General features: G+C 47.6%; 57 protein-coding genes (2 of these 57 only partly in view). 21 read left to right on the top strand and 36 right to left on the bottom strand.

The window, feature by feature from the left end; all coding sequences use genetic code 11:
• The 3 genes in view from efeO to MHB46_RS20405 are tightly spaced (at most 24 nt apart) and all read left to right on the top strand, a layout consistent with a single transcriptional unit that may run on beyond the window.
• On the top strand, nt 1–584 hold the 3' portion of the coding sequence (efeO, locus tag MHB46_RS20415) for an iron uptake system protein EfeO (RefSeq protein WP_341163239.1). The gene continues 295 nt to the left of window position 1, outside the view; 584 of the gene's 879 nt are visible here — the last part of the coding sequence; the start codon falls outside the window, past its left edge; the stop codon is at nt 582–584.
• Between the two features lie 4 nt (nt 585–588).
• Nucleotides 589–1953: an iron uptake transporter deferrochelatase/peroxidase subunit gene (gene efeB / locus MHB46_RS20410; protein WP_341163238.1), complete on the top strand. Its 1365-nt coding sequence runs from the start codon at nt 589–591 to the stop codon at nt 1951–1953.
• 24 nt (nt 1954–1977) lie between these two features.
• Nucleotides 1978–3801 carry an FTR1 family iron permease gene (locus MHB46_RS20405; protein ID WP_341163237.1) on the top strand — a complete coding sequence of 608 codons (1824 nt, stop codon included), beginning with the start codon at nt 1978–1980 and terminating at the stop codon, nt 3799–3801.
• A 90-nt stretch (nt 3802–3891) separates the two neighbouring features.
• On the opposite strand, the gene MHB46_RS20400 is transcribed toward MHB46_RS20405, so the two are convergent.
• The 12 genes from MHB46_RS20400 to MHB46_RS20345 all read right to left on the bottom strand — a co-directional run bounded on the left by MHB46_RS20400 (nt 3892) and on the right by MHB46_RS20345 (nt 16246).
• Nucleotides 3892–5304: an alanine racemase gene (locus MHB46_RS20400; RefSeq protein WP_165179246.1), complete on the bottom strand. Its 1413-nt coding sequence runs from the start codon at nt 5302–5304 to the stop codon at nt 3892–3894.
• An 83-nt stretch (nt 5305–5387) separates the two neighbouring features.
• Nucleotides 5388–6476: a Gfo/Idh/MocA family protein gene (locus MHB46_RS20395; protein WP_341163236.1), complete on the bottom strand. Its 1089-nt coding sequence runs from the start codon at nt 6474–6476 to the stop codon at nt 5388–5390.
• Nucleotides 6473–7633: a UDP-glucuronosyltransferase gene (locus tag MHB46_RS20390; protein ID WP_341163235.1), complete on the bottom strand. Its 1161-nt coding sequence runs from the start codon at nt 7631–7633 to the stop codon at nt 6473–6475. Before MHB46_RS20390 ends, MHB46_RS20395 begins: the two co-directional genes overlap by 4 nt.
• A 17-nt stretch (nt 7634–7650) precedes the next feature.
• On the bottom strand, nt 7651–9183 hold the full coding sequence (locus MHB46_RS20385; RefSeq protein ID WP_341163234.1) for a hypothetical protein: 1533 nt from the start codon (nt 9181–9183) through the stop codon (nt 7651–7653).
• Between the two features lie 49 nt (nt 9184–9232).
• Nucleotides 9233–10045: an ABC transporter permease gene (locus MHB46_RS20380; RefSeq protein WP_165179160.1), complete on the bottom strand. Its 813-nt coding sequence runs from the start codon at nt 10043–10045 to the stop codon at nt 9233–9235.
• A gap of 1 nt (nt 10046) precedes the next feature.
• A complete protein-coding gene (locus MHB46_RS20375; protein WP_165179159.1) occupies nt 10047–10853 on the bottom strand; it encodes an ABC transporter permease in 807 nt (268 codons plus the stop codon).
• Nucleotides 10843–11835, bottom strand: a complete 993-nt coding sequence (locus MHB46_RS20370) for an ABC transporter ATP-binding protein (RefSeq protein ID WP_165179158.1) — start codon at nt 11833–11835, stop codon at nt 10843–10845. Before MHB46_RS20370 ends, MHB46_RS20375 begins: the two co-directional genes overlap by 11 nt.
• Nucleotides 11836–11906: 71 nt before the next feature.
• Nucleotides 11907–13037 carry a hypothetical protein gene (locus MHB46_RS20365; protein WP_341163233.1) on the bottom strand — a complete coding sequence of 377 codons (1131 nt, stop codon included), beginning with the start codon at nt 13035–13037 and terminating at the stop codon, nt 11907–11909.
• Complete coding sequence (locus MHB46_RS20360) at nt 13030–13275, bottom strand: acyl carrier protein (RefSeq protein WP_023990061.1); 246 nt, start codon at nt 13273–13275, stop codon at nt 13030–13032. The genes MHB46_RS20365 and MHB46_RS20360 overlap by 8 nt, the downstream gene beginning before the upstream one ends.
• Nucleotides 13276–13292: 17 nt before the next feature.
• Nucleotides 13293–14669: a peptide ligase PGM1-related protein gene (locus MHB46_RS20355; protein ID WP_165179156.1), complete on the bottom strand. Its 1377-nt coding sequence runs from the start codon at nt 14667–14669 to the stop codon at nt 13293–13295.
• 55 nt (nt 14670–14724) lie between these two features.
• Nucleotides 14725–15918, bottom strand: coding sequence for a radical SAM/SPASM domain-containing protein (locus MHB46_RS20350; protein WP_061828875.1), 1194 nt, complete (start codon nt 15916–15918; stop codon nt 14725–14727).
• 49 nt (nt 15919–15967) lie between these two features.
• Nucleotides 15968–16246, bottom strand: a complete 279-nt coding sequence (locus MHB46_RS20345; protein ID WP_165179155.1) for an acyl carrier protein — start codon at nt 16244–16246, stop codon at nt 15968–15970.
• 357 nt (nt 16247–16603) lie between these two features.
• On the opposite strand from MHB46_RS20345, the gene MHB46_RS20340 reads away from it, so the two are divergent.
• The 3 genes from MHB46_RS20340 to nagA are packed head-to-tail and all read left to right on the top strand — an operon-like array spanning nt 16604 to nt 19417.
• On the top strand, nt 16604–17470 hold the full coding sequence (locus MHB46_RS20340; protein ID WP_341163232.1) for a MurR/RpiR family transcriptional regulator: 867 nt from the start codon (nt 16604–16606) through the stop codon (nt 17468–17470).
• Between the two features lies 1 nt (nt 17471).
• Nucleotides 17472–18200: a glucosamine-6-phosphate deaminase gene (nagB, locus tag MHB46_RS20335; protein WP_341163231.1), complete on the top strand. Its 729-nt coding sequence runs from the start codon at nt 17472–17474 to the stop codon at nt 18198–18200.
• Nucleotides 18197–19417, top strand: a complete 1221-nt coding sequence (gene nagA / locus MHB46_RS20330; protein WP_341163230.1) for an N-acetylglucosamine-6-phosphate deacetylase — start codon at nt 18197–18199, stop codon at nt 19415–19417. The genes nagB and nagA overlap by 4 nt, the downstream gene beginning before the upstream one ends.
• Nucleotides 19418–19522: 105 nt before the next feature.
• Here the strand turns inward: nagA and MHB46_RS20325 are convergent, their stop codons facing one another.
• Nucleotides 19523–20500, bottom strand: coding sequence for a YhcN/YlaJ family sporulation lipoprotein (locus MHB46_RS20325; protein WP_165179152.1), 978 nt, complete (start codon nt 20498–20500; stop codon nt 19523–19525).
• Between the two features lie 195 nt (nt 20501–20695).
• Between MHB46_RS20325 and MHB46_RS20320 the strand changes: the two genes are divergently transcribed.
• Nucleotides 20696–22273, top strand: a complete 1578-nt coding sequence (locus MHB46_RS20320; protein ID WP_341163229.1) for an esterase/lipase family protein — start codon at nt 20696–20698, stop codon at nt 22271–22273.
• A 115-nt stretch (nt 22274–22388) separates the two neighbouring features.
• Here MHB46_RS20320 and MHB46_RS20315 read toward each other — a convergent pair whose 3' ends face one another.
• From MHB46_RS20315 to MHB46_RS20305, 3 genes are all read right to left on the bottom strand, one after another.
• The gene (locus MHB46_RS20315) at nt 22389–23054 is read right to left on the bottom strand and encodes a hypothetical protein (protein ID WP_165179150.1); all 666 of its coding nucleotides are present in this window, start codon (nt 23052–23054) and stop codon (nt 22389–22391) included.
• A 75-nt stretch (nt 23055–23129) separates the two neighbouring features.
• A complete protein-coding gene (locus MHB46_RS20310; RefSeq protein WP_081112418.1) occupies nt 23130–23357 on the bottom strand; it encodes a helix-turn-helix domain-containing protein in 228 nt (75 codons plus the stop codon).
• The gene (locus MHB46_RS20305) at nt 23300–23656 is read right to left on the bottom strand and encodes a hypothetical protein (protein WP_069290276.1); all 357 of its coding nucleotides are present in this window, start codon (nt 23654–23656) and stop codon (nt 23300–23302) included. Before MHB46_RS20305 ends, MHB46_RS20310 begins: the two co-directional genes overlap by 58 nt.
• Nucleotides 23657–23848: 192 nt before the next feature.
• On the opposite strand from MHB46_RS20305, the gene MHB46_RS20300 reads away from it, so the two are divergent.
• Complete coding sequence (locus tag MHB46_RS20300) at nt 23849–24046, top strand: YvrJ family protein (protein ID WP_223822138.1); 198 nt, start codon at nt 23849–23851, stop codon at nt 24044–24046.
• 73 nt (nt 24047–24119) lie between these two features.
• Here MHB46_RS20300 and MHB46_RS20295 read toward each other — a convergent pair whose 3' ends face one another.
• Genes MHB46_RS20295 through MHB46_RS20280 form a run of 4 tightly spaced genes read right to left on the bottom strand, consistent with a single transcriptional unit; the run spans nt 24120 to nt 28286 of the window.
• Nucleotides 24120–25058, bottom strand: a complete 939-nt coding sequence (locus MHB46_RS20295) for a DUF4340 domain-containing protein (RefSeq protein WP_341163228.1) — start codon at nt 25056–25058, stop codon at nt 24120–24122.
• The gene (locus MHB46_RS20290) at nt 25055–26446 is read right to left on the bottom strand and encodes a GldG family protein (RefSeq protein WP_341163227.1); all 1392 of its coding nucleotides are present in this window, start codon (nt 26444–26446) and stop codon (nt 25055–25057) included. Before MHB46_RS20290 ends, MHB46_RS20295 begins: the two co-directional genes overlap by 4 nt.
• 5 nt (nt 26447–26451) lie before the next feature.
• The gene (locus MHB46_RS20285; RefSeq protein WP_341163226.1) at nt 26452–27174 is read right to left on the bottom strand and encodes an ABC transporter permease; all 723 of its coding nucleotides are present in this window, start codon (nt 27172–27174) and stop codon (nt 26452–26454) included.
• Complete coding sequence (locus MHB46_RS20280; protein ID WP_223821948.1) at nt 27171–28286, bottom strand: ABC transporter ATP-binding protein; 1116 nt, start codon at nt 28284–28286, stop codon at nt 27171–27173. Before MHB46_RS20280 ends, MHB46_RS20285 begins: the two co-directional genes overlap by 4 nt.
• 504 nt (nt 28287–28790) lie before the next feature.
• On the opposite strand from MHB46_RS20280, the gene MHB46_RS20275 reads away from it, so the two are divergent.
• The 4 genes from MHB46_RS20275 (at nt 28791) to MHB46_RS20260 (ending at nt 33494) form a co-directional block, all read left to right on the top strand.
• Nucleotides 28791–29912 carry an NTTRR-F1 domain gene (locus MHB46_RS20275; protein WP_341163225.1) on the top strand — a complete coding sequence of 374 codons (1122 nt, stop codon included), beginning with the start codon at nt 28791–28793 and terminating at the stop codon, nt 29910–29912.
• Nucleotides 29913–30103: 191 nt separating this feature from the next.
• Complete coding sequence (locus tag MHB46_RS20270; protein WP_165179143.1) at nt 30104–31195, top strand: glycosyltransferase; 1092 nt, start codon at nt 30104–30106, stop codon at nt 31193–31195.
• A gap of 58 nt (nt 31196–31253) precedes the next feature.
• The gene (locus tag MHB46_RS20265) at nt 31254–32348 is read left to right on the top strand and encodes a tetratricopeptide repeat-containing glycosyltransferase (protein ID WP_165179142.1); all 1095 of its coding nucleotides are present in this window, start codon (nt 31254–31256) and stop codon (nt 32346–32348) included.
• Nucleotides 32349–32399: 51 nt separating this feature from the next.
• The gene (locus tag MHB46_RS20260) at nt 32400–33494 is read left to right on the top strand and encodes a glycosyltransferase family 4 protein (RefSeq protein ID WP_341163224.1); all 1095 of its coding nucleotides are present in this window, start codon (nt 32400–32402) and stop codon (nt 33492–33494) included.
• An 83-nt stretch (nt 33495–33577) separates the two neighbouring features.
• Here MHB46_RS20260 and MHB46_RS20255 read toward each other — a convergent pair whose 3' ends face one another.
• From MHB46_RS20255 to MHB46_RS20240, 4 genes are read right to left on the bottom strand one after another with little or no spacing between them, the layout of a single operon-like run.
• The gene (locus MHB46_RS20255) at nt 33578–35431 is read right to left on the bottom strand and encodes a beta-glucoside-specific PTS transporter subunit IIABC (RefSeq protein WP_341163775.1); all 1854 of its coding nucleotides are present in this window, start codon (nt 35429–35431) and stop codon (nt 33578–33580) included.
• Between the two features lie 5 nt (nt 35432–35436).
• Nucleotides 35437–36546 carry an ethanolamine utilization protein EutH gene (eutH, locus tag MHB46_RS20250; protein ID WP_341163223.1) on the bottom strand — a complete coding sequence of 370 codons (1110 nt, stop codon included), beginning with the start codon at nt 36544–36546 and terminating at the stop codon, nt 35437–35439.
• Nucleotides 36547–36557: 11 nt separating this feature from the next.
• Nucleotides 36558–37592 carry a Gfo/Idh/MocA family protein gene (locus MHB46_RS20245; protein WP_341163222.1) on the bottom strand — a complete coding sequence of 345 codons (1035 nt, stop codon included), beginning with the start codon at nt 37590–37592 and terminating at the stop codon, nt 36558–36560.
• A 33-nt stretch (nt 37593–37625) separates the two neighbouring features.
• Nucleotides 37626–38906 carry an apiosidase-like domain-containing protein gene (locus MHB46_RS20240; protein WP_341163221.1) on the bottom strand — a complete coding sequence of 427 codons (1281 nt, stop codon included), beginning with the start codon at nt 38904–38906 and terminating at the stop codon, nt 37626–37628.
• Nucleotides 38907–39150: 244 nt separating this feature from the next.
• Here MHB46_RS20240 and MHB46_RS20235 point away from each other — a divergent pair, with 244 nt between their 5' ends.
• Entirely contained in the window at nt 39151–40179 is a 1029-nt protein-coding gene (locus tag MHB46_RS20235; RefSeq protein WP_341163220.1) for a LacI family DNA-binding transcriptional regulator, read from the top strand.
• Nucleotides 40180–40292: 113 nt separating this feature from the next.
• Here the strand turns inward: MHB46_RS20235 and MHB46_RS20230 are convergent, their stop codons facing one another.
• Both MHB46_RS20230 and MHB46_RS20225 read right to left on the bottom strand, forming a co-directional pair.
• Complete coding sequence (locus tag MHB46_RS20230) at nt 40293–41198, bottom strand: NAD(P)/FAD-dependent oxidoreductase (RefSeq protein ID WP_061830055.1); 906 nt, start codon at nt 41196–41198, stop codon at nt 40293–40295.
• A 106-nt stretch (nt 41199–41304) separates the two neighbouring features.
• Entirely contained in the window at nt 41305–41709 is a 405-nt protein-coding gene (locus MHB46_RS20225) for an Rrf2 family transcriptional regulator (RefSeq protein ID WP_061830056.1), read from the bottom strand.
• Between the two features lie 158 nt (nt 41710–41867).
• Between MHB46_RS20225 and MHB46_RS20220 the strand changes: the two genes are divergently transcribed.
• The 5 genes from MHB46_RS20220 to MHB46_RS20200 all read left to right on the top strand — a co-directional run bounded on the left by MHB46_RS20220 (nt 41868) and on the right by MHB46_RS20200 (nt 47539).
• Nucleotides 41868–43793, top strand: a complete 1926-nt coding sequence (locus tag MHB46_RS20220) for a BglG family transcription antiterminator (RefSeq protein WP_341163219.1) — start codon at nt 41868–41870, stop codon at nt 43791–43793.
• A gap of 245 nt (nt 43794–44038) precedes the next feature.
• Complete coding sequence (locus MHB46_RS20215) at nt 44039–44362, top strand: PTS lactose/cellobiose transporter subunit IIA (protein ID WP_223822139.1); 324 nt, start codon at nt 44039–44041, stop codon at nt 44360–44362.
• 18 nt (nt 44363–44380) lie between these two features.
• Nucleotides 44381–45676, top strand: coding sequence for a PTS sugar transporter subunit IIC (locus MHB46_RS20210; RefSeq protein WP_069290287.1), 1296 nt, complete (start codon nt 44381–44383; stop codon nt 45674–45676).
• A gap of 69 nt (nt 45677–45745) precedes the next feature.
• On the top strand, nt 45746–47182 hold the full coding sequence (locus MHB46_RS20205) for a glycoside hydrolase family 1 protein (protein ID WP_165179132.1): 1437 nt from the start codon (nt 45746–45748) through the stop codon (nt 47180–47182).
• A gap of 30 nt (nt 47183–47212) precedes the next feature.
• The gene (locus MHB46_RS20200) at nt 47213–47539 is read left to right on the top strand and encodes a PTS sugar transporter subunit IIB (protein WP_165179131.1); all 327 of its coding nucleotides are present in this window, start codon (nt 47213–47215) and stop codon (nt 47537–47539) included.
• A 68-nt stretch (nt 47540–47607) separates the two neighbouring features.
• Here MHB46_RS20200 and MHB46_RS20195 read toward each other — a convergent pair whose 3' ends face one another.
• The 3 genes from MHB46_RS20195 to MHB46_RS20185 form a co-directional block, all read right to left on the bottom strand.
• On the bottom strand, nt 47608–48537 hold the full coding sequence (locus MHB46_RS20195) for an NAD-dependent epimerase/dehydratase family protein (RefSeq protein WP_165179130.1): 930 nt from the start codon (nt 48535–48537) through the stop codon (nt 47608–47610).
• A 131-nt stretch (nt 48538–48668) separates the two neighbouring features.
• A complete protein-coding gene (locus MHB46_RS20190; RefSeq protein ID WP_165179129.1) occupies nt 48669–49295 on the bottom strand; it encodes a DUF1796 family putative cysteine peptidase in 627 nt (208 codons plus the stop codon).
• On the bottom strand, nt 49288–49935 hold the full coding sequence (locus MHB46_RS20185; protein ID WP_134903945.1) for a DUF1796 family putative cysteine peptidase: 648 nt from the start codon (nt 49933–49935) through the stop codon (nt 49288–49290). Before MHB46_RS20185 ends, MHB46_RS20190 begins: the two co-directional genes overlap by 8 nt.
• 236 nt (nt 49936–50171) lie before the next feature.
• Between MHB46_RS20185 and MHB46_RS20180 the strand changes: the two genes are divergently transcribed.
• Together MHB46_RS20180 and MHB46_RS20175 are read left to right on the top strand one after the other, a co-directional pair.
• A complete protein-coding gene (locus MHB46_RS20180) occupies nt 50172–50519 on the top strand; it encodes a hypothetical protein (RefSeq protein ID WP_165179127.1) in 348 nt (115 codons plus the stop codon).
• Nucleotides 50520–50544: 25 nt separating this feature from the next.
• Nucleotides 50545–50940, top strand: a complete 396-nt coding sequence (locus MHB46_RS20175) for a hypothetical protein (RefSeq protein WP_165179126.1) — start codon at nt 50545–50547, stop codon at nt 50938–50940.
• 88 nt (nt 50941–51028) lie between these two features.
• On the opposite strand, the gene MHB46_RS20170 is transcribed toward MHB46_RS20175, so the two are convergent.
• The 4 genes from MHB46_RS20170 to MHB46_RS20155 are packed head-to-tail and all read right to left on the bottom strand — an operon-like array spanning nt 51029 to nt 54955.
• The gene (locus MHB46_RS20170; protein ID WP_341163218.1) at nt 51029–51202 is read right to left on the bottom strand and encodes a hypothetical protein; all 174 of its coding nucleotides are present in this window, start codon (nt 51200–51202) and stop codon (nt 51029–51031) included.
• A 31-nt stretch (nt 51203–51233) separates the two neighbouring features.
• Nucleotides 51234–52454 (bottom strand): glycosyltransferase family 4 protein, encoded by a 1221-nt coding sequence (locus tag MHB46_RS20165; protein WP_341163217.1) that lies wholly within the window; start codon nt 52452–52454, stop codon nt 51234–51236.
• Nucleotides 52455–52487: 33 nt separating this feature from the next.
• On the bottom strand, nt 52488–53714 hold the full coding sequence (locus tag MHB46_RS20160; protein ID WP_341163216.1) for a sialidase family protein: 1227 nt from the start codon (nt 53712–53714) through the stop codon (nt 52488–52490).
• On the bottom strand, nt 53714–54955 hold the full coding sequence (locus tag MHB46_RS20155) for a sialidase family protein (RefSeq protein WP_341163215.1): 1242 nt from the start codon (nt 54953–54955) through the stop codon (nt 53714–53716). Before MHB46_RS20155 ends, MHB46_RS20160 begins: the two co-directional genes overlap by 1 nt.
• 174 nt (nt 54956–55129) lie before the next feature.
• Here MHB46_RS20155 and MHB46_RS20150 point away from each other — a divergent pair, with 174 nt between their 5' ends.
• A complete protein-coding gene (locus MHB46_RS20150) occupies nt 55130–55507 on the top strand; it encodes a hypothetical protein (protein ID WP_220025944.1) in 378 nt (125 codons plus the stop codon).
• Here the strand turns inward: MHB46_RS20150 and MHB46_RS20145 are convergent.
• The 3 genes in view from MHB46_RS20145 to MHB46_RS20135 are tightly spaced (at most 28 nt apart) and all read right to left on the bottom strand, a layout consistent with a single transcriptional unit that may run on beyond the window.
• Nucleotides 55504–56703 carry a glycosyltransferase gene (locus MHB46_RS20145; RefSeq protein WP_341163214.1) on the bottom strand — a complete coding sequence of 400 codons (1200 nt, stop codon included), beginning with the start codon at nt 56701–56703 and terminating at the stop codon, nt 55504–55506. The genes MHB46_RS20150 and MHB46_RS20145 overlap by 4 nt on opposite strands.
• 28 nt (nt 56704–56731) lie before the next feature.
• Nucleotides 56732–57448: a glycosyltransferase gene (locus MHB46_RS20140; protein ID WP_061830068.1), complete on the bottom strand. Its 717-nt coding sequence runs from the start codon at nt 57446–57448 to the stop codon at nt 56732–56734.
• On the bottom strand, nt 57445–57671 hold the end of the coding sequence (locus tag MHB46_RS20135; protein WP_341163213.1) for an NAD-dependent epimerase/dehydratase family protein. 772 nt of this gene lie beyond the right edge of the window; the window shows 227 of its 999 coding nt (coding positions 773–999); its start codon lies beyond the right edge, outside the window; it ends in the stop codon at nt 57445–57447. Before MHB46_RS20135 ends, MHB46_RS20140 begins: the two co-directional genes overlap by 4 nt.

The raw sequence follows: 57671 nt of genomic DNA, 5'->3' as shown, positions 1-57671 counted from the left end.
GTATGTACTATGAACGGATTGAACCGATTGCAGAAGCACTGGGTGATCTTGACCCGAATATTGATGCACGTGACGGTGATGTGGATGCAGCGGATTGGCGCGGCTTTCACCGGATTGAAAAAACATTATGGGAAGAAAACACAACCAAAGGAATGGACGAGTTTTCCGACCGACTGCTGAGTGATGCCAAGCTGCTGCGTGCCAAAGTAGAAACAGTTAATATTGACGCCAGCCTGATGGTAACGGGTGCAGTCGAGTTGTTGAATGAAGTATCTACCTCGAAGGTGACGGGTGAAGAGGAGCGATATTCCCATACGGATTTGTACGATTTTGCTGCCAATGTAGAAGGCGCACAAAAGATATATGACATTTTGAAAACAGATCTGAACCAAAAAGATGCGGCGTTGGAAAAACAAATCGGTGAGCGCTTTACGGCCTTACAGCAAGAGTTGGCTCCTTTTAAGGACGGAGAAGGCTATGTGTCGTATACAAAACTGAAACCGGAAGAAGTTAAAAAGCTGAGCCAAAACCTCGATGCCTTGGCAGAACCGTTGTCCCAAATGGGGAAATTGTTAGGAGTGTAATGATATGAAAGGCTTTAAGCGGCAAAAAGGGCTAGAAAAGCCGCAGTATGCGGAATCCCATAATGAACAGGACGATCTGGTAAAAAAGGATGCGAAGCTAGTGGAAGATGAGCCGTCAGGAAAAAGCAAATCCGTATCACGCCGAGACCTATTGAAGCTGGCCGGGGTAGGTGGACTAGGCCTCCTGCTTGGCGGCGGGGGCGTGGGAGCCGTGCTGTCAGCCGGTCAACGTCTCGAAAGCATGATGACGGATGCGGATACCAAAGATGTAATCCCTTTTTACGGTAAGCATCAGGCAGGTATTGTGACTCCGGCGCAGGATTTCATCTGCTTCGCCGCTTTCGATCTAACAACCAGCGACAAGGAACAGGTACGCAGCCTTTTCAAAGCTTGGACGGAAGCAAGCGCTACAATGACTTCTGGCGTGCTGCTTGGCAACGATAATGAAAACCTCAACCTCCCTCCTTCCGATACGGGCGAGGCGGCAGGATTGTCGCCATCCCGCACGACGATCACCTTTGGTGTGGGCCCATCCTTTTTTGATGGAAGATACGGCCTGGCCGGGCTTAAACCTGCCGGGTTCCGTGAGCTGCCCCGTTTTCAAGGGGATGCCCTGGAGGAGCAATGGTGCGGCGGCGACATCGGAGTGCAGGTATGTGCCAATGACTTGCAGGTAGCCTTCCATGCCCTGCGTAATTTGGCACGTATCGCCAGAGGAACGGCGGTGCTTCGCTGGACGCAGGAAGGCTTCCAGCGAACAGCACAGGCCGATCCTGCGGGAAGCACACCGCGCAATTTGCTAGGCTTCAAGGATGGTACGGGGAACCCGGATACCTCCAAGGCAGACGAAATGAATCGGCTGGTGTGGACACAGACCAGTGACGGACCAGCATGGATGGGCAACGGTAGCTATATGGCTGTACGCCGTGTACGCATGCGAGTAGAGGTGTGGGATCGCTCAACATTGGGCGACCAGGAGGATACTTTTGGACGTCATCGCAGCAGCGGGGCCCCACTCGGCAAGGTCAAGGAGTTCGACAAGCTCGATCTGGCGGCCAAAAATCCGGAAGGCAAGCCGGTTACGCCTCCCACCTCTCATGTGGCTTTGGCTCATGGGGACGGGAGCATCAATATTTTGCGGAGGTCTTATTCGTATTCAAGCGGATTGGACAAGCAAACAGGACAGCTGGATGCTGGGCTGCTGTTCATCAGCTACCAGCGTGATCTGTTCAAGCAGTTCGTTCATATTCAGGAGAAGCTTGCACGCAATGACAAGCTGAACGAATACATTGTACACAAAGGCAGTGCGGTGTTCGCCTGCTTCCCAGGTGTATCGCAAGGCGGCTACATCGGGGATACGTTATTTTAGCAGCAGGCAAGGAAGGGGATTTATATGAATCGGCGCAATAAAAGCTTGGGATGGGTGTTTGTGCTGGTGGCAGCTCTGCTGCTGACCGTAGCTCCGTTCATTTCCGGGTCGGTCGCTTTTGCACAAACAGATGCCAAAGCTGTCACCAATGATCAGCTAATGCCTGTAGTGGGCGGAGCACTGGTGGAGGCGGGACAAGCCCAATGGACGGAAGCCTCCAAGGATCTGAAAGAATTCCGCACGCTGTGGGAGACCGCCAAAACAAATGGCGGAGATTCAGCTCACATCGCGGCTGTAGATCAAGCACTCACCGATGCGGAGCAGACACTCGCCAGTGGTGGCGGGGAACCAGCGAAAGCTGCCTTATCCGTGCTGGCGCGCTCGGTCAATGAGTACGTCACTGCGGCCGAAGGGGACAAACCAGCCCCGGCTGGAGCCAAAGCAGCGGAAAAACTGCTTCCCATGGCGAAGGGCAGTCTGGCCGCCATGCAAAAAGGCGATTGGGCTGCTGCCCGGGTGGATTACGATCGAATCGTCAAAGACTGGTACCAGGTAGAAACACCGATTCGTTTGGACAATTTTCCGGTATACAGTTCGCTCGAAACTAAAATCAGTCTCATCCGCATCTCCATGCAAGCTGAGCCTATTCGCCAAGAACAGGCTCTCAAGGAAATGCAGGAATTAACGACTCTGCTGTCTGATTATAGTCAGGGTAAATCTATGAACACAGGTCAAGGAACGAATGCAGGCAATACGGCTGCCGGAACGGCGAATGGTTCGGCAGCTTCCCTAGGCGATGCAGTCACCTTGCTCGAATCCGCACGCCAAAATGCTGTAGCTAATCAGCCAGAGCAAGCGGCTGACAAGGTAGTGCAGTTTATCGCTCTGTGGCCTTCTGTCGAAGGACATGTACAAATTGCCGATCCGACGTCTTACACTGCAATTGAAAATGAAATGACCGAGACTTCAGGATATCTGCTGTCTTCTCCACCGAATACGGACAAAGCCATTCAGACTCTTGATCAGATGCTGGACAGACTCCGTCCGTTGACGGAAGAACGTTCTTACACTGCGTGGGATGCTGCGCTGATTTTGCTGCGTGAGGGCCTGGAGGCCATTCTCGTGCTCGCAGCTCTGCTGGCGTATGCCAAAAAAAGCGGCGAAGCCGTGGCTGGACGGTGGATATGGGCAGGAGCCGGAACGGGGCTGGTGCTGAGCGGAATTCTGGCAGTACTGTTCACCACACTGGTGGCAGCTGCCGCATCAGGCAGCATGCGTGAGTTGCTGGAGGGTGTCACCGGGCTGGTGGCGGTCGTGCTGATGCTGACCGTTGGTAGCTGGCTGCATAGCAAATCCAATGCTGCCGCGTGGAACCGCTTTGTGGAAAACAGCGTGGGCAACGCGCTGGCACGGGGAAGCCTGTGGTCGCTATTTGCGGTTTCTGCGCTCGCAATTCTGCGTGAAGGAGCCGAGACAGCTATCTTTTATGTCGGTATGGCTCCAGCCATCGAAACCTCGCAATTGCTGATCGGCATTAGCTCGGCGACGTTTATTCTGGTCATTCTGGCGTTTGCGATCATTAAATTTAGTGTACGGTTGCCGATTCGCGCATTTTTCCTGACTGCCACTGTACTGATTTACTATCTCGTATTCCGATTTCTGGGCGAAAGTATTCATTCGCTTCAGGTGGCTGGCAAGCTTCCGGGGCACACTGCCTCCTCGCTTCCGTCTATTAGCTGGCTGGGAATGTATCCAACTTGGGAAACCTTTGTCCCACAAATCGCTGTACTGTTCTTTATGGTATGGCAGCTTGTGCGTCAGGAAATACGCAGTTCCAAGCAACATTAAGTCGATACTACCCTACTCATCATGTAAAAAACGCCAAATCACAGGTCCGATTTGTATCGGTTCCCATGAGTTTGGCGTTTTTTTACATACTTACAACACATCCTCAGGCAACGGAATCATGCGCTGATGACGCAGCAGGTCTGTGCGGTCACCGTGTTCACGAATGACATGCACCTCCCCACGAAAATCGAGCAGCTCCGCCGGGGTAGCATGTCCCAGAAATTGTAGTGGACTATAGCTTAATCCATAGGCACCTGCATTCGGAAAAACAATATAATCGCCCTCGTGAATCGGGGGAAGCTGCGCTTTTTTCACAATACAATCCTCGGGTGTACAAAGCGGACCAACAACGCTTACCGTCTCAAGCTCTATGGATGCCTCTTCCAGAGGCCCTCCTACTCGGTTTGCAACCTCTTCTAGTGATTGTTCGACAGCAACAGCCGTTTGAGCAGAAGCGTCTCTCTGTCCCATCCGTAGGGTTGGTTCCACTTCTCGTTCTTTGGGTTCTTTCGATTCTCCCGCTTGCCTGCGCATAATTCTCACCGGGTAGTTGTCCCTAATGCGGCGTCCTCGAAAAGTAGCTGCGGCGTAGTGATTCATGCCACCATCAGCCACGACAAACTTCTCTCCCTTGGATTCCTTTGTATACAATGCTCGGCAGACATACATGCCCGATTGAGCAACCAGATACCTGCCGCTTTCGATGATTAGCTTAACCCCGGGCATGCGGGTTCGGGTCTGCTCCGCGAGTGTGTTCAGTCCGTCAATGACGTGATCCATATCGAGCGGCTCCTCATGAGCAAAATAAGGTACACCAAATCCGCCGCCCAAATTGACCGTATGCATCGCCACACCATACTGAGCCTGTACCCGTTCTGCCAACTGCAGCGTATTCGCAAATGAAGCTAAAATCTGATCCGATTTCAACATTTGCGTACCTGTGTATACCTGAATACCTTGAAAATGGACGTGTGGGCAATCTTCCAGCACCTTAAAAAAGTGATCCAGCTGCCCTTCATCCACTCCAAAGGGGCGCGGAACACCACCCATTTTAATCGTTGCTCCAGACAGATCGTTATCGGGATTGATGCGGACCGCTACCCTGACAAGCTGGCCCGTTTGGGCAGCAATGTCCTCCAGCAGACGCAGCTCCCTCACCGATTCGACATGAATACAGCCGATTCCATAGGCTATCGCCTCGTTCAGCTCGGCTACTGTTTTTCCCGGTCCGGCGTACAGCACGTCTTCCGCAGCATACCCGGCCTCCATAGCGACGAACATTTCTCCAGCCGAAGCAATCTCAACACCACAACCTAACGAACGCAGCAACCCAGCCAAGGCTACGTTACCATTAGCCTTGAGCGCATAATGTACACGCACGTCCGGGTGCAATCGGGATAGCAACGAGCTGACGTGGGCATGCAGCGCGTCCCCGTCATAATAGTAAAATGGCGTCGGATGCTCGCCGAAACGCTCCAGTAAGGCTTCGTCCTTTTTATCCATCACCTGAGTTCCCCTCCTCTCTTTGCCTTGATACTCCGTATTTTGCATCATTTGCTTCCCTCCGCTCGAAAACACAATCATACTCATACTGCATAAATCGTCTCGCCCGAGCGTGCTGCTTCATGAATGGCTGCCAGCAGTCTGACGCGTTCAGCAGCCTCGCGAAATGGAATGGGCTCCGCTTCTCCCCGGATGATGCTACAAAAGGTATTCAACTGATTGACATAATAGTTCATAGGCTCGAAAACCGTTTTGGTATGCGAAGATGTCTGTGATAACACAGGCAGTGCATCCACATCCGTTATATTCGGCATGATATCCTTCTTTATTTCTGTCTTGAGTGTCATTTTATAAAAACCTAAATTGGCCCGAAAGCAGTCCTTTAAAGTGACTACTGCCGAATCAAAGGTCAGTACATGAGCACAGCGATAAGGGCGCTCAAATGAAAAGAGGGCAGATGCCTCCAATCCGCTCGGATAACGGGCTTGCGCACGAAATGTCCAGTCACAGCCATGAGGACCATCGAAATCCGATTGACTATGGAATTCCGCCTGCTCTAATCCAACGACGGCTTGAAGCAGCTGTAGCCAGTACACGCCCAGATCCCAAAAGCATCCCCCACCCTGCTCCGGACGAGATCTGTAATTGTCCGCATGTCCTTCTTTTGCCGGAATGCATAGACTCGTCTCTATGGAGCGTAAGCGACCATAACGCCCCGATTCTACCATCCTCAGCAGTTCATGCTGCCAAGGATGGTGCTGCACCATCACTCCCTCCAGCAGGTAAGCGCTACTCTGTTCGACTGTCACTGCCAAGGGAGCCAGATCAGCCGTATTCAGGCATAACGGTTTTTCCACCAGCACATGCTTATGAGCCCGTAATGCTTTGTCAATCCACTCGGCATGTAAGTCGTTGCTGAGCGCAATATATACAGCATCGATCTCCGGGTCCTTTAGCATATCCTCAGCATGCCGATAAACGACACTGACGCCAAAACGATCTGCCATTTCTCCTGCCTTGGCAACCGTGCGGTTCGCAAGCGCGGTCACGCGTGCCCCTGCAACATGTCGGATCGGTTCCAGCAACGCACGGGGAGCAATGGCAGAACAGCCAATGATCCCAAAGCGAATATCTCGCATCGCAGGCTCTTGCGCAGCCGCCGCAGCGTTCATAACCCCTGCTCCATTCCTGGGGAGCTTACTGGCATTTGGATACTATTCACATAGGACTCTATATAACGCGGCGTCCGACTGCGCAGCTCTACGATCCTACGATGCATATCCTCCAGTATCTGAGCACTGCCGTCATAGGTTTGTATCCACGTATCGTATCGCATACCAAGTCCCAGCCGTTCCCATAGATCTGCATTATGCTTTTCATGCACACCAAATGGCTCCAGCATAATGAGTGGAGTGGCTGTAGCGAACGAGTCGGTTAGGCTGCCACCACCTGGCTTGCTGACAATGGCCTGGACACGACATGCTTGGTCCAGCATGCTATGGTAATCCGGTCCGACCTGATATACTGTCTTCTCGCCCCTTTTCACCTCTCCGAAAGGCGGAAATGTATGCTCCCCGGCTTCATTACGCTGCCATGTCCTCCACTGCGGGTCCATCTGAAAATAGCGTATACTTTCCCGCTGTTCATCCGGTTGATCCTGATCATACAACAGCAGATCCAGCTCCCAGCCCGCTTCTTCCAACCGTCCAACCTTGTCACGATATGTGCCCATGCCCCAGCCGCCGCCATGTACGAATAAGCGGGATTGCCGCTCTTCAAACGGAACATACTCCACAGCCGGTACATCAATATAGTGGCTGACTCTATTGTTATCATTTTCAAAAAAGGTTGTTTCTCCACAGCCATCCGCAAAACGCGGGTTATGCTTGGCTAGATTTTTCCAGGAAGGAGAAGGTGTCGAATCCATATACACGATGTCCACATGCACCGACTCCGGTTCTCTGCGCTTGCGATACTCCTCCAGTACATACATCCAATGACCGGATAAGCATATAAAATACCGCCGATCCTCCTCCATCCATTGGTTCAGCAACACTTCCATTGCAGCGAGATCCAGTGAATTACGCATATCCTGCGGGACCTTTTGTGACATTAAGGCCACCGCAAAATTGTCATGGTAAGCTTTGCGGCTTTTGTCGACCTTGAGACGGGCCGATTCTGGCAGCACATTTTCAAATACATGAATCGCCGTATCCACGCCCAGCCTGCGAAGACCCGCTTGTAACAACAAGCCAGGGGTATAAAAGCCCAATCCGAAACCGGAACACAAAATCGTTACCTTCATAAGCTTATCCGTACTCTTACGCATGCTCATACGCCTCCCGTTTAATTCAGCACTGTAAAATGATGCTCTGCCAAAAAACGCTCCAGCTTTGTAGTCAATCGCATTTTATCCTCATCGCTCGCAGCAACCAGTTCTAAATAAAGACGCCCCTTACCTCGTGCCCGTTCGCTTCCAGCAGTTTCTTTTTTACCATTCAAGTCCGGCTTAGCCATGCCGTTCCCTTCTGATCCGCCATCGCTGGCCCCAATCCCGCTCACACGAACCTGCTTGACAGGCGATCTGCCTCCGCGCCCGGTTGCATTTCTGCTTGGCGTGCTTGTATGGCCCACAATCTTGTTCTCGCCATCTCGTCCACCTGTGTTCACATATAATGTATTGGCACCCAGAGGCATGACACCTTCTTCCCGTTCACCTGTGAACAACAATCCTTCACCTTTCAGCCCTTCCAGCAGTTCTTCATAGGATAGACTGCCATCATGGGACAGTGAATAATTCGTCAGCGTGCCACGCATATTTTTCCCGGCCAGAAAGGTATCGAGCTGATACTTGATCAAACTCATCGACTTTCTGGCATTAATTTCGATAATAGGCTCCAGCTTCCCACCACGAAGTGTCATGGAATCAATGCATACATCGCCATAATAACCATCCTGATACAATTGCCGTCCCACATCCTGCATTAAGCTAAAATAGCCCTCGCGCTCCAGCCGCTCTAAAAAAGCCACGTCCGGCGACAAGGATTCCCGATAAGAGAATTGAGTATTAGCCAGCCATTGTACAGATAGGATATCGACACTTCCATCATCACCAATCGTAAATTGGCATGAAAAATCCTGCTCTTTCTCCTGAAAAGGCTCCAAAAGGAAAAGCACCTGTTTGCCTTTACGCTCCTGTCCACGCAAATACGATACGATCCGGTCCAGCATTTGTGTCGAGGTAATGTGCAGGTTTCCTTTGCCCGATACACCAAAATCATCCTTGATTAAAAAGCTTCCATCCCGCAGCAGCTTACGCCCCGCCTCAGCGACATCTGCAAACGAAGTCACAATATAGCCCGGGTTGCGCAGACCGAGACTGCGTTTCAGATCAGAGGAATACGTTTTGGCATTTACCTTGCGAATCGTTTCCAGCGGCGGCTGATGCAGTGTTATACCCCAAGCACGTGCAGCCTCCTCCACATGCGGTAAACCCGCAAACGGGCTAAGCACACAGCCTTCCAGTTGAGGAAACCCCTCTCCAGCATCGGCCTTACGACTGCCCAGCAGTTCAAATACTGAAGCGGCTGATACGTTACCTGCACGCTCCATTCCGTCGGTCAAATCTCGTTCGTTGACAGCCGGATGAAAGCCCAACTGCGCGATATACTGACGATGTACGGGCGAAATGGCATAACGGGTCAATAACGCATCTCCTGGCTGGCAAAAGCTGAACAGCAGTTCATCCATGGCTGCTACAATCGCAGAAGAAGCCCGGTCAGGCAGGGCTGGCAGGGAAGCTAACTGGGCATCCCGCCAGTAAGCCTCCGCTTCGAACGTTCCCATATACAAATGACGCTGATTCGGTATCGCATTCATATGATTCGCTTCCTTTCCTGCTTCATTATTGGCCCACTACACGGTAGCGCTACTGGCTCGCGCTCGTATAATCACGTAGAGCAAACTGCCATATCAGGCGGATGATCGCCAGCAGCCAGAGAGGTGCGAGAAATGCCCATACCACCAACCCGGTATCCATTTTGCCGAGAATGAACATGGGCGGAAAATTACAAATGACAAACACCGGAAGCACGAACAAACCGATACGCTGAATCAGATTACTGTACACGGCCATCGGCACATAGTTTGTCTCGAAAATGCTGTTGGACAGCTCCGTAACGCCGTTCGTGCGGATAATCCAGAAGGCCAGCAGTTGGGGGAGCAAAAATACGGAGTATGCCGTAAGCACTCCGCATCCGAGCAGCACAGAGAACCCTCCCGCGGTTTCAAAATTAAACGACAATCCGAGTCGATACCAGCCAATCCCTGTCATAATTCCGCCGCCAATTACATTCGGCACGGTATAGCCCAGCTCAAATTGACGCAGTGTCACCATAAATTGCAGCGATACGGGTTTGGTCATGAGCACATCCAGTGAGCCGGTACGAATTTTGTCAGGCAGGCTTGTAAAATTACTGTAGAACAATCCACTATAAAATCCGCTCATCATCGTAAACACGCCGATATATAACAATATGGCGTCAGGAGACCAGCCGTTAATGTCCGTCCCGGCGCGGTATGGAACCGATGCGTACAGCAGCTTGATAAGCAAATAAGCTGTTTCAACCAGAAATGCCGTTATAAAATTAATGCGGTATTCCATCTGCGACATGACGGAAAACTGGACAAACTTCCAGTACAGTCTGATGTAGCGCAAAACGTTTCGGAAAACATTTTTCATGTTAACCCCCCACCGAGACAAAGCGTTTGACCCCGGCTTGCCACACCCAGCGTGATACGGCCGCCAGCACTACAATCCAGAGCCATTGCACGCTAATGCCTTTAGCGGCTTCCAGCAAAGTCAGCTTGCCCGTTAACGCATTCACCGGAAAAAATACAGTGTAGCTGAACGGCAGCAGACTGAACAGACGGGCCAAAACATCTCCAAAAATCGTCAGCGGAAACACGGTACCGCTAGCTACGTAAATGACAAGCGACAGTGTATAAAATAGCCCCGCCGATTCTGTCACCCAAAAGGCTATGCCGCTCAGCGCATAATAGACCACAAAATTAAGCACAAGCGCTCCCGGCAACGCCAATATGTAAAGCAAGATGTACGATAGCCCGAAGCTGATTTGTCCTTCCAGGCTAAGACATAACAGCAAAATAGCAGCCGCCAGCAGCACGACCGCGGACTGTATGACTTTGCCTCCGATAAACCGGCAAAAACGGTAAGCAAAATAATGCACAGGCTGTACCATGAATTTTGCCAGTCCACCTTCCTTGATATCTGTAGCAATTTCGTATTCAAAGCCCGTAGCAATCAGTTTTCCAGTTACTCCCGCCATGACCACATACACCAGCATTTCTGGCAGAGAGTAGCCCAGCACTCTTGCTTGTCCCGAAGAACCGAATACAGCTAGCCAGAGAAAAATTTGCGTCATGATCGGCAGCATGAATCCCGCCATTTGGAGCCAATAATTAGCCCGATACTCCATTTCGTTTTGCATGCCAAGCTGGAGTACCTTCACATATTTGTTATTTCGCATCGGCCAGCCTGCCCCCATCGTACAAATTGGCTATCCCCTCTTCCAGCGGGACGTCCTCAATCGTAAAATCAACGACAGGCAGTGCGTCCAAAATCTTTTTGGACCAAGCCAAGGTATCTTCTGCATCCAGCTCAAATACCGCCTCCATCTCCGAGTTGGAGCGAAGTTTGCCGAGGCTCGCCAATGTTAGGTTGGATACAGGGGTCTCCAGTCGAACCTTAAGTAATTTACGGGCACCGATGACCTCATTCACCTTGTGTAAGTCTCCGTCATAGACCAATCTGCCCCCGCTGATAATGATGGATCTACTGCACAAATCCTCAATATCCTTCATGTAGTGGCTTGTCAGCAGGATGGTCGTCCGGTGCGTGCGGTTATAGGCTTTGAAAAACTCTCGAATCCGCCGCTGAGAAACAAGGTCCAGTCCGATGGTCGGCTCATCCAGCAAAATGACCCGTGGACGATGCAGCAGCGCGGCGATCAGTTCCATTTTCATACGCTCGCCGAGAGACAGCCGCCGAACCTGCACATGAAGCTGCTCCTCCACCCCAAGCAGGGTGACCAGTTCATCCAGCGTCTCTTTGTAACGGTTGTCATCGATTTCATAGATAAGCTTGTTCAGCTCGAATGACTCGCTTGCAGGCAAATCCCACCAGAGCTGGTTTTTCTGTCCCATTACAATGGAAAACTGACGTTTAAACTCTTTTTGTCGTTTCCACGGGGTAAAGCCGAGTACTGATGCCTCCCCGTCCGTGGGATGGAGAATGCCAGACAGCATTTTGAGCGTCGTTGTTTTGCCCGCTCCATTTGGACCGAGAAATCCGACAATTTCGCCTTCCTCAATGCTAAAGCTGACATTTTGTACAGCCTCTTTGGTCAGCTGCTGACGCCTGAACAAGTTTTGTAACGATTTGCGCACGCCCGGCTCCTTTTTGTAGTACGTAAATGTTTTCGACAATTGGTTTAATGTAATGGACGGCAATCAATTCCCCTCCTCTTTCCTCTGCGCGTAACCCCTGGATGAACGTGCCTGATAAGGCCGAGTGCTCTGAACTACTCGGCTGCTTGCTCTGCTAAAATCATCAGTTCCTCCAGCATATGCCGCTGTCTTTCAATTAAATGCAAAGCTCGTTCCGTAATCTCAGGCATCCGATGCTTGCGCAGTTGAAGCCCTGTTTTGTAAATATGCAGATTAAGCTTGTGCCAATCCGCGTACAGCCCCTGTGCCAATTCAATTACGTGCTGTGTTTGTGGCCCCAGCGTGGCTTGATGCAGCAAGCAATAATCAGCTGTATAATCCGTCAAATGAAGGGCACTGCCCAATCGCAGATTGTAATAGATTTCATGACAGTACGTCCGAAAATCCTGATCCTCCATGTCTGCCAACAGACGGAAGTCACCGACAAATGCCCGGTACCCCTCATCTCCCCGCTTGACCTGTTTGCCTGTTACAGCTTTCCCCGTTTGATTTTCCGACTCATTAGACGTAGGTACGCCTCTCCAGATGGCTTCGTGTCCAGTCAAATACTGTCGAATATGATGAGCACACGCAGCATGCATCTCACTTGGCGAAAGCGGGGCAGGCTGCTCCACCAGCCATGCATACTCAATAATGCCCTGCAACAGATCGTCGAGCCGAGCTGAGCCTACATAAGTCATGGCATGTCCCGAGGAATCGAGCAGGAAGCTATCATTCACCTGTGCTGTCCGTTCTTGCAAGTCCAACCCGCACAACTCAATCACGTGGCCCCTTGGGTAATTTTTCACATATACATCGTGATAGGTTAAAGCGGTGCTCGACGTATGCAGCATGGTACCGTAGCCCGATGTGAGTACCCGCAACAGGTCGGTTTCATCGCTGACACCAGCGACCCACGGTTCCACCCGAATAACAGGTCCGCCACTGGCTGCCATTTCTTGAAGCTGCTCTGGATATTTCTCAGGTCCGAAGCGCTTCAAATCTCCACCGTACTCTGCGCACATACTCCCACACAGCATGAATAGCTCGGATTCGGCCATGTTCACCCCGTACCTCCGCAATGAGGTACGCAGGGAAGAATATACACAATGTTTCCCTGGAAGAGCGTTTGCCACTTCTTCTGCACCATAGTCCACAACGGAATCATGACGAGTCTCCATATCGGATCCCTGCATCAACCTTGCCTTTTCGGCGCCCTTATGCATATTTGCCCAGCAGACGCTCAATGCCTTGCAGTGTAGATAGATGCTCCAGCACTAGATCGTCGTCCTCCATCGTAATATCAAGCTCATTTTCCAACTCTACAATTAATTCCACAGCCGATAAGGAATTCAGCCCCAAGGTTCGCAGATCCTGATCCGGAGTCAACTGTTCCAGCTCTCCCGGAGCCAGCTTCAAAATCTTTTCCAGCAAGGGTACTACATGGTATACATCTGTTTTCATTTTTGATTCCCTCCAATTTATGAGCATCCTAATCCAGCAATGATACCTTCCAATTTGTGCGCATACGCATCAGCTTCCTGCCAGCTGTCTGCCAAAATAAGTGTGAAAATTCGGTTCACATAGCCCCGCTTCACAGGAATACCAGACAATGTACCCGCCGTATACACAAACACCCCTTCTGGACGTTCGGGCGTATAGAGCAAGCCCTCCTCTGCGAGCAACCCGCACAAGCGGCTGTAGGTGAGAGGTGTAGCAGTAACGTTGCGGTAATAACGGGATAATGTTTTATGCTGTTCTCCCAGGACGGATGACAGGAATGAAATATAGGTAGACAACGTAAACCTACCGTTAATCTCAATAACTGGAACCAGCAAACCTTCTTCGTCAACAAAACCGTCAATAGAGGCCATTCCCGTATACCCAATAGAATAGAGATACGTACCCAGCTGGTAGGCGCAGCGTCTCACTTCTTCCTCCAGCGCATCGCCAATCTCAGCCGGCACTTGAGATCCGATATATACGGTGCCATCCACGTTTTGTCTTTTTAGCGAAAACATCGTCACACCACCGCCCTCGTCAATGCAGAGCTGGTAGTTCAGATCCATCTGCTTATTGTGCCAGCGCTCCACCAGCCAGCCGCCGGAAGATGGCGACGAGCCGCCAAAGCGCCTCATCACACTCAGCAGCGTGTCCAGCTTGGACAGCTCGTCCAGCATATACATGCCTTGTCCCGAGGCACCGTGCGGCTGCTTGATAATCAGCTTCACAGGTCCATCCGATAAGTCAGCCAGTCTGGCACACTCCCTGCGGATCGCCGATTCGTCTGCACATACAGCGCCTTCGCTGACAGCAAAACCAAGCTTTTGCGCGGTCAGGCGGCTGAATATTTTATCATTCACCTGAGCACTGACCGCGGATGGAGCGCCGATCAGCTCCAGCCCGCAAAGCTCCGCGATCGCTTCCTCCTGCGGTGTGACCGCATAGGGGACGAGCCACGCTTTGGCTCCGCTGCTGCTGTGGCCTGCATCTGCAACCGTACGCAGTCGTGCCAAAAGCGCCTCATCCGCCAGCACCAGCTCTGAAATCGGCGTAAGGGGATCAGAAGGCTCCGGCACCTCAATACGCGGCAGGCTAAAGCCCAACCGTTGAAGCATGTCCAGAAACGCCTCATCCGGCTGTTCCCGAAGTACAATGACATCCTGACTTCGACATAGCAGGAGATTCATTTCCTCCATCCGGTTTACGACCTGCTGTTCATCCCGGTCTACCATGCCCCCCTTGCGGGGGGATGGATGCCACACTTGCTCTGCGCCGATATTAAACAGCCAAATCAGGACTCCATGGTCTCGTTCATGCGCAAGCGCTTCCACAAGGTTAATAGTTTTAGTCGTCACGTCTTGTCATCATCCCTCTCTCTTCCATCCAGTAACAAACAACATCCATAGAAAACTAAATGTACTTCAGAGAGCCTGCCCCATGCAGATACAATACGCTGCATTTGGAGCACACCGGAGTCAATCCTTCATGATTAATCTTTTGACGAGTTTTCTCATACGCATCCGAGTTCCATATCTCCTTCAGACTATGCTCACGCATGCTTCCAATCGTGAATTCACTGAAAAATTTGCAAGGCATGACCTTCCCGTCTGGTAAAATATCTGTTCTGGAGGTGAGCGCCAAACAATGATTGGAACAACGGCTGACCATTTCCTCGCCATGGATAAATTTATCAATTTCCTCATAATCCAAACCGGGCTGATAGCGCACGCGAATGTTCCATACTCGCTCATTGATCCGCTGTAGTTCCTGCATCAGAGGATCGATGTTATCCGGGTTGATTTTATATTTGAAAGCATGCCAGCTACTAATATTTTTTTCTTCAAGTTGTCGGAGCCAGGAGAAATTACGTGTAAAATATTCATCCATTTTGAGGGAGGTTTCTTTGGAAATGTACCAGGGGAACGTCAGCAGCACCAGATCCAGCCTTTTGTCCTCCAGCATTTGCAGAAATTCGTACATCCGTCCGATCATGTTATCGTTAATGACCGCATGGACAGTCACCCGTCCCTTGTACAATCCCTGGTCGCGCAGTTCAATCAGCTTATCCATCTGCCGCATTGTTTTTTGAAAAGTGCCTTTACCGCGGATTAAATCGTGTTCTCTTTCAAAACCTTCAATCGCTATTAATAACTCCAGATTTTCGGACAAATCCAAAATCCGGTCCAAATATTTATCAATAAGTAACCCATTTGTACAAAAGGTCATTTCGCGCCGATCTTCCGCCAGCACGTCCAAAATTTCATCAAAACGTCGATGAAACATCGGTTCGCCGCCCCACATGTACAGTCTGGACTTGGCTTCCTTGGTTTCGCTCAAAATTTGCCGGAGCATGTCCGGAGCAAGATCCATGTTTTGTTCTTCTTTATCCATTTGGTGATGGTAGCCTTCCTCGTTCCATTCAAAGCAGTGTGTACATCTCAGGTTGCAGCGGTTAGTCAGCTTAATGCCGATCGTCTGGGGCATGTCCGTTTTGAAAGTAGGGTCCTGTGTGGCGTTACGGTAAGATACAGAAGCGTTTTTCAGGTTACGCTTGATGAGCTTGAACGCTTTCTCATCAATCAGCACATTGCTTTTGGGCTGCATGCTAACACCTCGTTTAATGGATTTTCAGGCACATGTACCTAGCTGTACGTCAGACCGTCTCCATTCCCTCCAGATGCGGCGCTTGTTCCGCATCGCTGATCCCCTGAATGTAGCTGCAAAACGCATCTACCGAGCTCAAATGCTCTAGCTCAAAGGAATCAAAATCAATCTCCACATCAAACGCATCCTCCACTTGCAGCATGAAATGAACCAACTGCAACGAATCCAGTCCCGCATCATGAATAATGTCCGAATGTCCATCCAGGTTAGCGACCAGTTCAGGATCTTCCTTAACCGCGCTGATCATTTCAATCACTTGGCTTTGCATAGCAAACTCCTCCTTGTGAATGAGATTCTGTTCGTTCCACCCAACGATGCCCTCTGCAAAGAAAGCTCCTAGAAAAATTCCTTCACTGGAACTTTATTCAATTATACTCCTCCAATGAAGAGACAAGTCAATAGGTTGTTTTGTAAGTAAAACTCGCAATATGTAAATTAATGTATGATAACTTCTACAATTTTCGCTGGCTATTTTTTCGCAAAATCTAATAAAAATTCTTCTCACATCTCTTGCATGAGCAGCAGAATTATTTTACAATACACGTGAAAATGTTTTTCTTTATATTCCCATTATATACGATACTTATTTTCACATAAACACTCTACAGCCAAAGGAGCACAGCTCATGTCCCCCATTCTTCATACATTAGCCCATAGACTGGAGCAGCTTCCCGTACAGGAGCGCAAGCTGGCGGAATCCATCCTGCAATCCCCGGAAGATGTGCTGCATCTGGGTATTCGGGAGCTGTCAGAGCGTTGTGGTGTAAGTGCGGCGACCGTTACGCGGTTTTGCAAATCACTACATTTTAAAGGCTATCCCGATTTCAAAATGAAACTGGCCGCCGAGTTGTCTCATTCCAACCGTAATGGTGAAGAATCCTATCAGGATATTGTCGCCGGAAATTCACTTTCCCGAATCGTGCAGGCTATTCAGGCGAACCATACCGCATCCATTGCAGACACGACCCGACTGCTGGATTTCGACAAGCTGGAGCAGGCCATTGCATGGCTGTCAGCCACGAGCCGCATTGATCTTTATGGCATGGCGACATCGTCGATAGTGGCCCAGGATTTTTACCAGAAGCTCATCCGTATTGGCAAGAACAGCACTGCCTTTGCAGATTCCCATATGCAGATCACCTCTGCCTCCTCGCTCGGAGCGGAAGATGTCGCCTTTGCCGTCTCTTATTCAGGGGAAACCCAGGAGACCATTGCGGCTCTACGCTGTGCAAAGGAACAGGGGGCCAAGACACTATCCCTAACCTCCTTCGAAAACAATACGCTGGCAGGCCTTGCGGATATTGCGCTATTTTCCTCTTCATTGGAGGAAGGAATGCGACGTGGGGATATGGCCTCTCGCATCGCCCAGCTTCATATTATAGATATTCTGTTTACAGGTATGGTGAGCGCGGATTTTGACAAATATATTCCGAGATTGGAAGGTTCATATCAACAAGTGAGCAAGCTCAAAAAACAACCAGGGGGTCACTAAGATGAACATACGCATTTTGAACAGCCGTGAGGACCTGAACGCTACTGCCGCCGCTGTGATCGCCAGCTTGCTGCTATCCAAACCACAGGCCATGCTTGGCCTGGCCACCGGTAGTACGCCGATTGGCATTTACCAACATCTTGTAGATATGTACCGCAAGGGACAGGTCAGTTTTGCACGAGCCTATTCTGTGAATCTTGATGAGTATGTTGGTCTTTCCCCAAAACATCCGCAGAGCTATCGAAGCTTTATGAATGAGCACTTGTTCCAGCATATCGACATTCCGATATCCCATACACGCGTTCCTGACGGGAATGCACTAGATCTGGCAGCAGAATGTGCAGCGCACGAGCAGGCTATTCTGGATCATGGCCCCGTGGATCTGCAGTTGCTTGGCATTGGTCATAATGGGCATATCGGCTTTAACGAACCCCGTCACAGTTTGGCTGGAGGAACACATGTTGTAGATTTGAAAGAAAGTACGCGCTCGGCGAATGCTCGATTTTTTGGCGATATAGATGCTGTACCCAGGCAAGCAGTTACGATGGGAGTAGGCACGATTCTTAAGGCGAAGCAAATTATACTGGTGGCTTTTGGTGCGGATAAGGCCGACATTATAAAGCAGGCTTTAACTGGACCTGTCACGACTGAGTGTCCGGCTTCTTTGCTGCAATGTCACCCCAACGTACTTATTTTACTGGATCAGAAAGCGGGAGGATGGTTCAATTGAAGTCAGATGAAATGAGTGGTAACGTACCCCAGCTACTGTATGGGCAAGTTGTCGTTGGAAATGACATCATTGAAAAAGGAGTTGTCGTCATTGAGGGGCAGACCATTGTTTATGCTGGTTCCGAGGGAAATTTGCCCGCCGATTGGACAGCGGTAGTCTTGGCAAATCAGGAAGAAAGTGCAGCGAGAACGGTAAAAATTGTGCGTCTGGAAGGAGGCTATCTGCTACCAGGCTTTATTGATATTCATGTTCACGGCGGTAACGGTGAGGACTTTATGGACTCCAGTCCAAAGGTGCTGGATACGATCACCTCCTTTCACGGTTCACAAGGAACGACGGCCATGCTGGCTACCACCATGACCGCGCCCAAGGAACAGATTGACCGAGTATTGAGTGAAGTTCACGCTTATATGGCACTACCTATGCCCTATGCTCAGTTGGAGGGCGTACATCTGGAAGGGCCGTTCATCAGTCCGAACTGGCCTGGAGCGCAAAACCCAGAACATATCGTGCCACCGAATCTCTCATGGGTGGCAGAATGGGAGCAGCGCTATCCAGGCCTTGTTCGCCAGCTCACGCTTGCGCCCGAACGGGAAGGAGCGCTGGAACTGATTGCATGGCTTTGCAGCCATGGCATTACCGCGGCTCTAGGTCATACAGATGCTACGTATGAAGAGGTTGAACAGGCAGCGACGGCGGGGCTGAACCATGCGGTGCATGCGTTTAATGCTATGACTCCGCTGCATCATCGCAAGCCGGGAGCCGCTGGAGCCGTACTTGCTGATCCGCGCATTGAAGCAGAAATCATCGCGGACGGCATTCATGTGCATCCCGCCGCCATTTCCTTGCTCGCTAGGTTAAAGCAGGATCATAATCTCATTCTCATCACAGATGCCATGTCTGCTACTGGTCTGGAAGACGGGAAATATACGCTCGGCGATTTGCCGGTGATCGTGCAGGGCGGTGTAGCGCGACTGGAGGATGGGGTCACTTTGGCAGGAAGCACACTAACGATGATTGAAGGCTTCCGCTATTTGGTTCAACATGTGGGTATGAGTATTCCCGCGGCATCACAAATGGCCAGCCTGAATCCGGCTCGATCCTTGCACATTGCTGATCGTACAGGTTCGCTAGAAGCAGGTAAACAAGCAGATATCCTGTTACTGGATGGAGAGTTAAAGCTGCAAGGCGTATGGATTAAAGGATTGCGCAAATAATTCAGTTATAGTTATCATTCCCCAAAACTAAAGAGCTATCCACCAGCGTATTCGCTGAGATGGATAGCTCTTTCTTTGGCATTGCACACACTTATAGGGTTTGAATTAGCGATGATTCATCGGCGCGGGCGTATGATTTTGTGGGCGTGTGGGTGCTGTATTTTCCATTGGACGGTTTGTACCAGCCGCCGGGGTCGGGAATACACGTTCAATCACATCCACCATTTCATTGCTCAAGCCTCTGATCGGATGACCATTTTGCACACTGTGTGTAAAGTCAGTGGCTTGTTTGACAAAATCCGGGTTAGCCGATACATACACCTGTTCAATCGAAGGTGCAAATTGCTTAACTTTATTCGCGATTCGGCTCTTGACTGCATCACTTGGTTCATATGCAGTTCTTGCTCCCTCGATTGTGGTGTTTCTGTTATCTGTGCCATTGTTGTTCGCCAAGCCACGCAACATACCATACGAGCCTGTACCCATCGTACCGAATAAACCGTCATCACGACGCGCAGGTGTTCCATTCCCGGTAACTCCATTTCCGGCAACTCCATTGTCTGTCATTCCAGGCGTTGTAGTATCCGTAGTACGGTTTCCTCTAGTGCCATTAACGCCATTCACACTCGGTACATTACCGTTACGTCCAATACTATTAGCACTTGGAGTACCGTCAACACTTGGAGCACCGACACCTGTTCCGTTGGCTTGGTCTTTCAAGGAAACGGCTACATAGGCATGTCGTTCACCGACCAGCACTGTCGCAGACTTTACATCCGGCATCTCAGATATACGTTTGGACAAATTGCGATCGACTTGCAGATTACGGACTGGATGTCCGGTTCGGTTGCCATTTTCATTCAATGACATCCCGTCCATACCATTCGACTTAACCCCATAACGATTCACACCATCCATACCATTACGGTTCACACCATCCATATGATGTGTGCTTTGCGCGTTATAGCGTGTACTGTTCGTACGAACGTTATGATCGGCATTTCCGCACCCGGTCAAAGCAGCCATACTGGCGAGTAAAGCAGCAGAAATCGTAAAACTGATGACCTTCTTAGTTCCTGGCATGAACTCATCCTCCATACATTATAAAATGTGTGACGAGATTATCATGCGCTATGAATCATAGGGATATCCTGACTAAAAAATGACTAAAAAAATAAAATTTTAATGTAAATATGAAATACAATTGATGATTTACCACAAGATGGCATGTATAATAAGCTTGAAAAATACTTTATTTTACAAAGGAGGATTTTCAGTTTGAAAAAGATCACTGTTTTAATGTTCATTTTTTTGTTATCAGTTACCCTTGTACCCGTCGGCGCTTTTGCAGGCTCCACTACACCCCAACCCCCGAAAGATCCCGCCGGAAGCTGGGCAGAAGGCCCACCACCTAATCGCGTTGATCCTGCCAAACCTGCATTATTATTCGTACATGGTTTGAACAGTAGCGCTGAAGTCTGGACCAAAAATAATAACGACATGCTTCATCGCGCACGTGACGCCGGATACCAGACGGCCACCATTAATCTGTACGATACAAATGGTACATCCCAGGATATGTGGGACAATGGTAAGCTTTTAGCCGACAAAATCAAGGTCATCAGTAACCACTTTGGAAAAAAGCTCATTATCATCGCCCACAGCAAAGGTGGAGTGGATACTCAAACCGCTCTCGTATATAACGGAGCCGCTCCTTATGTTCAACGTGTCATCACCCTCAGCAGTCCCCATCATGGATCACAACTTGCAGATCTCGCCTACAGCAGCTGGGCCGGATGGCTGGCAGACATCGTCGGCTCACAAAATCCCGGTACCTCCACTTTACAAACATCTTATATGAAGTATTTCCGATCCAAGACCGATGCACTCAGCAACGCAACTACAATTCCATTCTTCACGTTTGCTGGTGATAACTGGTCTGACGGCACTGCTTCCTACATACTGGGCGGACTTTACCTCTCAACCTTTGGTAAAAATGATGGGGTGGTCACAGTCGACAACGCTAAGCTCCCCGGCGGACGTGTAGTTAAAATCGGATCTTGGGATCATGCCAAGGTTCGTACCGGTTCTTACGTCTTCTCCCTGATCCAACCCTACCTCCAGGCGAACACTCCAGCATTGAATCAGGAAACTGAAGCACTTTCAGCTTCTTCCCTAACTGCTTCTGCTGTACAATCCACCTATAACGAGATCGATAATTCTTACTTTATCCGAGGCGGCGATTATAATGGAAAAGCCTCAGAAACCCTCACTGTTGAAAATGGTGTCAAATCCATTGATCTGGACTGGATCAGCGATAAACGTGTGAGTAAGCTGGAACTAACCAAGCCTGACGGTACTAGTGAAATTATTAATCTGAAAGCAGGCTATGATGACGATATTTTTGCTGGTGCCTGGCATCATAACGCCGTCATTCAAAATCCAAAACCGGGCACCTATAAACTGAACGTCACAGTTCCTGATCAAGGAGCATATCTCCTGATTGCACGTTACCAGGCTGTTCAAGTTCCAGAGCTAAAATACAATCTGAATGCAGTGGGCCCGAAGCTAAACCTGAAACCACAGGATTCCCCGGACAGCGTTACACAAGTTACCTACCAAGTTCAATATTATGGTGATCCGCAGCAAGGAGTCACTTCTGCCTCCAAAGGTTTGACGGTACAGCAAAAAACCGTTAACCCTACCGGACAAATAGAGCTATCCAAAGCGGACAAGCCCGGCATCTATTCTGTAACCTATGAAATTAGCGGCACCACAGAGGCAGGTTATCCGTACCGTCGCACAGCTGTTCAATCCATCTATATTGATGCTGACGGCAATAAATATGTTGACTAAATAAATCTACAACCTAAAAAGCCTGCGAACCCCTACATATATGGGGCGTTTGCAGGCTATTATTCATTACAAAACTTCTTGATAGTAGTAATACTTTGTAATTCCATTCTTGTGTTCAATCGGTTGTTTGATTCTGATTCCTCAGCTTATGAAGCCAATAGTAGCGGTGTAAATCCATAATAAAATGAAAAAGAACAAATGCCAGCATGGAGTATACACTGATCAATACTGTGGCAACTAATTGTTGTGTAGCAAATCCGAGGGAAACATTAGCTATCAGATAACCAGCCCCAGTAAATGTGGTGATCGTCACTACAGGCGCTCTCTTGTTTTTTTCCTTAACTTTTGGTTTCTTCTTATGTTTTGAAGGATCTTTGAATTTCGCCAAATTATATTTTATAAAGGAATACAAGGCGACTCCATAAAGGGCAAAAGAACCTATAAAATACCATGAAGTATCCAGACCCAACATGCCATAAGCAAACTTTTGTGTCATGATCATGAAGCCCATAGAACAAATCAAACCAAATACACCACGGAATAAAATGTAATTCAACTGCAATTTGCGTGGCATGATGACCAGTACTAGAGCCCAAATGTTTATCATAACAATCGGTGGCAACAGTACATAAACGTAAACTGCAATGTATGGATTTCCCACTAAGGGGATAACCAGAAACAGATCTAACAGTAATAAAACAAGAATGATGACATTGGAACGAATACTGTTGACTGGGTACATCTTCATACTTTTCTCAAAAGAAGCCCTGTTATCACTCATAAACTTATAAGCCCTCCGTTAAATAAGTAAACCTACGGATAAGGATAGCCAAGGCTAGATCCATTGTCCACTTTTCTATTGAACTGTTTTTAACTCTTGTCGCAGTTCTTCTATAAAATCAGTCACAATGCTTTGGACAGCATCTTCACGGGACATACGGATATACCGACTGGTTTTTTGAATGTCTTCCTCGAACAATTGAAGTATCCTATACATGGCCTCCTGATCTCCACTTCGTACTAATTTTAGCAATTGGACGAACTCAGCATCCGAAATAACTCTTTGAGCATTTTCTTTTTCCATTTATTCACCGCCTGTTGGGATAGCTTTAACTCTTTTGCAATCTGTGCTTCGGTTTTATCTAGTATGTAAAGGTCAAAGATGATCATTTTTCCGATCTCAGAAGATAGAGAGTTGATAAGCTGTAATGTGTACATATTAGAGTTTGAAGATTCTGTAAAAGATGGGGCGCTGACGGCTTCGTTCTTTTCCATTACAAATTCATGATTGGTTTGTACCCGAGCACGATACTGGATTCTCCAGGCAATGCGGTACAGCTTCTTTCGATATTGTTCTACCAATGTTAGCTGAGACTGATCCATTGTAAATCACCCTTTCTCTTTGGATTTGACTTTTTCTAATCCTCATACTATAGGGTAATTTCCAAACCTATTCTACAACCAAAATCAGAACACTTGTTCTTATTTATTATACTATTTTTACAATCAGTTGTATATGGTTCTTTTAATTTACCTTCCTTTATATATGGCTAAAAAGGAGGGAATACATTGCAAATGGATGATGCTCTTTCTCTGGTTACCAACGTAGGCTTTCCGGCTGGACTTTGTTTTATTTTATTGCGGCACATCCTGCACACGATGGAGGAAAAGCTGGACAAGCTGGATCTCTCACTTCATGAGCTGATTCAGGTTATCCAAGAATTAAACGACACTAACAATTCTTCTTCCAAAAGCAGCAAACCTGACGAGTAACGAACACAAAGAAGCTCCAGACGACGATCATCCGCCGTTGGAGCCTCTTTGTGCGCTAATATAATTCTAATGATTATTTTCCAGTCTGAGCTTGGTCGTGTCCATTCTGTTCAGCACGGTTTACGTCAGATACTGACAGACCATAAGCCCAGTTACTTTGTGGCGGTACAATCCATACGGTATCTGGATCATCGTTAAGCGTCCAACCCTGATAGACCAGCTGGGAATCATCCTTACCCAGTGATATGCTCAGCGTAAAGCGGTGAACAGGCTTGTTCAGCTCAGAGGCTTTGCGCAAGGCCTGACTGCTGGCCAGGTTTTTGATTTGCTGCGAGAGGGAAGTCGCCGTGTCACTGGCTACTGACTTTCCGTTCAGCGTCCAAGATGTGGAAGCACTGTCTCCGGTTCCGCTGTTACCGGAGGATTTGAGCATCCATGAAGCATTTTGGCCTTCCCACTCTATTCCGCTCAGCTTGGTATCGTCCCAATCGAACGGCGTTGTATCTATAAAATCATCAGCACCCAGCAACAACCCTGAAAGTGTATCGATAGGTACAGAAGCTATCTCTTTTTTGTCTGATAATACATAAACAGCATCTCCGGAAGGCAACGTTTCACCGAAGGCAAAGGTACGAACGTCACCCTTCTTGGTCTTAATCTCAATCTGATCATGGGTAGCGCTGATCCCATATTTGGCTACGTCTGTAGGAGAAGATTCCACCACTTCACCCAACTTTACATTTTGAATCGCCGCTAGCCAATTGTCTATTGTATATTGGTTTAATGGGTAAGTCCGTGGCTTGCTCATGCTCCAATGACCATCATGTTGTTCAAGTTCCACCGACTTGCCGTCCTTTCCAGTGATCGCGAAAGACGTAATATTCTCTTGCGTAAGCTGAACCAGCTGGCGAGCCGCCGGCGCTTGTTCACGAAAGAAGTTTTGGCTCTTTGCATAGATTATACCCGCTCCCAATACAACTAACAGTAGCACTGTGGGTATCCATTTTCTCATGCTCTTCTTCGCCTCCACCATAATAAGATTCCGATGACCGCGAACAGCAACGGCAATCCGATGACAGATATGGTCAATATCGTTTTCGCTTGTGCAGGAGTCAAGTAAGCTACCTTATAATCCTGCTCCTGACGAGGACGAATGGTGAGCCCATCAGAGTGTTCCTGCACATAATTCAGACTGTTCAGCACAAAGTCTCGATTGCCTCCTGTGCTGATCTCAGTGTCGCTTAAGAGGGCCGACGTTCCGAGAATAACGGCTTTGGGCTTGCCGTCTTTTCCTTCTACCGCATAACCGAGATTCAGCGGCCCCTGCGGGTCTTTGTCATCCTTCTGCGTTTCGTTGTTCAGCAGTCCTTGGATATTCGTTTCACCATAGCTGGCTGCAGAAGATTTCATCAAAAGCGTCGTCTTCCAATCCTTCTGCTCTCCTGCCTGCAAAGCAATAGACAGTGAAAGAACCGGGTACAGATTGGAAGCTGCCAACTTATCGGTGATCGCATGACTGCCGAAGGTAGGAACCGTCCATAGAGGTCCAAGTGTATTCGTCTGTTCCTGATCCACCACGATGGCATGAGTGTCCTTCACTCCATAATCAGCTGCTAATGCATCAAGGTTTTTCCAATCGGACCCCATGTTCGGGTGAAAGCCTAGTGCCATAAAAAGCTTTCCGCCATCATTCAGATACGTACGAATACTCTTCAGTTCCGTTGCACTGATATCACGTTCTGGTCCGACAATAGCCAATATAGACGCATCTTTGGGCACGCTACCCGCCTGATTAAGCTGAACTTCCTCTGTTTTCACATTATCTTGTGACAGTGAGCTGCTTAATTCAGTCATTTGGGACAATGGGATTTCCTCATGTCCAGTTAGAAAGACCACTTTCCCTTGACGGGTAGATGATAATCCCAGCAGTCCACTAGTCAGCTTTTCTTCCCCGGTAAATTGGTATGCCCCTTCACCACTCCCCTGAGCTTGCGTAAATAGACTCCCAATATCTATAACCCGCTTCTTCTCCCCCTGCACCAACACAATAGATGCTGAAGTAACACCATATTGCTTGGCCAGTATCGGTTCCTGATTCAGATCGTATTGTTCGACCTTAAGCTTGTTGTTACGCTTGGCATATTCATTCAGCATGTCCGTAACATCCCGGTTCAGCTTCTGATTTTGTGAAGTAGATACGGTAAAAGCAATGAGCCGTACGTCTTCCTTTACACCTTGGATGGTCGTCAACGTTTGGTCAGACAGCGTATACTGCTTGCCTGCCGTCAGATCCAGTTGAAAGCCACCCAAAGACCGCAGAAATAACGTCAATAAAATAAAAATACCTACAGCAGCAACTGATAGTACCACACTATTGGTATGACCCAGCCATTTTTTCATATTCATTACCTCCACCGTTTCCGTTCAACCACCTGGATGCTGAATAGCAAAAAGAGCACCGCCACCGTCACGTAGTACATCACATCGGCTCCATTCAGCAATCCTTTGGTGAAACTGTCAAACCGTGCGGTTAGTGAAAAAGGTTCCAGCCATTGCTGCACCGCCGCAGATGCACCCGTCTGTCCACCAAACGAATCCAGCATCCAGAACATAAGTAAAATAATAAAACCGACGACCGCTGACATCATCTGATGCTGTGAAAGCGTCGAAGCGAATAAGGCGATCGCCATCATGGCTGCGCCAAGCATAAATAGACCGATCACAGATGTAAATACCAGTGTCCAATCCAGCGACCCATAAAAGGACATCACGACCGGATACGCTAGACTGCACAGCACTAATATGAGCAACATGCCCAGCGACGCCAAAAATTTACCCACGATCATTTCCGTCACACTCACAGGGGAGGTAAGCAGCAGTTCATCCGTACCTTGCCTGAATTCCTCCGCAACCAGCCTCATCGTGAGTAATGGGACGACGAACACCAGCATGGACAAGGTGTCACCGAGTACCAGCCGATAGTCCAGAATGCTAGGCTGATACATAACAAAATTTGTATAAAAAAGTAACCCCGTCAGCAGCATGTACACTGCAAGCGCAAAATAGGTCGTTGGGGTCCACAGATAGGCTTGCAGCTCTTTTTGACAGACCGCGAACAAACGCCTCATGACCGATTACCTCCTGTATCCTTATCTTCTTCAGCCTTATCGTCGCCGGACGCAGCATCTCCATGCTCCACCGTGATAGCCGTAGGGGCTGCATTCTCCGAGGAATGTAGGTCTTGTACTGCTGGATCGCTGACCTGACCTTCTTCCGTCTCGCGGGTCGTTAACTGCTGGAAGATATTTTCCAAGCTAAGACTTTCTTTTTTCATCTCCAAAATCGGAAGCTTCGCATCAGACAGCACATAAAATAGTTCTTCGCGAAAATCCTCACCGGAGGCTCCTGTGAGTAGCAATCCGGTCATATCTGGCTCTGCGGCGGTCAGCTTCGTGTTCGCTGGAGGCAGCGTGGTCGTCATAGATTCAACCTCTACTTTTCCCCAAGTACGAAGGACATCCAACACCTGCTCACGCTTCCCTCTGACCTCTACCTTCACCTTGAATCCATCTTCCATCGAACCGCCGAGCGCGTCAGGGCGCCCATCCATGACCAGTTTCCCTTCATGGATGATGAGAACACGATTGCATAACGCATCCACCTCAGGCAATATATGCGTGCTAAGCAATACCGTATGATTTTCGCCAATCTCCTGAATGAGCTGACGAATCTCCAAAATCTGATTGGGGTCCAAACCCGAGGTCGGTTCATCCAACACCAGTAAATCCGGGTTATGAATAATCGCACCTGCCAGTCCCAAGCGCTGTTTATACCCTTTGGACAAACTGCGGACTAATTGTTTTTCCCGCCCATTCAGTCCTAGCCTGGAAATCATCTCCGAAATACGCAGCTTCTGCTCTCTCGCAGGCACGTCCCGAATACTAGCTACAAACTTCAAATAGGATCTTACGGACATATCCTCATACAAAGGGGGAGTCTCCGGCAGATAACCGATTTTGGAACGGGCCTGTCTACCCTTATCCTGAATCGGGATACCATCAATCGTAATCACTCCCTCGTTGGGTTGAAGATACCCTGTAATCATGCGCATCGTCGTCGTTTTACCCGCACCATTCGGCCCGAGGAAACCAACAATTTCACCGCGCTGCATTTCAAAATCCAGCTTATGTACACCCCGGTTGCCCTCATACCACTTGCTCACCTGCTGCACTTTGAGCACATGTCCCACCCTTTCCCTTATCGTATTGACAGATCATTTCGAACTACACACACATATCAAAAGAATTCCATAGCGATAAGTTCGGAAGACCAAAGCCTTCGCGAAGCGGCCTCCTCCTACTTCCCTCCACCTAAAATGTTGCATCAGTAGCGGGTAGCGGAGCGGAGGATTTGGAGCTGGAGAAGCGTCAGCGTTCGCCTTTGCCTTCGGATTTTTACCTTTACATGTCTTATTTAATCACAGAAAAATCCCACGGCAACAGCGATCGGAAGCCCAAAGCCTTCGCGGAGCGGTCTTCCCGCACCTTATGCTACACTTTTAAATTCTAATAATAATCCCCCACATATAACTCCAGCTTAACGTCACTTAAATAGAAGCTTAAAATAATGTGTCTGAAATGTGAACACAAAATTACACATATACCCTCAGAAACTTGTACGGTTCGCTAAGGTATGGATTCGCATCTACTATCATTACAACGTGTGAAGGGAGTGTATAAAAGCGATGAGTGTATTGTTTACCAATCTAGTTTCTAACGGCGACTTCGAGATCGGATCAACCCTTTTTTGGAGCTCTGTCAATGTGACTGTCACTAACTTATCTGTAAAAAAGACAAACTTTTATAGTGCGATCCTGGCAGGAGGCGCAGTAGATGCATCTCTTTCCCAGGTCGTTTTTGCTGCACCAGGCGAAAGTTATACGTTAAGCCTTTCAGCTGCAAAAATAGGAAGTCTGTCCAGTCCTCAAGTTAACATTTTTCTGTATTACTATGACGCAACCTTTGGCTTCCTTGGCACGGGGCTGACTACCTATTTGAGTGCAGGTACATTGCCAGACGCTGTGAATGGGACATGGCAAAGCCTATACGAAGTAACAGCTCCTGTACCAGCCAACGCAGCCTATGCCTTTTTGATTATTAGTAAAAATGCCATGGCTAACACCGCTGATGTAGCTATTGATTCCATTGCTCTTGTTAAAGCAAGTGCAGCTGGAGCTGTGGGTCCAGCCGGACCTGCCGGCCCAACTGGTGCTACAGGCGCTAGTGGCGCTACAGGTGCTACGGGGCCTGCGGGTGCCACAGGCGCTACGGGCGACACTGGCGTTACCGGACCTGTCGGACCTACGGGTGCCACAGGTGACATAGGCGCTACCGGGCCTGTCGGGCCTACGGGTGCCACGGGCGACACAGGTGTTACCGGACCTGTCGGACCTACGGGTGCCACGGGGGACACAGGCGTTACCGGACCTATCGGGCCTACGGGTGATACCGGGCCTACAGGGCCGACTGGACCTACTGGACCATTCGGCCTTGGATTTACCGGACCTGTCGGGCCTACGGGTGCCACGGGGGACACAGGTGCTACCGGACCTGTCGGGCCTACGGGTGCCACGGGTGATACAGGACCTGCTGGACCTATCGGGCCTATCGGGCCTATCGGCGACACAGGCGCTACTGGACCTGTCGGACCTACGGGCGACACGGGACCTACAGGGCCGACTGGACCTACCGGACCGTTTGGATTTACTGGCCCGATTGGGCCAACAGGAGACACTGGTCCACAAGGACCGATTGGACCTACCGGACCTACGGGGCCGACTGGACCTACGGGGCCTACCGGACTCTAACCTCCTTTTCTACCACATCATGTTTAAGCGATGTACCATACCTTATCGACAAAGCCGCACAGCATGTTAAAAGCTTTGTTATCCTTGCCCTGCCGCGATTGTGGCAGGGCTTCTATAAATCAGACCTCTTTTAAATCCAACTTTATGTTTGACCTGAACCCTTAGATGGTTCCCAAAGGAGTGATGCTCAATTGATCAGTATCAGCCTGTGCATGATCGTCAAAAATGACCAAAATACGATTGGCCGTTGCCTGGAATCGGTCCATCCTATTGTGGATGAAATCAACATCGTGGACACAGGTTCACAGGATCGGACCATTGACATATGTCGCAACTTTACGGATCGAATTTTTCCATTTGAATGGGTAGATCATTTTGCCCTTGCACGTAACTACTCGTTTGAGCAAGCTACGCAGGAGTACATTCTCTGGCTTGATGCCGATGATATTTTGAAGGAGCAGGATGCCGTCAAGCTGCTTGAGCTGAAGCAAACCCTTGATTCCTTAGCCGTACCAACCGTCGATTCCGTGTCTATGAATTATCATTATGGCTTTGATGATCATGGCAATGTCACCCTACATTTTCGCCGAAACCGCTTGATCAGAAGGTCAGCCGGATTCCGTTGGCACGGAGCCGTGCATGAGTACCTCGCCGTAGACGGGAATATTCAACATGCCGATATCGCCATAACTCATACCAGAACACATACGGTCTCTCCAGGAAGAAATCTGCGAATTTATGAGAAGTTGCTCGCCCAAGGTCATGCCTTCTCTCCTCGTGACCTCTACTATTACGCTAACGAGTTAAGAGATAATGAAAGATATGAGCAGGCCGTGCAGGCTTACCAGAATTTTCTAGATACCGGACAGTGCTGGGTAGAGGATGCGATTAGTGCATGTAGCAAAATGGCCGACTGTCTGCAACAACTTGGCAAGCTGGAGCAAAGTATTACCGCGGCTCTCCATAGTTTGACCTTCGATACGCCCAGGGCAGATCTATGCTGTCGGATAGGTCATTATTTTTTGCATAAAAATGAGATCTCCAAAGCTATTTATTGGTACGACATGGCTACCACTCTGAATCCTCCCGACACGATGGGCCCGGTACAGGACGCGTACCAAACGTGGTTTCCTCATATCCAGCTATGCATTTGCCATTTTCGGATGAAGGATTACACACGTGCGAATTGGCACAACGAACAAGCTGCAATGTACGTTCCCAACGACCCGCATGTCCTGCATAATCGGCAATTTTTCAGCTCAATCCTGAATCCTCCCCAATAGAGATGTCTCCCATACTCACCCCTCAATCTTTAAGTAAGTCAAAGGAGGAGCAAGCGGAATGCAACAATCGAATCGGTACAAGATAGCTGTCTATGCCATTAGCAAAAATGAAGCCCGATTCGCCAAACGCTGGATGCACACCATGCGTGAAGCCGATGTTGTCATTGTAGCGGACACCGGCTCTACAGACGATACTGTTTCCCTGCTACGCGAAGCGGGTGCAGAGGTGCATCGTATCGAGGTAACTCCTTGGCGTTTTGACAAGGCTCGCAATGAGTCCCTACGGCTGGTCCCTGACGATATAGATATTTGTGTCTGTACGGATCTGGACGAAGTCTGGGAGGAAGGTTGGCGGTCGCGGCTGGAACGGAACTGGAAGGAAGGAACTACCCGGATGCTATATGCCTTTACGCATGGACAGCCTGGGCAAGATACCGTTTATACATGGTTCTGGAAAGAAAAAATACACACTCGTCACGGTTACCGCTGGGTACGCCCGGTTCACGAGGTGCTTGAATATATCGGGGAGGGTGAAGAACGCAGCATTCGATCCGATCAGCTCCGCTTGTATCATGATCCCGATCCGCACAAATCCCGCAGCCAATACCTTCCGCTGCTGGAGCAGTCTGTGCGCGAGTTTCCCGAGGATGACCGCAACATGCATTACTTGGGGCGAGAATATATGTATCATGGCCGCTGGGATGAGTGCATTACTACACTGCAACAACATCTTGCCATGCCGCAGGCACGCTGGGCAGATGAACGCAGCGCTTCGATGCGCTTTATTTCTAGAGCCTATAAAGCAAGTGAACAATGGCAGGAGGCAACACGTTGGTTATACCGGGCTATTGCGGAAGCGCCGTATTTACGTGAACCTTACACGGAAATGGCTCAGCTGGCCTATCATACACGGAACTGGTCCGCCGTCTATCATATGGTTGAAGAAGCGTTGCGTATTTCAACACGACCCGATACGTACATGCAAGAAGATTTTTGCTGGGACGCCACACTGTATGATCTTGGTGCCCTCGCTTGCTACGAGTTAGGCCTTTTACACAAAGCTTGTGAATTTGCGAGAGAAGCAACAGAGCACGCCCCGGACGATTCTCGCCTTAGCCATAATTATGCGCTAATTCAATCCAGGCTTCCATAGGAACCCACACCCCGTCCTGTAGGTTGAATAACTTGGTATAGGAGCTTGTGATTGGCAAAGGAGGTTATTGAGATCAAAGTTCTATTTACTTTTTATATACCGAGCGGCGGCGTGGAAACCTTGAACCGCCAACGCTGTAAAGTGCTCATGCAGGACGGGATTGAATGTCATCTTCTCTATTATCAGCAGGGTACGGGGATGCAAAACCTGAACGGCGATATTCCTGTGTTCATGACTTCATCTGAAGAAGAAATTCGAATGCTGGTAATTACTAATCGCTATGATGCAATTATCGTCTCATCGGATTATCCTATGCTCGCCAGACTGCGAATGTTGGGCTATCAGGGGATATTAATCTATGAATCGCAGGGCTTTGGTTCTCACGAAGAGGCTGCTTGGGTGGTCGCGGATGCTGTTCCGTATCTTCAAAGATATGCCAACGCGGTGCTCTTGCCCAATACAACTCATCTGGTGCAGCTATTTACCAACACGTGTCCATGGCTTAATCGTTATGTATTTCCCAACGTACTGGATACCAGCGTATTTAATTATGTACCTAACACTCCTCCGACCAATCCGGTTATTGCATGGGTTGGGCGGCTGGAGCCCAATAAGAATTGGAGGCATTTTATCGACATTTCTTACTGGATGCTACAAAATCGTGCGGATCTTCGGATTTGGATGTTTTATGATGACACATTGTCACAGCCAGAGGATAAAATACAATTCGAAAAAATGCTTACTCAGCTCGGCATGTCCTCAGTAATCGAGCGTTTTCAAAGCGTGCCTCATGCCAAAATGCCTCTGTATTATTCCATGATTGGCGACTCAGGTGGCTACCTGCTGTCGACTTCGCTGGTGGAGGGATTTGGCTATGCGGTAGCTGAGGCGATGGCCTGTCGTTGCCCCGTATTAAGCTCTGATTCAGACGGAGTACGGGCATTCATTGACCACAACGAAACTGGTAAATTTTATCAGCAGGGAGACATCTTACAGGCGATATTGCAAGGACTAGACCTGATGAACAACGTACCTCAACGCGAATCTATCCGCAGGAAAGGGCTGGAGCGAATCGTTAGTCTGTTGGCACCGGATAAATATGTGCGCTCCTTCAGGCAGATGATGAACACGCTGGGTGTGAGGTAACTAAAAAACAGCTGACGACAACCCTTTTTATATACGGGTCATCGTCAGCTTTTACTTGCCTTTTTATTATGGAATATTGGAATCTATCTAATCTTTAGTAAGCGGTCTCCTGCATGAATATCCTTGGGATCTTCAACTAAAATATCCGTGTACACGGCTGTATTGGTTACAATGACGGATGTGGTAATATCATATCCTTCATCCTCTATAGCTTTGGGATCGAATTCAACCAGCTTGTCCCCTTTTTGAATCGTATCCCCTTCAGACACAAAGGAAGTGAAATGTTTTCCTTTCAAGCTGACCGTATTAATCCCAATGTGAATGAGCAGTTCAACTCCATCCTCAGAAATAAGCCCGATGGCATGCTTGGTTTTGAAAACGGTAACAACAGTTCCGTTAAATGGCGCATAGGCTACTCCTTCTTTCGGAATAATTGCGGCCCCCTGGCCCATCGCACCGCTGGAAAAAGCTTCATCTTTTACTGCAGTTAAAGGAATCAATTCACCGTGTAGAGGACTGAATACCGCTTTTTCTTCTTCTTTGTTTTCATCTGCAATTTTAATCTCAGACGCAGGTTTTGCATTTTTATAACCGAAAAGATAGGTCAAAATAAATGCGACTACAAAAGCTACAACCAAAGATATAATAAAGCCGATGAAACCTGCATCCATGCCTTTTGGATTAATGAATAGAGGTATACCAAAAATGCCGCCTGAAGCAAATCCATATGCCGTTGAGCCGAGTAAGCCTGCAGCAGCTCCTCCTATACCTCCAGCGATCGAGGCTAAAATAAATGGTTTTTTGGCGGGTAAAGTAACCCCGTAAATAGCTGGTTCAGTAACCCCCATCAAACCCGCAATTGTGGCAGAAGTGGCGATAGGTTTTAATTTAGGGTCCCGTGATTTCAAAGCGATGGCAAATGCCGCACCTGTTTGCGCAAAAGTCGTACAGAAAAGCATACCGTTAATCGGATCAAAACCGTTCGTAACTACATTATTCAGGAGAATTGGAATGAACGCCCAATGCAGACCGAAGATAATAATGCCCTGCCAGAATCCGGCCAGAACGAGGCCAGCTACAGCCGGACTTAACTGGTAAATCCACATAGAGCCTTTGGCTAACCCATCGCTGATTATAGTTGCTATCGGTCCGACAACCAGAAAAACAAGCGGTGATATGATGAGCAAGGTCAGAAAAGGCACCATGAACATTTTAATGGAGGCAGGTGCAAACTTACTTATCATTTTTTCGACCTTTGCTGCCAAGAACGCTCCAATAATGATAGGTATAACAGAAGAAGTATAATTAATCAGAACGACAGGTATGGTCAAAAAGGACAGCGCCGTTTTATCCGTAAAGGCGGAAGTAATGGTCGGGTACACCATCGCTGCTCCCAAAACGGCAGACAGATACGGGTTTCCTCCAAATTTTTTACCTGCCGAAAACCCTAGAATAACCGGAAAGAAATAAAACATTGCGTCTGCTGTCGCATATAAAATTTTATACGTGCCCATCTGATCAGTCATCCAGCCCAGGGATGTGCATAAGGCCAATAGTCCTTTTAGAATCCCCACAGCAGCGAGCACACCCACAACGGGCATAAACACACCTGAAATTACATCGACAAATCGGCTGAATAGACTCGCTTTTTCATTCTTTTGATCCTCTTCAACCATCTGATCTCCATGCTTTACTCCCATTGTATCCAGAAGAGCTTCATAAACTTTGGGAACCTCATTCCCGATCACCACCTGAAATTGGCCACCACTTTCCACGACGGTAATGACACCGTCAATCTGCTTGATCTTTTCTTTATCTGGTAATTGATTATCCTTCAACTTGAATCTCAATCGAGTGACACAGTGAATGACACTGTTCACATTTTCATTTCCGCCCACGGCACTCCATACTTCTTTGGCTGTTTTTTTATGATCCATCATGTTCACTCCTTCTTGGATGCGCTTTCTATTTTTCTATTCGTAGTAGTCGGATGTGCAATAACTGCGACAATTACGGCACTGATCCCGCCTGCAAGTTTACCCACGATCATGGCAATCACCATATTCTTGTCCATTCCTGCTACAAAGCCAAGATGTCCCCCCAGAACGAAAGATCCACTGACAGCAAAAGCAATACTGATCACTTTGCCTCTGGGCTCCATCTCTTTGACTAAAGTGAACGTAGGAATATTATGAGCAAGACTAGCTACCAGACCTGCAGTAGCCGATGGATCTATGTTTAGCAAACGTCCTGCCCGTTGAAGCGGATTTTTAAATATTTTTGTAATCCAAGCAACCAACGGAAACGCACCAGCCAATACAATAGCAATCGTTCCAACCGTTTGCACACCGACAGACAACGGAGCCATATTGGGAATAATAACAAATCCAGTTAAGGTTTCGACCCCAATCGCTGCCAAACCGACAAGGGATAGAAGCCTAATGCCGTTACCAAACCACTTGAACAATCGGATCGTAAGCTCCGTAAATAGACGTAAACCCAGCATAATGATTATTGAAAGAAGCATGGGAATAATCAGATTTTTTAAAATCATTATCACGTCAAAACCAGCGGTTATTCCCCCTATGAAACAACCAACGGGAATTGTACTGATACCGATTAAGATTCCTTTTGCAAAATATGGATGATCCTTTTTTTCCAAAATGCCGAGGGCAACCGGAATCGTAAATACGAGCGTTGGGCCAAACATGGTCCCTAGAAAAACCCAGGAAAATAAACCCGCTTGCTGGCTGTGCGCCATTTCTGCCGCAAGCGCGTATCCTCCCATATCTACCGCCAATATCGTATTGGCAAAGGATGCCGGATCGGCACCCATTGCCACATATAATGGTGAAACAATAGGAATCAACCATGAGGCGAGCACAGGAGCCAAGGAAACAATTCCTATCATGACCAGAGCAAGAGAACCCATGGTCATGAGCCCATTGTTGAAGGCTTGTCCCAACCCCCAGCGATTTCCCAAACATTGATCCAATGCACCCAGCACTAAAAAAAGAGCAATAACATACATCACAATATCGTTAATGGACATCCTGTTGCCTCTTAATACACATGAACTTTATGATTTTCTGCGCTGTCATAGGTGTCGAATACAAGCTGAAGGGTCTTGATATTGTCGTGACCACTCGTTTGAAATTCTTTTCCTGTGTTGAGACAATCTATAAAATGAGCCTGTAGCTTTTTATGGCTTTCCTCATAGTTTAATTCAGTCTTTTCAACCAATACTTTTTCGACTCCCTGATTATTAATGAGACATAATTCACCTGTGTTATACAGTTTTAGGGTGGCCTCATCGCCTTCAATCACCAGCTGTTCTTTATGATCGGGAAGGACCTGCTCTGGAAGCTGCCCATTCAGTTCCCTACGAGTCGCCCAGCTCATGTCCATAAGACCAAAATAATGTTCATAACCTAACATAATAATGCCCGTGTCTTCTCCCTGTGTGTATGGGCTGACCCGCTTGGTTTCCGCATATAAACGCTGAGGTTCACCGAATAAGAAACGCCAAGTATCCAGCCAATGAACTCCCATTTCATAAAACAAGAGCTTGGGCATATCTCTGAAAAATGGCTGCGGCAGCTCTTTTTCCGGAGCAAACCTCGGCGAATAAAAATCGGTATGCGTATAACGTATAACATTCATATTCCCAACGATATTCTCTGCCAGCAATTTTTTAATAATTTGAAAAGGTTCAAGCCAACGCCAATTTTCGGTCACCATTAGTCTGACTCCTGCGGCTTCAGCAATACTTACCATCTGCTCGGCTTCCTCCACAGAACGTGCAAAAGGTTTTTGGCACATAATATGTTTTCCGGCTGTGGCCGCCAGTCGAACCAGTTCCAGATGTGTCTCAGGAGGTGTAATAATGTCCACGACATCAATATCCGCTTCGCTTAGCATCTCCTCCAGGCTGGTATAACAATATTCAGTAGGGATATGGAATTGAGCTGCTTTTTCAAAAAGTAAGCCTTTATTTCGATCACAAAATCCTGTGATTTCTGCATCCGAGATAAACTGCCATGCTTTTATATGTTTTTCCGACCAATATCCCGTTCCAATAACGCCGATTTTCCACATGTTGCTTCACTCCATCCACGTTCTTCTCTGTTTTTATTTTGTTCCGATGATGACAACATCACTTTCAAAGCTGTGCATGTCTAGCACCGATTGATCCTTTTGGACGGACACGTCGGTTTGGGCAAACCGCTTCCCGGCTAAATCAATCGTTGTAAACTTGTAATCCTGCACGTTGATACTTAGTCGTACCTTCGTGTTAAATGGGACATACAAGATCATGGAATTCTCGTTCCCCGCAGCTCTGATTTCCTCTGTCTTGTTTAAAACAATATCCAACGGCTTTACGCCAATCAGGTTATACATTTCAAACAAATATTTAATAAAGGAATAATCCCATGCGCCCTCAAATCGCAATGCTGTTCTCCAATCATAGGGACTATCGAATCCTTCCCCTTCTACAATGCCGAATTTCTTTCCTTTTTTGTGCCAGCTCCAAATCCCGTGCGCCCCGTAGGTAATGCCCGCACCCCCGCCTGCAAGGAGGCTTTGCCATGCTACTTTTCTGGCATCCAGTGCTGTGTATCTGCCATACACATTGCGGCTATAACTAATTTGTTCATAACATGGCTCTCCATTAATGACAGGCCGTATATCCGGCTTATGGTAGAAATGTTGAGCAATCTCATGGCCCACATGCTGAAACTCGGAATTATGTCCTGATTGATACATATAAAATCCAAGACCCTGGTGTTTCTCAAAGGCTGGAGGAATTTCTCTCAATCTTCCTTGAATATGCAGCGTAGTTAAGCTTGCAGGGCTTAATTGTTGTACAATTTCCAGTGCTTTTAAGTAATAGGAATTGGCACGTTCGGTCGGAAAATCACTATCCCCGCTGATCAGAAAAATAGGATCAAATGGAGAAAAACGGTTTACGACGTACGTTACATAGGGTTCAACGCATTCAAACGGCATTTTATTACCCTTTTGGAACATTTCAGCCCATGTATCCGGCACATAGTTACACCACAATAGAACCAGGGCCGGAACAAATCCACGCTCTACAGCCATTTTCAACATGATTTCTGCCCGGTCAAAATAAGCTTCGTTTAATGTATGGTAGTCAAAATCCCCATTTTCCAGTAATGCAAACGGCTGTAGGTTCAGATCCGATTCACTTGCGTCCCATTGTCGGAGCATGTTGATTTGCAACACATTGAAACCTTGCATCTTCCGATAGTCAAGATAATCGCTCCACTCTTCTATCGTAGCGTTGGTAAATACACTCCAAACCGTATCTGCCAAATAAAAAAACGGTTTTTCCTCTTTTGTAAAACTTCTTTGATTTTCAGCCATGTTTAAACTCAAATGAATCACCGTTCCTCTCTTGCTGTATTCCCAAAATCACCTAAACAAAACTAAATAAATAACTAAATTTATATGATTATTTCGCAAAATAAACTAAATTAAAGCGCTTTACACTTGAATATTAACACTAAAAATCATAAATGGTCAACAAATTTTTATTTTTAGTTATTTAGTTTAGTTTAGTTTATGAGCTAAACTTTCTTGCAGAGTAATGATATAATTTATGTAGTTTAGTTCAATAGGGGGTTCCACATTGAAAATTGATGATATTGCAAGGCTTGCAGGTGTTTCGAAATCTGCTGTCTCTCTTGCTTTTAATAACAAACCCGGAGTGAGTGAAGAAACCAAGGAGCAAATTCTAAAAATAGCCCAAGAGCATGGATATAAACCACGCACCATGAAGACAAGCAAGGAAGTTATTAAAAATCATCATGTGATACGCTTTGTGGCCTGTAAAAATACAGACATCGTAACAGAACATTATGATTCACTTCCATTTTTCAATGAGTTAATTCATCATATTACCAATCAGGTGAGAGAACATGGAAACACCTTGATTTTTTCGTCTTTTGATAGCCATAGCCTCGAAGAAGAATTATCTGCTTTGGAAAAAGATCAGCCTTCTTCAGGCATACTTCTGCTCGGTACCAATTTAACTTCTGAGATTATTCATTCCATACAATCCATTCATTCCAATATTGTGATTCTGGATACTTGCTTTGAACACGTCGATGCCAGTTTCGTATCTATTAACAACTATCTTGGTGGGTATCAGGCAGGCCAATATTTAATTCAGTCAGGACACAGAAAGATAGGATACGTACAATCCAGTACGAGGATTCTTAACTTTACAAAACGAAAGGAAGGGTTTATTGCGGCTTTAGAGGAGCACAATCTTTCCATAGAAAATGGGCTTACATTTGATATGCATCCCATGCTTGTGATGTCACAGGACGCATTTAAAACAGCTATTCATGAACTGAATGAGCTACCTTCGGCCCTATTTTGTGAAAATGATTATATGGCGATCAGTGCCATTAAAACGTTTCAAGAAATGAACATTCGAGTGCCTGAGCAAATTTCCGTCATGGGATTTGATAATATACATGAAGCCAAGGTGATTAGCCCGGAACTCACAACCATTCATGTGAAAAAGGATATTTTGGCCCAAACTGCTGTAAACTTGCTTATGGAGAGGCTTAACAATCATCAGGGGCATCATACCCAGGTTATTGTGAATACAGAGGTTATTGAAAGAAGATCTTGTGTAGCCTTGAAATGACCTATGATCATTGGTTTATTATTGCTTGCTCTCTCTATGATTTTAGAATAAAGCCGCCATGTTGGCGGCCTTTTCTATTTTCGGACTCCATATTGGACATTTTCAATTTATCGTCATTCGTTGAAATCTTCCTCTGTCAAATCCATATTTACGCTCGCAGCAGTTCGACTGCCGTCGGCCGCGGCAAAAATCAACTGGGAAGGCATGAAGTACGATGAATCCCCGGCAGCATATACACCAGGTATGGAGGTTCTCCCCGCTTCATCCGTCTTGATCCCACCCGACTCCGTTCTTTCACAGCCCAAACGTTCTCCAAACGGTGCACTTTGTACAAACTGGGGAGACACAAAGCCGCCGACCCTCGGGACTTGAGTGCCATCCGTAAAGCGCACATGCTCCAACTTTCCATTGTGCCCGATGAACGCCGCAACAGGTTGCTCCATTACGATGATTCCTTTAGAATAGAGCCGTTCTTTTTGCTCGTCCGACAGGGATGCCTGACCATTCGTACAGACGATCAAATCCTTACTCCAGTTAAGGAGTAGTTTGGCTGTATGAAATATAGCTGCCGATTCAGAGACGAGGACAAGCGGTTGATCCCGCAACTCCCAGCCGTCGCAATAAGGGCAATTAAATAAACTTTTCCCGTATAACGGATAAAAACCTTCAATCTCGGGGAATATCTCCTTTACGCCCGTCGCCAATATCAATTTCCGCGCTTGAACGCGATGGCCTGACGAATCAAGTACCTCAAATCCAGATTCGTTTTTCGTAATCGAAACAACCTCGGTTTGCAGATGATGGACAGACGGATAACGCAACACTTCCTCATAAGCTACACGGCGGAACTCGGCCGGCGTTACGCCGTCTCTCGTAATAAAGCCGTGCGACGCATGCGTAACCGCATTTCTGGGCCGATTATTATCAATCAAAGCCACACTTCTTCTGGCCCTGCCAAGCACGAGGGCTGCATTCAATCCGGCGGGCCCTCCGCCAATAATAGCGCAATCGTACAGCATAACACCCAACTCCTTTTAAAAGATATTAAAGATTCTTTATATCTATGATAAAACAAAAAAAACTCTATACATAACTGGCAACCACCCTCTTTCTATATAAAGTCGCTTACTTTGAAACTTGCGTTTGCTTTTGCGCCAAATCGGACAATTTCGTATTTTTAAGATGTCGTTCCATTTTCTCCTCTGCTTCCCTCATTACAGCTTGAATCAGGCACTCGGAGCCGTGGACAAAATCACATTCAAACAAAGAATTGGTTCCTTCAATGGCATGGATAATATCCAAAAAGGTAATGTCCTCTTTATGACGAGATAGTCGATAGCCTCCATTGGCTCCAGAAACCGATTCGATCATCCCAGCCTTCACAAGCCTTGTCAAAATTTTCGAAAGATAAGTTGGTGAAACATTTTGGGATTCAGCCAGTTGCTGAACACCTACCGGCTTCACCGACGAATCAGTAACGAGCATGAGCATAGTGTGCAGAGCATAATTCGTTGCTTTTGTAAATTTCATAACTACACCTCAATCAAAGACTTATTGTATCCACTATATCCCCGAATCTGTTAGTGTGTCAAGGTCATCTAGCATTCACGCTGCTGTTAATCCTTCTTTTGGTTACGCTCTAACCGTTGTATACTGTTCATCAGAACAGCTAAGAAAGGGGGCTCGTTGTGCGTATTTTTGATATTCTTCGTATATTGGTTGCAGAACAGATGGTCAAAGGAGAACACTTGGCAAATGCATTGAAGGTATCTTCTCGAACGATACGAACGGATTTAAAGGAATTGGGTGCTCTGTTGTCAAAGCATGGAGCAGCAGTTAAGCCCCTTAAAGGAACAGGATACAAGTTAGAGGTTCGGGACGAACAAGCATTTCATCATCTACTGAAGCAATTAAAGGATTATGATCATAATGTGCTCTATCCATTAGCGAGTTCTTCTGAAGCTAGAAACCGTTTTTTAATGAAAAAGCTATTGCTTACCAATGCATATGTCAAACTTGATGATTTAGCCGAGATCCTGTATGTTAGTCGATCTACTTTACAGAATGACCTCAAAGAACTGCGCAAGTTACTGGCAACTTACGGACTATCTCTGGAGAATAGACCCTATCATGGTATTCGAGTCAAAGGTAATGAGGCCAAGCTGCGTTATTGCATTTCCGACTATATATTTAACAGGTTAGATGAAATAGGCGAGCAGCAGGTGTCCCCCCCTCTTCTGATCTCTAACGAAGAGATGGAATTCATAAGAGAAGTGATTCTGTATCGTATTGAGATCCATGATATTCAGTTGTCGGACATTGCCCTGAACAATCTGGTCATTCATATCGCTATAGCATGTAAGCGTATTCGCGAAGAAAGGTATGTGTCGTATTATCCGCAAGAGATGAAAAAAATTGAAGCGCAGAAAGAGTTTAGGGTGGCGACTGAGATCGTATCCGCCTTGGAACAAATCATGAAGCACTCCTTTCCACTTGTTGAAGTTGCGTACATTGCTGTTCACCTGTTGGGTGTAAGGACCGTCGTTAGTGCCCGTATGGATGAGGTGGAGATTAAAAAGATCATTGATAAAGATATCTACGAACTGACTATCGAAATACTAGACCAAATTGATCAGCAGTTGAAGATGAACATTCATAACGATCAAGAATTGCTAATTGCATTTTGCCTTCACCTCAAACCGGTGATCAACCGTTATCAATACGGAATGAATTTGCGTAATCCTATGCTGGATGAAATCAAAGCCAATTACCCGCTTGCCTTTGAAGCAGGTATCATTGCTGCGGAAGTCATCAAGCAGCGGCTTCATATACACATCGAGGAAAATGAAATTGGGTATTTAGCCATTCATATCGGAGTCGCGATGGAAAGAAAGAAAATGGAGGACGCGCCCAAAAGATGTATGATCGTATGTGCTTCTGGACTCGGCAGCGCTAAGCTGCTGTATTATAAGCTTCAATCGGTCTTCGGTTCCAGGTTGGATATCGTAGGAACCACTGAATTTTATAAGCTGAAACAAATGTCGTTGGATACATTGGACTTTGTCATTAGCACGATCCCCATTTCAGAACCACTTTCTATCCCCATGATCCATGTGAATACATTTTTAGGCGGTTCCGATATTACTAAAATTGAGCAAGCCATTTCTGAGGCCAGACTTCCTGCTGTGCAGTATGTACGAAAAAAATTGGTCTTTCTTCAGCAGAAGTTTGAGAACAAGCTCCAAGTGCTTGAATTTATAGCCGAAAAAATACACGAAGCAGATCTTGTAAAAGGCCCCCTGCTGCAATCTGTAATAGAGCGTGAAGCCGTTTCCCCCACTTCATTTGGCAACTTGGTCGCGATCCCGCATCCGATGGAACCTTTCGCAGATTCTACGTTTTGGGCCATCTGCACATTACAAAAAGCTATCGACTGGGATGGCAAGCCGGTACAGTTTATTTGTATGCTCTGTATACAGCGCACCAAATCAGAAGATTTACAGACTATGTATCATATTTTGCTTGAAATTTTAAATAATGAACAGCTCGTCCAGCAGCTTATTCGCTGCAAGTCATATACAGAATTCATAGAAGTGTTGCATAAAAATTGTTGAACACAAGGAGTATGTGAACAAAGGAGAAATCTAAAGCCTACAGGGCTGGGGTTTCTCTCTTTTTATATTTAATGATAAGACTTCAACTAGAAAGAACGATTTATTTCCGTTAAGAAGAGGAAATAATGTGCGTTATATTGAAAGCGATTCCAAATTATAATAGCCATACGACGAGGATGATTGAAAGGAGAGAGGATCACGTGAATCATGATGAATCTACAGAGCACGACGTGAACATGGAGGACATGGATGATACAGAGATTGTATTCCAAATTATATTATACGCAGGGAATGCACGCAGCTCGGCCATGGAGGCGATTGAGCTTGCAAAGGCGGGGAAATTCCGGGAAGCCAAAGATGAATTAGCCACAGCAAAAAAAGAACTGGTGTCCTCCCACAAAATTCAAACCAGAATTATCCGCAAGGAAGCAGCGGGTGAAAAAACAGAGATGTCCGTCATGATGGTACATGCTCAAGATCATCTGATGAATGCCATCACCATTCGCGATATGGCCTCAGAGTTTGTAGACCTGTATGAACGCATTGATCAATTCGTACCGAAATCGTAGAGGGAGGGACGCTATCCCATGGCATTCAAAGACAAACTGGTCGATGGCCTCACATCAGTAGCAAATGCAATCAATAATTTTAAATATATTATAGCGATCAAATCAGCTTTTATCACATTGATGCCTGTTATTATTGTCGGTGCCTTTGCTGTATTGATTTCTAATATGGTCATGGACCCGGTCAATGGTCTTGCGCATTTTAAGCCGTTCTCATTCCTGGCTGAGTACAAACCGATTTTCTCGGGCATTAACTATGCCAGCTTGAATATCCTTACCATTCTGGCTATTTTCATGATTGGTCTGGAGCTAGGAAAAATTAACGGTGAGAAAAATCTCTTCCCCGGTTTGCTTGCTTTAATCTGTTTTATCTCTGTGACACCAACCACGATAGAGTTGATGGTTAACGGTGACATGCAAAAAGTAACAGACGTCTTAGCCCGTCAATTTACGGATACCAAGAGCTTGTTTTTAGGTATTTTCATAAGCATCCTATCCGTTGAGCTGTACAGTAAGCTGGGCAAGTCCGATAAGCTAAAAATCAAAATGCCTGAAAGTGTTCCCAGCAATGTGGCCGTTTCTTTTTCTGCATTGATACCAACCATCATAACGGTGACAGTCTTCTCAATGCTCGGATTTTTCTTTCATAAGTTTACAGGTCTCTACCTGTACGATGCCGTCTATAATGTGGTGCAAAAACCTCTGGAGACCGTAGTACAGGGACTGCCAGGTATACTGGTGCTGATGCTGGTTGCGCAAATCTTCTGGGTGATCGGTATTCACGGGAACCAAATGGTAAAGCCCATTCGTGAACCCCTGCTGCTTGGCGCGATTACCGTCAACATGACTGCTTATGAGCAAGGACTGCCCATTCCGAACATTATTACGATGCCTTTCTGGGACGTGTACATGAGTATCGGTGGTTCAGGGATTACGCTGGCCCTCTTGATTTGTATTATGATCGCTTCCAAGCGTGAAGATATGAAGGAAATAACAAAGCTTTCATTGGGTCCGGGTCTGTTTAACATTAATGAGCCTGTCATTTTTGGACTTCCGATTATGTTGAATCCATTGATGGCTATCCCTTTCATTATTACTCCGCTCATCACAGGAACGATTGGTTACTTCTCGACGTTGCTTGGATTTGCAGGTAAAGCCGTCGTCATGGTTCCATGGACTACTCCGCCTATTATTAATGCCTACCTGTCTACAGGTGGAAGCATTGGCGCCGTCGTAACTCAGATCATTTGTATTGTGGTAGCCATTATCATTTATTTCCCGTTCGTCAAAATTGCCAACAAGCGAACGGCTGAATAATGCGTTACTATAGAAATACATCAATAATTGAAAACGCATTCTTTATACAATGAAAAGGAGAAACATGTCATGGCTAAACATACGATACAAATTCCGTCGAATTTCATCATGGGTGCAGCGGCTTCCGCTTGGCAGACAGAGGGATGGAGCGGTAAAAAAGAAGGTCAGGACTCATACCTAGACCAATGGTACAAAAATGACCGCTATGTCTGGCACAATGGATATGGACCCGCGGTTGCAACCGACTTTTATAATCGTTATGCCGAGGATATTGCGCTGATGAAGCAGATTGGACTAACCCATTATCGTACTTCTATTAATTGGTCCCGCTTCTTAACGGATTATGAGAATGTAGTGGTGGATGAAGCGTATGCGGATTATATGGGCCGGGTCATTGATGAGCTGATTGCAAGCGGAGTCGAGCCGATGATTTGTCTGGAACACTATGAGGTACCCGCTTATTTGCTGGACAAATATGAGGGCTGGTCCTCCAAGCATGTAGTGGAACTGTTTGTAAAATATGCGGAAAAAGTGTTTGAACGGTATGGCGATCGGGTCAAGCACTGGTTTACGTTTAATGAGCCCATTGTTGTACAAACGCGTGTCTATCTAGATGCCCTCCGCTATCCCTATGAACAAAATACGCGGAAGTGGATGCAATGGAACTATAATAAAACGCTGGCTACCGCGAAGTGTGTACAGCTTTTCAAAGCAAAAAACTATAGTCAGCACGGGGCTAAAATAGGCGTTATTCTGAATCCCGAAGTCACGTATGCCCGATCAAGCGCCCCTCATGACCAATACGCGGCGCATGTGTATGATTTATTTTACAATCGAGTATTTCTGGACCCGCTTATTAAAGGCGAATACCCACAAGAATTATTCGATCTCATGGGCAAGCATGATATTACATTTGAAGCTACAACGGAAGAGCTGACCGTGATTAAGAAAAATACCGTTGACTACGTCGGAATCAATCTCTATTATCCCCACCGGGTCAAAGCGCAGAGTAAAGCGTGGAATGAAAACACCCCCTTTCACCCCTCTTACTACTATGAGCATTTTGATCTTCCGGGTAAAAGAATGAACAAGTCACGGGGCTGGGAGATTTATCCGAAAATCATTTACGATATGGGAATGCGTATCAAGAACGAATATCACAATATCGAGTGGTTTGTCGCGGAAAATGGTATGGGCATTGAGAATGAAGTTGCTTTCAAAAATGAGGAACACATTATTCAGGACGACTATCGTATTGACTTTATAACTGAGCATTTATACTACACATTACAAGCTGTAGAAGCGGGCTCCAACTGTACAGGTTATATGCTGTGGGCCTTTACAGACAACGTTTCTCCCATGAATGCTTTTAAAAATCGCTACGGACTGGTGGAAATTAACCTAGACAATGATCGAAGTCGGCATTTGAAGAAATCCGGCTACTGGTATCAAGCTGCTATCAAGGAACGCTCGTTTGTTGCTGATCTGGATGAAGAGTATAAGTAGTTAAAAATGAATTTCTGGAGGCGCTCAACGATGAAAAAAATTATTCTGGCATGTGCTGCGGGTATGTCCACATCTATTTTGGTTTCTAAAATGAAAAAAGAAGCAGCAGCAAGATCCATAGAGCTGAACATCGAAGCCATCCCCGAAAGCACCATTAAGGAAGAGCTGGAAGTCATTACAGATTCTGTGATTGCTATTTTGCTCGGACCTCAAGTACGCATGCGTAAAAAGGCAGTAACCGAAATTGCTGCTCCCTATAGCATTCCTGTAGATGTCATTGACACGTTGGCTTATGGTAGAGGAAACGGTGCAGCTGTCCTAGATCAAGCCTTGAAGCTGGCTGGCGAGAACATCTAATTGCTATTCAAATGAAAAAGAGGCTGAGTATTTCCTCAGTCTCTTTCTTGATATCCGCGCGCTTTTGATCACATACCTTCTTTGCCTGAGCCCATACTACTCACATACGTTTCCTGTAAACCAGCAGAAATGCCGTATAGCGGTTCCCAACGAAGCCAATGTCTGGCGACTGCGTTACTAAGACAGCTATGGTGAATATCTCCAGCTCGCGCCGGTGAATATACAGGGCGGACAGACGAACCGTGCAGCTTTAGTAAATCGTAGGCCAGTCGATTGATAGACGTCGTTCGTCCCGTACTTACATGTACTGTGCGTTGATCCGCTGCATGAATAGCCGCCATATTCGCTCGAACGACATCCTTGACGTACACAAAGTCGCGGGTTTGTGTCCCATCGCCGTGAATGAGCAAGGGGCTTCCTTTTTTCAGCCGCTCCATAAAGAGAGCGACTACACCACCCTCTCCCTTCGCAGCCTGACCGGGACCATACACATTTCCATAACGCAAAATCGTGTAGTTCATTCCGTACAGCCGATAAAAAAGTCGAATATACGATTCTGCGGTCAGCTTGGACAGTCCGTAGCCTGAAATCGGCTCCACGGGATCGTCTTCCTGTATACATTGCTTTTGTAGCTCTCCATATACACCGGACGTGGACGCAAATATAAATTTTGACACACCCGCTTCATGACAAGCCTGCAACATATGAATCGTCCCCAGTACATTCACATCCGCGTCCTCATCGGGTTGATGAATGGATTGCTGCACATCCGCCTGTGCGGCCAAATGAAACACAATATCCGGGCTTTCCCGAATCAGCAGCGTCCTAGCTTCAGAGCTGCGAATATCCGCAATATGCATGACTGCGCGCGGGTCCACATTTGCGATATTCCCGGTCGTCAGATTATCCAGCACATGCACTCTGATGCCCGAATCAGCAAGCGCACGTACCAGCTGAGAACCAATAAATCCGGCTCCCCCGGTGACCAAAGCCTTCACTAGCTCACCCTCCTTTTGAACCGAAGCATATGACTTCCCTTCGCATCATGTTATGCGACTCCCTATAGCTTGGCGCAGGCACAAGCACAGTCCGAAGACAATCTATAATGTGTCTCTGGAATCTCACCACCTCAGACATGCAGCCTGACATTTTCCAGCATATAACGCCACATCTCATCCTGACCGTTCCATATATCCTCAGGCGGTAGCTCCACTGAAACCAGCCGCTCCAATCCCCAATCCAGCTCCGTCACACCATCAGTCCCTGTATAATCCACGTATAACAAGCGAAAATCGTGTGTAATCCTCTGCAATAACACATCATGTAGTTCCACCGCTTGCTCCCGACTGCCCCCGAGACGAACCAGTAGCAGACGGGACGCAAGCGTGAATTGATCTAGTAGACGTGCGATGCGGCGATCAAGCGTCGTTTTGAATGCGGGGTAGGAAGTCAGCTGCTCCGATGTATTCTGGCTAACCGGAAAATGGTGTGCCGCTGTAATCCCATAGTTTGCATCCTCGACCATGAAGTTATGCTCGCCGTAATCGTGCCCCGTGACACGCAGACTCTCAACATCCATAAAACCGGCAAAACGGGCGTCCAGCAAGCGACTGACCTGTGACAAGTTACCGGAAATCATCCAGTCCAGCGGACCCGCATAGGGACGCAGTCCGTTTTTATCCAGCTGAATGGAAGGCAAGCAATGTCCACCCAGACTGAATGCAGCATCATAATCCCCCTGCAACCGCTCAAGCACGACGCCCTCCCCTTTCCGAAGACAAGGTCATCCCTTTAAAAAGAGTACGCCAGTGCGGATCACTCTTGTAATTCCATACATCGGCAAAAGGCATTTCCACTGCGCATACATGTGGAAGCTGCCAATCCACCTCCGTCAACTCCGTTACACCGGAACAATTCACCACCAACAAACGAAATTCATTCGCTACCATGCCTGACAAAATACGTTCCAGTTCCTCTACTTCTTCATAGGTTCCCAGCATACGGACGAATAAGCTGCGCTTCGCCATCTGTGTTTTTGCAAAAAAACGTTCGATACGACGGTCTATCTTTTCCCTGAACTCGGGATAGGTCACCAGATCTGAGGACGTATTGCGTTCCTGTGGAAAATCATGCACCGAGATCACATTATAAGCGATATCTCTGACCATATAATTCAGTTGGCTCGTACCAACGACACTTAAATTGGGCAAATCCATAAATCCGGCAAACCGATTTTCTAGCAAGCGGTTCACATCGGACAGCGTGTCAGACATCATCCAATCCAGTACCCCGGCAAACGGCCGCAAACGGTTCTTTTCCAATTGAATGGCAGGTGTACAGTTTTGTCCCAGACTGAAGACCGCTTCATATTCCCCTGCCAGCTGTGCGAGTCTCATAGCCGTGCCTCCTTTTTTAATACGCCCCTTCCCTCAGCGACCCTTCTTCTGTAGTCGAAAAGGGACTTCAGGCCGTAGTATGTTCCACTCTACATTACATGCACAGCACGGCGAAAAGGGTTGGACACCAATGCGCTTTTTGTCAAAGAGGCGTACAACTATCCAGTCCAATCCCGGTTATTTTTCATATCATATTAAGGCTGGTAACCTAACGGAATTCAAGGAGGCATCATCATATGTCCGTGTTTCTTTTAACCGTCGATCACCATCTCGCTTACCACAGCGCCCATATAGAAAGCTGCCATGTGACCTTTTTCAATCGTGAAAAGAGAGCCGTCGATGTGTTGCTGGAAATGGGAAATGACAGTGGCGTTTTCCGACGGCAGCTCCTTCGATTGAGCCCTTCTCCCGAAGCTGGCTCCGTGCTAGAACTCAAGGATATGGAGACCGCCCAAAATCCTTTTTACCTGCGAGTGGTGACGAGTATTTACAATCCGGAAACGCTGTTTATCCTGGCTGAATTTTTGGAAAACGGGAACATTGTCGCTAAACGTACAGCCAGTCATTTTACCGTGACGCCCTAATGAACGGGCAGAGGAGGAAGAAGGTATGTTGAAATATTCAGTTCAAAATAAAGCTGAGCCAGGCACATATGCACTGCCTTTTCAGGTCACCGAGCAGGAGAGCGTGCTCTCTACATTAATCATTCCTGCAAGTAAGTCTGAAGGACGTATTGTCATTGAAGTCTCTTTGGCATGGGAAAATCCGCTGCTCAACTGGGATATCGGGGAGTTGGACATTCGATTGCGTCGCAATGATGAGCGGGGACCTATGCTGGATTGGTTGCAGGATTCCTGTTATCAGGAGGGATTTGCCGAGTTAAGCTATGAGGAAACGGGAAAACAGGCAGAGCCTTATGTATACTGCTTGACCGTACAATCAGCTGACCGTCGTGCTGTTGTTACAGGGCCGCTCATAATTCGAGGCTCCGTTTATGAAGATTGACAAAAACCTGGATGGACAATGAGCTGAAATAAACTAAAGGCAGGTGGGAGTTTTAAACCCGACCTGCCTTTTTATAGGGTCTGTGCTCTCATGGTGCGGGTTGTTTCAGTCGTTCCAAAATGTCAACGTCCGGCAGCTTATAATCTTCCGGCAACGAGGTGTTAATTCGGTTCCATATTGCGTAATCGACCTTCAGATCCGGGTGCGACTGCTGGATTTCAAAAATACGGTTGTACAAGTCTCCAACGACAGGAAAAGTCATGCTCTGCCTCCTAACTGTTGAATCAACGTACTCAACGTACTTGATTCAGCGCTTGCCCATAAATATTCACGAGCCGTTCAATCATAACATCCAGAGACCAATGCGCGGTCCCCCATGCTTTGGCACGTTTTCCCATAGCTATCCGCACTTCATCCTGAGCCAGTAAATGCTGCAAATGAGCTGCCAGTGCCTCCACATCGCCAACCGGGGAGACCAGTCCGGTGTGTTCATGCTTCACCATTTCCGGCAGTCCGCCCGCATCCGATACCACTGCCGGAAGCCCCATAATCTGCGCCTCCATGACCGAAAACGGCTGATTGTCCTGTATGCTCGGATGGACAAAAAGGTCCGCCAGTTGTAAAAGAGCAGGTACATCTTCACGATGCCCCAGAAAAACCACGTCTTCCTCCAGCCCTAGCTCCTTCGCCTGTGTTTGAAGCTCTTCCCTTTTATCTCCCTCCCCGACAATCCAGCAAACCCAATCCGTACGACTTGCTTTCAGTAGGCCAAGAGCGCTTATTAAATAATGCAGCCCTTTGATATAGACCAGCCGTGAAGGACAAATTATAACTTTTTTCCCCTCAGGTCGTACTACGTCCGTTCCCCGGGCGTGGACTTCCCAGAAGTGCTCGGTATCCAATCCGTATTGAAAAGTGACAATCTGCTGCTCAGGCACTTCGAACTCACGCACGAGCGTCTGTTTCATCCATTCTGTAGACGTAATGGTAATATCCGCGGATAGAGCGCCATAGTGCTCCAGCGCCCAATAATATTTCCACATCAGCGTCTCACGGTAACCCTCCTCATGATCCCGCTCCAGAGCCATCATGACTTCACGAGCCAGCGAGCCATGAATATTCGCTACCAACGCACTGTCCTTACGTTTGACCCGACTTAGAGCACGCGTCGCAATAACATCTTGCGTGTGAATAACATCATACTGCTCAACCCCGAAATACGCCGCTGCCAGCTCCATACAGTATCGATCCTTTTCCACCGTCTGCACCCATGAATCCAGATGTAATACAGGGACAGCCGATTCATTCAGCTTCGTATGCAGCAGGGGCAGCAGTTGATCCTTCAGTAGCTCCCTATCTTCAAAAACAATATGGTATTTAGGTGTATCCGGTCCGTTCCCCATCAAATCTACCGTGTGACCCAGTAGCTCCAGTCTCCGTTTAATTTGCAGCATAAAGGGCCATACGCCACCCAAATGAGGAATCGGCCAGTACGTAGCCAACAAAATTTTCAAAACAGCCTCACCTCCTCTGTCTCGTACGCTGAGCTACATTCCGTTACTTCCGTAAATTTGCTGGAAACCCGATAACGCATCTGTCCAGACCGCAAAAAATCCATTATTCGGCACGATCGTTACATCAATAAAATTACCGATCGTAACGACTGGAACCGGACTAATCCCGTTAGGATTAAAGGAGCTGTCTGTTATTCTGAGGTTTGTAAATGTATTCCCTCCGTTCGCTGATTCGGCCACAAATACGTCTAATAAAGAGGTCGTTATTTGATTGGTATAATATACGATCTTAATCACGCCGGTCACAGGCGAAACATCAATAGCCGGGAAAAAATGCTGTGCCCCGGCACTGGCTCCTGTCACCGATTGCGGTGCAGTCCAGCTTAATCCACCATCCACCGACCGGGCGAGTAGTACATCCGCATACCCTGCCCGATTATCCTGCCAGACCGCATAAAGTGTTCCCTGATTCGGGCTAGTAGAGCGATCCACCGCAATGTTGGCCATCGGCAGCACATTGAAGCCAAAACCGGCCACGGGCAACGGACTTGGAACCGGGACAACAGAAGACACAGGCAGCGAAGAACTGAATGCTGTCCCCCCATTGAAGGATACAATGACCTGATATTGGTTAACCGGATTCGTCACAATGTACCCGACATAAATCACCCCTGTAATGCTCACGGTGATTTCCCCACGCGTAATCTGATTGGAGCCAGGGGTGAGCACCACGGGTGTATCCCACGTGATCCCTCCATCCTGTGAGCGCTGGAAAAACATGACGGACCCGCCGAAAAAGTCAGGATTGTATTGATGCGTATAACACAAATAGATGTTTCCGGTATAGGAGCTGACCTGAGAAGTATCAAATTTCACGCTGACCTCAACATTATTGACAAATGTCCCATACCCCCGCTGGGCAATCACGGGCGGATCAAATGTATTACCGTTGTCTCTAGATACATAGGTAGCGATAGTACCGCTCAAGCCGTCTGCGGTAAATACGTGACAGGCTATGACAAACAAGTTGGGAAAACCGTAGCTGACGCTATGGGATTCCGCCCCTACATAGCCGGCTGGTAGCGGTAAAATCTGCTGTGTAAAGGAGACACCGCCGTTACCTGAACGATATACCGCCGTCAACGGCGGCCCTGTCGTAAAATCGATAGCCGCAGACACAATGGTACCGTCGAGCAGGTTGAAAGCTACACTCGGTTCCTGCGCCAGCCTTCCGTTAGGCGTAAGCTGTACGTTCGGCATCAGTCCCCACCTCCCGGTACACCTGCAAAAATTGTCAAACTGCCTGTGCGCGTATCCGTCCAGACGGAAATGTAGCTATTCGGCGGTACAATGGCGACATCAATATAGTCGCCGATCAGCTCTGATTCGCCTCCACCGACATTCGGATTAAAGGAGGTCGTCGTGAGACGGCTGTTCGTAAAGGTGTTGCCTCCATCTGACGATTGGGCGGCGAACACATCCAGATTAAAGCCGTCCAAGCGATTGGTATAGTACACGACAACGACCAGTCCCGTCTTAGGCGACACCGAAATCGCAGGAAAGAAATTTTGCGAGCCAGGCGGGCTGTCCGTCACGATGATCGGAGCACTCCAAGTACCGCCAAAATCGCTTGATTTGGACAACAAAATATTGCTGTATCCCTGACCAAAGTCCTGCCAAACGGCATATAACGTATTTGTTGTGGACGGCACAGCCGAGCAGTCAGCAGCCAAGCTGGGAATATTCAGTATCCTAAAGCTGTAACCGGGGACGGGCAAAGGATTGGGCACCAGCGTTATGTTGGATACGAGAATATCCCCGCTAAAGGTAGCGCCTCCATCGAAGGATCGCCGGATAAAATAAGCCGGTGTTTGCGGACCCGTACGAATCCAACTGACATAGACACTTCCATATTTGTCGACCGCAGGCTCAGGTCGTTCTGTGGAAGATTGGATATTCGAAAGCAATAACGGTCGATCCCAAGTTAGTCCTCCATCGGTGGAACGCTGGTAGAACGCCGCAGATTGAGCATTAAAATCTACATTATATTGGCGGTTATACGTGACATAGACGTGCCCGAGATAGGGACTTGCCCCCGCATTATCCGTCGTAATATTAGTCCAGTCATTATTAATGTAATCTCCAAAACCCGGATTAATGACCACCGGGGGGGAAAAGGTGGCCCCATCGTCCGTAGAGCGATAGATCACGACAGCCCCGTTCTCATTTCCCGGAAACACATGTGCGGATATGATAAAAATATTCGGGAACAGATAGGCTACCATTCCTGCCTCGGCTCCTGTATATCCCGGTGGAATTGGCAGTAAAGAATCAGTCCAGTTCGCCCCAGCGTCCAAGGAACGATACAGTCCAATCAGCGGGGGCCCGCTACTAAAGTCAACAGCGACAGCCACAACAATATTCGGATTCAACAAATTAACGGCGACACTGGGCTCAAATTTGGGCAACCCGCTGGGTGTAACCTGAAAATTAAAGGGCATCGCGAGCATTCCCTTCATTATATAAATGGACGTGCCTGAAGTATTTATATCAAAATGTACTTTTTTGGCTTACCCTACCGACAAGCATACAAGCTTTCTTTTCAATAGATTCATAGTATAGAAGCATCCCTTCAGGGGTTTTCCAATATTCTGTTTTTTGAGAGGATGATTCGATTGGCTTTTACAACCGGCTATATGACCAACACTAGAGATTTTGGTACTGCCTGCTCCAATGTCGTTGTAAATTTGGTCAACGAGGACACGGTGAACGCGGCAACCGTGACCATCCAAATTTTTTTCTCGCTTGTACCGGATACCAAGATCCCCTTGTACGTGACATCGATTAACGTACCTGCAAACTCCATTGCCCGACGTACCTTCTTTATACAAGGGGTACTTGCCTATGAGGTTCAATACAACGTAGTCTCCGCTGCTCCTTCCAATGTTGTGCTCTCTAACTTTGGACTGGACCAGTTTGGTAATGTTGTACAGGAGCATCGTGTTCTTCAGTCGGAGCTGACCACAATTCCGGCGCTGTCTCCTGTCAGCTAAAAACAGCCCTGCTCCAGGGCCTGATGCAATCTGTGGGTGTAATACACGTAATTCCATTCCGGCGGAACGGACTGCACTCCTCGGCCGCTACCGATGGTTGAATGGTCATCTGTATAATAGGAAAAGGCATGTGTATCCTGTAATGGGCGCAACAAATCCGTCAGATATAGCAGATCCGTCACGGCAATATAAGGTTTGACACCAAAGCATACAACAAAGCGGGTCGTCGTTTCACCAATAGCCTGAACCAGTGCTTCCTTGATAGAATAATGCGGCCTCGGCGTTACCATTAGCCGAGGATCAGGCATCATCGACAGGAAGGAGGCAGCCCCCTGTTCCGGCGTTAAATCCAGCAAACGTACCACAGAGTTGCTGTAGTGCTGCTCCAGCAGGTTATCCAGCAACGGCTCAGCTTGAGTCATGTCCATGACAGGCATTAAAATGGTCATCTCAAGCGGGACCCCCCGGCGCGCTCTCGCCTCATGCTTGGCGATTTGAAATGCGTGCCGCCAGCGTCGGTGCTCCTTCTGGCTGTGCAAGCCAGCCGATACACTAAAAGCAGAATTCACCCGGTAATCCATCAGGATTTCCGGGATGAATTTCATGCTGCACGTCTCGGTCAGCCGCAGCCAATAATCATAATCCTCCACAGGTTGTAGCCGATAACTCCCAATCTGACGGGCATATTGGCTTTTGTACATAAATGAAACCCCAACGATGCTGGCGTTCAGCAATTCGTGATCCGGCTGACTTTGGTACCGGATCAACGCTTGTTGATGCTGCTCGTCGTACAACGGGTTACCCGCAGCGTCAATCTGGCGGAAAGTGGAGAACACAAGCCCGAGCGAATCTGGCCCCTGCTCCAGCTCCCACCGTAATCGTTCGATAAAGGATGAATTATAAACATTGTCGCTGGATACCCAGGTCACATACATGATCGCCGGATCTTTAAACAACTCGTCGAATCCCCGGTTAAGGGCATGGGATACTCCTTTGTTCTGAGGGAGTGTAACCAACTGAACGCGCGGGTCCCCCATTGCTGCGTTGAGCGCCGGCCCTACCATTTCCGGCGCTCCGTCAATAACAATGATGAAGCGAAATGCCCTATAGCTCTGGGCTAGTACGGATGAGATCGCAGCTTGCAGATAGCCGATATCCTGTTTGTACAGTGGCATAACAATCCCCGTATCTACCATATCAATCCCCCCTGACAGACTTTCGGCTTCATGAGGATAAACCGCTCAACACCTGACTGAAGCGATCTCGATAACGTGCTTGGGTTATGTTGTACTCCCGCTCCACAGCGGGCCAATGTTTTTTGGTTCCCATTTCATCATGCCAGCGGTAGTTAACCAAGGACTCGTTCAGAAAAGGAAATGGATATCCCGCCAGCATTACTCGGTACCACATATCCAGATCATGTGTGTACGGCAGCAGTTCATCAAACAAACCAATATGTGCAAACAGCTCCTTTTTAAACATAACCGTGCATCCATTAACCGGATTTCCTTGCTGAAAAAAACGGTAAAACTCCGTCATAGACGGAAACACGGCAGCTGCCTGGTAGCTTGTGACTTGGCTGTATTGATTAATGAAATTGAAATTGGTATGGGAGATGTACGCACCGTTTTCCACCATAAAAGAAACCTGATTATTAATTTTGTCCCTATGATAGGTATCGTCGGAGCTGAGCCACGCAATATACTCCCCGCTGGCATGTCGGATACCATGATTCAGGGCGCTGGCTGTTCCACCATTGGATTTCCCTAAATAATGTATATATGGACGATAGGGCTGAAGCATATCAACATGTTCCGTGGACCCGTCATCGACGACAATAATCTCGAGGGGCCCATAAGTTTGCTCTAGTGCACTTTGCAAAGCCTGATCCACATATGCACAGTTATAAAAGGGAATGACGATCGTTACTTTCGGTCTCATATCGTTCCTTCCTTTCCAGCTCGGCGGTATTGAATCATATCCTCCAGAGATTGCGCCAGCTGTATGGTCGGCTTCCAGCCCATGTCCTCCAGCTCTTTCGCACGGTATGCCTCGGTGGATGCTGACTCTGACACATCCCCCCATTGTATGGGAATAGATGTTTTGGCCAGCCCAACCATACGTTCTACGATATTGCCCAGTTCCACAATGCGGCCTGTGCAGA

The organism is Paenibacillus sp. FSL H7-0703 (genome assembly GCF_038003485.1).
Taxonomy (GTDB): Bacteria; Bacillota; Bacilli; order Paenibacillales; family Paenibacillaceae; genus Paenibacillus; species Paenibacillus polymyxa_B.
The sequence above is the reverse complement of the archived record's forward strand: the minus strand, read 5'-3'. Positions and strand labels throughout refer to the sequence as shown.

What these genes read in the sequence shown, in the direction of transcription:
- MHB46_RS20215 (WP_223822139.1), top strand. Translation starts at nt 44,039, where the DNA reads ATGGATGATACAGAGATTGTATTCCAAATTATATTATACGCAGGGAAT.
- MHB46_RS20210 (WP_069290287.1), top strand. Translation starts at nt 44,381, where the DNA reads ATGGCATTCAAAGACAAACTGGTCGATGGCCTCACATCAGTAGCAAAT.
- MHB46_RS20390 (WP_341163235.1), bottom strand. Translation starts at nt 7,633, where the DNA reads ATGCGTAAGAGTACGGATAAGCTTATGAAGGTAACGATTTTGTGTTCC.
- MHB46_RS20225 (WP_061830056.1), bottom strand. Translation starts at nt 41,709, where the DNA reads ATGAAATTTACAAAAGCAACGAATTATGCTCTGCACACTATGCTCATG.
- MHB46_RS20285 (WP_341163226.1), bottom strand. Translation starts at nt 27,174, where the DNA reads ATGAGGCGTTTGTTCGCGGTCTGTCAAAAAGAGCTGCAAGCCTATCTG.
- MHB46_RS20255 (WP_341163775.1), bottom strand. Translation starts at nt 35,431, where the DNA reads ATGGATCATAAAAAAACAGCCAAAGAAGTATGGAGTGCCGTGGGCGGA.
- MHB46_RS20375 (WP_165179159.1), bottom strand. Translation starts at nt 10,853, where the DNA reads ATGCGAAATAACAAATATGTGAAGGTACTCCAGCTTGGCATGCAAAAC.
- MHB46_RS20400 (WP_165179246.1), bottom strand. Translation starts at nt 5,304, where the DNA reads ATGGATAAAAAGGACGAAGCCTTACTGGAGCGTTTCGGCGAGCATCCG.
- MHB46_RS20265 (WP_165179142.1), top strand. Translation starts at nt 31,254, where the DNA reads ATGCAACAATCGAATCGGTACAAGATAGCTGTCTATGCCATTAGCAAA.
- MHB46_RS20170 (WP_341163218.1), bottom strand. Translation starts at nt 51,202, where the DNA reads ATGACTTTTCCTGTCGTTGGAGACTTGTACAACCGTATTTTTGAAATC.
- MHB46_RS20395 (WP_341163236.1), bottom strand. Translation starts at nt 6,476, where the DNA reads ATGAACGCTGCGGCGGCTGCGCAAGAGCCTGCGATGCGAGATATTCGC.
- MHB46_RS20245 (WP_341163222.1), bottom strand. Translation starts at nt 37,592, where the DNA reads ATGTGGAAAATCGGCGTTATTGGAACGGGATATTGGTCGGAAAAACAT.
- MHB46_RS20230 (WP_061830055.1), bottom strand. Translation starts at nt 41,198, where the DNA reads ATGCTGTACGATTGCGCTATTATTGGCGGAGGGCCCGCCGGATTGAAT.
- MHB46_RS20300 (WP_223822138.1), top strand. Translation starts at nt 23,849, where the DNA reads ATGGATGATGCTCTTTCTCTGGTTACCAACGTAGGCTTTCCGGCTGGA.
- MHB46_RS20350 (WP_061828875.1), bottom strand. Translation starts at nt 15,918, where the DNA reads ATGCAGCCCAAAAGCAATGTGCTGATTGATGAGAAAGCGTTCAAGCTC.
- MHB46_RS20385 (WP_341163234.1), bottom strand. Translation starts at nt 9,183, where the DNA reads ATGAATGCGATACCGAATCAGCGTCATTTGTATATGGGAACGTTCGAA.
- MHB46_RS20290 (WP_341163227.1), bottom strand. Translation starts at nt 26,446, where the DNA reads ATGAAAAAATGGCTGGGTCATACCAATAGTGTGGTACTATCAGTTGCT.
- nagB (WP_341163231.1), top strand. Translation starts at nt 17,472, where the DNA reads ATGAACATACGCATTTTGAACAGCCGTGAGGACCTGAACGCTACTGCC.
- MHB46_RS20310 (WP_081112418.1), bottom strand. Translation starts at nt 23,357, where the DNA reads ATGGAAAAAGAAAATGCTCAAAGAGTTATTTCGGATGCTGAGTTCGTC.
- MHB46_RS20155 (WP_341163215.1), bottom strand. Translation starts at nt 54,955, where the DNA reads ATGCCCTTTAATTTTCAGGTTACACCCAGCGGGTTGCCCAAATTTGAG.
- MHB46_RS20345 (WP_165179155.1), bottom strand. Translation starts at nt 16,246, where the DNA reads ATGCAAAGCCAAGTGATTGAAATGATCAGCGCGGTTAAGGAAGATCCT.
- efeB (WP_341163238.1), top strand. Translation starts at nt 589, where the DNA reads ATGAAAGGCTTTAAGCGGCAAAAAGGGCTAGAAAAGCCGCAGTATGCG.
- MHB46_RS20140 (WP_061830068.1), bottom strand. Translation starts at nt 57,448, where the DNA reads ATGAGACCGAAAGTAACGATCGTCATTCCCTTTTATAACTGTGCATAT.
- MHB46_RS20205 (WP_165179132.1), top strand. Translation starts at nt 45,746, where the DNA reads ATGGCTAAACATACGATACAAATTCCGTCGAATTTCATCATGGGTGCA.
- MHB46_RS20380 (WP_165179160.1), bottom strand. Translation starts at nt 10,045, where the DNA reads ATGAAAAATGTTTTCCGAAACGTTTTGCGCTACATCAGACTGTACTGG.
- MHB46_RS20305 (WP_069290276.1), bottom strand. Translation starts at nt 23,656, where the DNA reads ATGGATCAGTCTCAGCTAACATTGGTAGAACAATATCGAAAGAAGCTG.
- MHB46_RS20275 (WP_341163225.1), top strand. Translation starts at nt 28,791, where the DNA reads ATGAGTGTATTGTTTACCAATCTAGTTTCTAACGGCGACTTCGAGATC.
- MHB46_RS20405 (WP_341163237.1), top strand. Translation starts at nt 1,978, where the DNA reads ATGAATCGGCGCAATAAAAGCTTGGGATGGGTGTTTGTGCTGGTGGCA.
- MHB46_RS20365 (WP_341163233.1), bottom strand. Translation starts at nt 13,037, where the DNA reads ATGCATAAGGGCGCCGAAAAGGCAAGGTTGATGCAGGGATCCGATATG.
- MHB46_RS20180 (WP_165179127.1), top strand. Translation starts at nt 50,172, where the DNA reads ATGTCCGTGTTTCTTTTAACCGTCGATCACCATCTCGCTTACCACAGC.
- MHB46_RS20340 (WP_341163232.1), top strand. Translation starts at nt 16,604, where the DNA reads ATGTCCCCCATTCTTCATACATTAGCCCATAGACTGGAGCAGCTTCCC.
- eutH (WP_341163223.1), bottom strand. Translation starts at nt 36,546, where the DNA reads ATGTCCATTAACGATATTGTGATGTATGTTATTGCTCTTTTTTTAGTG.
- MHB46_RS20295 (WP_341163228.1), bottom strand. Translation starts at nt 25,058, where the DNA reads ATGAGAAAATGGATACCCACAGTGCTACTGTTAGTTGTATTGGGAGCG.
- MHB46_RS20360 (WP_023990061.1), bottom strand. Translation starts at nt 13,275, where the DNA reads ATGAAAACAGATGTATACCATGTAGTACCCTTGCTGGAAAAGATTTTG.
- MHB46_RS20315 (WP_165179150.1), bottom strand. Translation starts at nt 23,054, where the DNA reads ATGAGTGATAACAGGGCTTCTTTTGAGAAAAGTATGAAGATGTACCCA.
- MHB46_RS20185 (WP_134903945.1), bottom strand. Translation starts at nt 49,935, where the DNA reads ATGAGACTCGCACAGCTGGCAGGGGAATATGAAGCGGTCTTCAGTCTG.
- MHB46_RS20175 (WP_165179126.1), top strand. Translation starts at nt 50,545, where the DNA reads ATGTTGAAATATTCAGTTCAAAATAAAGCTGAGCCAGGCACATATGCA.
- MHB46_RS20160 (WP_341163216.1), bottom strand. Translation starts at nt 53,714, where the DNA reads ATGCCGAACGTACAGCTTACGCCTAACGGAAGGCTGGCGCAGGAACCG.
- MHB46_RS20145 (WP_341163214.1), bottom strand. Translation starts at nt 56,703, where the DNA reads ATGGTAGATACGGGGATTGTTATGCCACTGTACAAACAGGATATCGGC.
- MHB46_RS20325 (WP_165179152.1), bottom strand. Translation starts at nt 20,500, where the DNA reads ATGCCAGGAACTAAGAAGGTCATCAGTTTTACGATTTCTGCTGCTTTA.
- MHB46_RS20200 (WP_165179131.1), top strand. Translation starts at nt 47,213, where the DNA reads ATGAAAAAAATTATTCTGGCATGTGCTGCGGGTATGTCCACATCTATT.